We start from the raw sequence: 56086 nt of genomic DNA on the forward strand, positions 1-56086 counted from the left end.
ACGCGGTGAAATTTACCCAGCAGGGGCAGGTGACGGTTCGCGTTCGCTATGATGCAGGCAGCATCCTGCACTTTGAGGTTGAAGATTCCGGCATCGGCATCCCTGAGGATGAGCAGGATAAGATCTTTGCCATGTACTACCAGGTCAAGGGGAGCCACGGCGGTAAACCGGCCACCGGCACCGGTATTGGGCTGGCCGTCTCCCGCCGGCTGGCGAAAAATATGGGCGGCGACATTACCGTTTCCAGCCATCCCGGCCGGGGGTCCATCTTTACGCTGACCGTGCAGGCTCCGGCGGTGGCGGAAGAGGTTGAGGATACGCTGGAAGATAACGATCTGCCGCTCCCGGCGCTGAACGTGCTGCTGGTGGAAGATATTGAGCTGAACGTGATTGTGGCGCGCTCGGTACTGGAGAAGCTGGGTAACAGCGTTGACGTGGCGATGACCGGGAAGGCCGCGCTGGAGATGTTCTCCCCCGGCGAGTATGACCTGGTGCTGCTGGATATTCAGCTGCCGGATATGACCGGGCTGGATATCTCCAGGGAGCTTATCCGGCGCTATGCGCGGGAGGATCTGCCGCCGCTGGTGGCGCTCACCGCCAACGTGCTGAAGGACAAAAAAGAGTACCTTGAGGCCGGGATGGACGACGTGCTGAGTAAGCCGCTGTCGGTGCCGGCGCTGACCACCATGATCAAAAAATTCTGGGATACCCCGGACGAAGAGGTGAATGTCGTGACGCCCGAAGAGAACGCTAAATCGCAGGCGCTGCTGGATATCCCTATGCTGGAGCAATATCTGGAGCTGGTGGGGCCCAGGTTAATCAACGACGGGCTGGCGGTGTTTGAAAAAATGATGCCGGGCTACTTAAGCGTGCTGGAGTCCAACCTGACGGCGCGCGACAAGAAAGGCGTGGTGGAGGAGGGGCACAAGATCAAAGGTGCCGCCGGCTCCATCGGGCTACGTCACCTGCAGCAGCTGGGGCAACAGATTCAGTCGCCGGATCTTCCCGCCTGGGAGGATAATGTCAGTGAATGGATTGAAGAGATGAAGCATGAGTGGCGGCACGACGTTGCGGTCCTGAAGGCATGGGTGGAGAACGCGCAAAAAAAATGACCCCGGTTTGACCGGGGTGCGCGAATACTGCGCCAACACCAGGGAAATCGTGGCTGCGCCGTAGATTATTATCATGACTTAAATGGTACAGCGCTGTTTTCATACTGCCCGCAGTTAAGATAGCAAATCCTAAATATTTTGTTACATGAATCAGTTAAATGTGTGAGGCATAGCATTTTAATAAAAATTAGCGGTCCGGCTTTTGGGGCGCTGGGCCGGGGTTTTAGCACGGATTACGAAAAGGACGATCATCATGAAGAGAGTTGGCGTAGTGCTCAGCGGGTGCGGCGTGTATGACGGAGCGGAAATTTATGAAGCCGTCGTGACGCTACTGGCAATCGCCCGCGCAGGCGCGCAGGCGGTCTGCTTTGCGCCCGACAGGCCGCAGGTGGACGTCATCAACCATCTTACCGGCGAGAAGATGGCGGAGACGCGCAATGTGCTGGTGGAAGCGGCGCGCATCACCCGCGGCAATATTCATCCGCTCTCGCAGGCGTCGGCCGATCGGCTGGATGCGCTGATTGTGCCGGGGGGCTTCGGGGCGGCGAAAAATCTCAGTGACTTTGCCAGCCAGGGCAGTGAATGCCGGGTTGATGAGGCGCTTGCCGCGCTGGTGACGGCGATGCATCGCGCCGGAAAACCGCAGGGTTTTATCTGCATTGCGCCGGCGATGCTGCCGAAAATTTTCCCCTTCCCGCTGCGCCTGACCATCGGCACCGATATCGATACGGCGGAAGTGCTGGAAGAGATGGGGGCGGAGCACGTCCCCTGCCCGGTGGAGGATATTGTCGTCGATGAAGATAATAAAATTGTCACCACGCCCGCCTGGATGCTCGCCGAAAACCTCGCCGAGGCGGCCTCGGGTATTGAAAAGCTGGTTTCCCGCGTGCTGGCTCTGGCGGAATGAGAAAAAGAGTCGCGACCTGCCTGCGGCAGATTATTCTGCGGGTGGTGCTGATCTTCACCCTCTTCTGGGGCGGCGGAATTGCGCTGTTTAGCGCGGTGCCGGTGCCTTTTTCCGCGCTGATGGTCGAGAGGCAGATCGGAGCCTGGCTGAAGGGGAATTTTGGCTATGTGGCGCACTCCGACTGGGTGGGCGCAGACGATATTTCGCCGTGGATGGGGCTTGCGGTCATCGCCGCCGAGGATCAGCATTTCCCCAACCACTGGGGATTTGACGTCGCCGCCATTGAAAAGGCGCTGGTCCATAATGAACGCAGCGAAGGCCGTATCCGCGGTGCCTCCACGCTGTCGCAGCAGACCGTCAAGAACCTGTTCTTATGGAGCGGACGCAGCTGGCTGCGCAAAGGGCTGGAGGCCGGGCTGACGCTGGGCGTGGAGGCCGTCTGGAGTAAAAAACGAATTTTAACGGTCTATCTGAACATCGCCGAGTTTGGCAACGGCGTGTTTGGCGTGGAGGCGGCGGCGCAGCGCTATTTTCACAAGTCCGCCCGCGAGTTAACTCCCCCGGAAGCCGCGCTGCTGGCGGCCGTTTTACCCAGCCCTCTGCGCTTTAAGGCCGCCGCGCCTTCGGGCTACGTGCGCAGCCGTCAGGCGTGGATCCTTCGCCAGATGCGGCAACTGGGCGGAAAATCCTTTCTTTCTCAGCATCATCTTTAGGCCTTGTCGGAAGCCAGCGCCGCTGGCGTCGCTTTAGCACTCTGCGGCGCGTCGGCCTGCAGCGCGGCCGCCAGCGCCGGCTGGGCGATGAAGCGCTGCCATAGCCTTTCCTGCTTGCGGTGGCAGAACCATTTTGACCAGCTCGCCAGCGGGATTAGCGTGGCTTCGCCGATGTTATCGCAGATCACCGGGAGCGTTTCCGTTTCGCTGATGCGATGACAGAGCACGTTCTGCGGCTTCAGCGTCATGGTGACGATATGGTTGTCGTGCAGGTAGCGCCTGAGCTGCTTCAGCAGCCGGCGCAGTACGGCGATATCTTCGCTTGTACGGCAACCTGAAGCAAAGTCGCTCAGGGTAACGGAGGGGCGGCCGTCATAATCGACGATGGCGTCATAGACGTAGCCGGTGCCGCAGTCGGTTTCAACGGTGCCGTAATAGCGCGGAATTCCGCTCCAGTCTTTCAGATAGCGCGACAGGTGAGCGTAATACTTCAGTTCGCGCCGGGTCTCCTTGTCACCCCCGCTGCCGCTGTTATAGACGATCTTAATACAGCGTCGGGCATCATCCGGATGAGCATAGCATTTACGATGACGCCCGGTGCCCAGGGGAGTCTGTTCAGATAAGCGTATCATAAGAGATTTCCTAAAATTGACTGCCGTTAGTGTAGTATGACCCCCCGTAACAAATAAACCCTAAACGGGGATTTTTAAGGTTTTCTTAAGGTTAATACTGAACGTAAATGCGCGCAAAATGAACAAAATGGCGAGAGGGAATAAAAAAACGCCGGACGGCGTTTGAGATTGCTGAAAAACCTGCATAAAAGTGCATCAGGGCCCGTTTTCTCCCTTTCAGGGAGAGGGCCGGGATGAGGGTAATAACGAGTGAATGAATCCGCAAATTCCCCTCCCCCCTCCTCCGGGGGGCGAGGAGACCGTCCGTGCTCTTTTTTATGTTTGTGTCATCAGTCTGAAACGCCGGACGGCGTTACTGTAAAGGGGAGAGGGCGCGGGTTTAATCTTCGTCAAATCCGGAGTTAAACAGCGCAATGACCGCCGCCAGCGCCTCGGCCTCCTGCGGGCCGGAGGCTTCGACTTCGATCTGCCTGCCTTTGGCAGAATCAAGCATCAGCAGGGCAATAACGCTGTTGGCCTCGGCCTCGGCACCTTCTTCGTTGCGCAGCAGAACCTCAGCGTCAAATCCCTGCATCAACTCAAAAAGCTTCATGGCGGGCCGGGCATGCATACCCAGCTTATTGGTGATTACAACGGTCTGTTTTACGGTCATGGTTTGCGTTTTTCCAGCGTACGATGGCGAGACTGGACGTTCTTACCGCGCGAGCGGAAGTAGTCGGCCAGCTGTTCTGCAATATACACCGAACGGTGTTTTCCACCGGTACAACCGATAGCGACGGTAAGGTAGCTGCGGTTGTTGGTTTCCAGCATGGGTAACCATAGCTCAAGATAGCTGCGGGTCTGGTAGATAAAATTGTGAACTTCCGTGTGCCTGTCGAGGAAGGCGGCGACGGGTTTGTCGAGGCCGGTCATCGGACGCAGCTTCGGGTCCCAGTGCGGGTTTGGCAGGAAGCGTACGTCAAAGACGTAGTCGGCATCGATCGGGATACCGTGCTTGAAGCCGAAGGATTCGAAGACCATCGTCAGCTCGCGCTCGCGTTTGCCCAGCAGCCGGGTACGCAGCATCTCCGCCAGCTCGTGTACGGACATTTCTGAGGTATCGACAATCAGGTCGGCGCGGGAGCGCAGCGGTTCCAGCAGATCGCTCTCCTGATCGATGGCGCTCTCCAGGGAGAGGTTCTTGCTCGACAGCGGATGCAGGCGTCGGGTGTCGCTGTAGCGGCGGATCAGGGTGTTGCGATCGGCGTCAAGAAACAGCAGCTGCGGAGAAAACGCATCGGGCAGATTGGTCATAGCCTGCTCAAAGATTTCAGGCGACTCCGGCATATTGCGCACGTCAATGCTGACCGCTGCGGATATCTGGCGATCGGCCAGCGTGCGGGCCAGATCGGGCAGCAGCACTACGGGAAGGTTATCCACGCAGTAAAATCCCATATCTTCCAGCGCGCGCAGGGCGACGGACTTGCCGGAGCCTGACCGACCGCTGACGATCATCAGCACCATGTACTGTTTCTCCTCACCACGTCAAAAGGGGGTTGCCGGACGCCGTTATGCTTCATCCCGATCGCCCTCGCTGCCGGTGATGATTTGATACAACTCCTCATCGCTCTGGGCGGCGCGCAGGCGGCGGCAGATGGTTTTATCCGCCAGGCGTTTGGCGACCAGCGACAGCGTGTGCAGATGCGTCCTGGTCTGATCGGCGGGCACCAGCAGCGCGAAGAGGAGATCCACCGGCTGATTGTCGACGGCGTCGAAAGCGATAGGTGTTTCAAGCTGTACGAACACGCCGACGGCGCGCAGGGTGTCTTCTTCCAGCTTGCCGTGCGGAATGGCCAGCCCGTTGCCGATGCCGGTGCTGCCCATTTTTTCACGGGTCAGGATCGCTTCAAAAACCACCTGTGGCGGCAGGCTAAGCTGTTTTGCCGCCAGCTCGCTGACGATCTCCAGCGCGCGCTTTTTGCTCTGACAGTGAACGCCGCTGCGCGTACATTCCTGGTTAAGCACACTGCTCAGTTGTAGAGTTGTATCGTTAATAGTCATAATTTCACCTGAGAACCCGCGCCGCAGGAAGGGAGCGGGTTCGGAGCGCTAACCGTACAAATGGTCCGCTGTGCTGCACAACGGCCCGTCCTGCACCCGTTAACTGCCCGGACACTTAATGTTGTTTCAGTTTATCTTTATGTTTGGTTAACTGTCTTGCCAGCTTATCAATCAGCACGTCAATGGCGGCATACATGTCCTGACCTTCCGCACCGGCGTGGATCTCGCCCCCGTTGACGTGCAGCGTCGCCTCCGCGATATGCGACAATTTCTCCACCTTCAGTACCACGTAGACCTGGTTGATCCTGTCGAAATAGTGTTCGAGCCTGGCGAACTTGATGTTGAGAAAGTCACGCAGGGCTGCGGTAATTTCAACGTTGTTACCGGTGATGTTGAGCTGCATAGCGTCTTCCTTATCGGTTGGGTCAAACCAGCTGCTTGCGCTGGTTTGACGGCGGAATGGATAAAGATTCTCGGTACTTGGCAACGGTGCGGCGTGCCACCATGATGCCCTGCGCCGACAGCATAGAGGTTAATTTGCTGTCGCTCAGCGGCTTCGCCGGGTTTTCCGCCGCAATCAGCTTCTTCACCAGCGCGCGGATCGCCGTGGAAGAGGCTTCGCCTCCGCCTTCGGTGCTGACGTGGCTGGAGAAGAAATACTTCAGTTCAAAAATGCCGCGCGGGCTGTGCAGATACTTCTGCGTGGTCACGCGGGAGATGGTCGACTCGTGCATCTCGACGGCCTGGGCGATATCCGCCAGCACCATCGGCTTCATAAACTCTTCGCCCTGCTCAAAGAAGGCCTGCTGCTGCTCCACGATGCAGCGACTGACGCGCAGCAGCGTGTCGTTGCGGCTCTCCAGGCTCTTGATGAGCCACTTCGCATCCTGCAGGTTGCTGCGAATGTACTGGCTGTCGGCGTCGTTGCGCCCGCCGCTGCACATGGCGGCATAGTGCTGATTAATCTGCAGGCGGGGTATGCTGTCGCTGTTCAGCTCAACAGTCCAGCGGCCGTTGTGCTTGCGCACCAGCACGTCCGGGATCACATACTCCGGCTCGCCGGTCTGGATCGACTGGCCGGGGCGGGGATCGAGGGACTGAATTAAATTGACCGCCTCTTTCAGCACCTCTTCCTTCAGGCGCGTGACGCGCATCAGGGTGCGGAAATCGTGGTTCGCCAGCAGATCGAGATGGTCGCTGACGATCAGCCGGGCCTCTCCCAGCCAGGGCGTGGATTTATCGAACTGCGACAGCTGGATCAGCAGGCAGTCGCGGAGATCTTTCGCCGCCACGCCGACCGGATCGAAGCGTTGAATGCGCTTGAGCACCGCTTCGATTTCATCAAGACCCAGCTCCTCGTTGCCGGTGCTTTCGAGAATGTCCTCCAGTGAGACGGTAAGATAGCCGGTATCGTCAACCGCATCGACGATCGATGTGGCGATGGCGCGATCGATGTCGGAGAAGGGGGTCAGCTCCACCTGCCACATCAGGTAATCCTGCAGGGTCTGGGTGGTTTCGCCCTGGTAGACCGGCAGTTCGTCGTCGATATAGTCGCCGCTGGTGCCGGACGGGGTGCCGGCGGTGTAGATTTCGTCCCAGCTGGCGTCGAGGGGCAGCTCCTCGGGCATCTCTTTTTGCTCGAGCGCGTCAGCGGTATCCAGCGATTCGCTGTCCGGCGTTTCGCGGGCGTCGATTTCGTCGTGAAGATCGGTCTGCTCAAGCAGCGGATTGCTCTCCAGCGCCTGCTGAAGTTCCTGCTGTAGTTCCAGCGTAGACAGCTGCAACAGGCGAATGGCCTGCTGCAGCTGGGGCGTCATCGCCAGCTGTTGGCTTAACCTGAGTTGCAAACCTTGCTTCATGTTCAGAATCGTTTTCTCCTGCCGTAACGTGACAACCTTCTACCCTATCAGAGTCTGAAGTCTTCCCCAAGGTATACGCGCTTAACGTGCTCATCCTGCAGGATCCCGGCAGGCGTGCCGTGGGCGATCAGGTGGCCCTGGCTCACGATATAGGCGCGTTCGCATACCGCCAGCGTTTCGCGTACGTTATGGTCGGTGATAAGTACGCCCAGGCCGCTGTCGCGCAGATGTTCAATGATGCGTTTGATATCAATAACCGAGATCGGGTCAACGCCGGCGAAGGGTTCATCCAGCAGGATAAACTTCGGGTTTGCCGCCAGCGCACGGGCAATCTCCACGCGACGGCGTTCGCCGCCGGAGAGCGCCTGGCCCATGCTGTCGCGCAGATGTTCAATATGGAACTCTTCCATCAGCTCGTTGGCGCGGTCTTCCCGCTGCTCGCTGCTCAGATCGTCGCGGATCTGCAGCACCGCCATCAGGTTGTCGTAAACGCTCAGGCGGCGAAAAATCGAGGCTTCCTGCGGCAGATAGCCGATCCCGCGGCGCGCGCGCGCGTGCAGCGGCAGCAGGCTGATGTCTTCATCGTCGATGATAATATTGCCCGCGTCGCGTGAAACGATGCCGACCACCATGTAAAAGGTGGTGGTTTTCCCGGCACCGTTCGGGCCGAGCAGGCCGACAATTTCACCTGAGTTAACGGTCAGGCTGACGTCTTCCACCACGCGGCGGCCCTTGTAGGCCTTAGCAAGGTTTTTTGCAGTTAAGGTTGCCATAACGGATTAGTTACCCTTTTTTTGAGCCGGGGCCTGGTCTTTGTTTTTGTCCTGCAGCTGCGATGGCACCAGCACGGTGGTCACCCGCTTGCCTTTTTCGCTGAAGGCCTGCATTTTCTGCTCTTTCACCAGGTAGGTGATTTTGTCGCCGGTGATGTTGCTGTCGAGCTGTTCAAGATAGGCTTTGCCGGTCAGGATCACGAAGTCCTTCGCCAGCTCATAGTGCATTTTCGAGGCGTGACCCTTCACCGGCTTGCCGTTATCCTGCATCTGATAAAAGGTTGCCGGGTTGCCGAAGCCGTCAATCACCTCTTTGCCCTGCTCGCCGCCCGGACGGGTGACCACCACCTTATCGGCGTTGATTTTGATGGTGCCCTGGGTGACCACCACGTTGCCGGTGAAGGTTACCACGTTGCCCTGCATATCCAGAGACTGCTGGTCCGATTCAATGTGGATCGGCTGCTCGGTATCTCCGGTCAGGGCTAAGGCCGGAATACTGGAGGCCAGAAGCGCGCCGGCAAGCATAAGGTTAAGGCTGAGGTTGTTTGCTTTGAATTTCATAGGAGGTTCTCACCTTTTCAATCAGCTCTGCGTTTTTGCTGCGTAAGTTGCCGCGCATTTTCAGGCCGCTGGAGTTAAACGTTGTGCCGTATAGCGTGACCAGATCCTCAGAGGTAACGTCCTGGGTCACCAGGTTGATCTGCGCATTATCGGTGGTGATTTTGCGAAGCTGGGCGTCGGGCACCAGCGCGTTGACCTCAACGTGACCGTACAGATAGAGCATCCGATCCTCGGTCAGTTTGGCCCGGTCGGCCTTAATGGACCAGGTTTCGATCTTATTTTTATCAAAGGTGGTCAGCACCGGCTGGGTAAACCACGAAACGGCCCGATCGGAATAATATTCAACGTGTTGAGCAATCAGGCGGTAGCTCAGTGCGCCTTCCGGGCTATACACTACGGTGTCCGTGTGCTCGCTTTTGTAGGTGGGATCGCTGGTGTTGAAGACCGCCTGCGCGGGATCGCCTTTATCTGCCAGATTAATACCAATCAGCACCAGCGCGGCCAGCGACAGAACAATGATAACCCAGCGTCTGGTTTTACTCATATGGATAGCCCTTTGGCCTCATCAAGTTTGCCCTGCGCCAGCAGCAGCAGATCGCAGACCTCCCGCACCGCGCCGCGGCCGCCGGCGATCGTCGTCACATAGTCGGCCCGCGGGATTAGCAGCGGATGCGCGTCGGCGACGGCGACGCTCAGCCCGACCTTTTCCATCACCGGCCAGTCGATGAGATCGTCCCCGACGTAGGCGGCGTTCTCCGGGGGAATGCCCAGCTTTTCCAGCAGGTCGGCAAAGGCGAGCAGTTTGTCCGACTGCCCCTGATAAAGATGTGTGATGCCCAGGGTGGCGCAGCGATCTTCAACCAGTTTAGCTTTTCGCCCGGTAATAATCGCGACCTCAATGCCTGAAGTCAGCGCGCAGCGAATGCCGTAGCCATCGCGCACGTTGAACGCCTTCAGCTCTTCGCCGCCGTTGCCCATGTAGATCAGGCCGTCAGACAGAACGCCGTCCACATCGAGGATCAGCAGGCGAATCTGCTGCGCCTTCTTGATGACGCGGTGGCTGACGGGGCCATAACAGGTCGCAAGCGACGCACCTGCGTTACTCATTTCGTTTATCCTTGCGTTGCTACACTACGCCTGCGCGCAGTAGATCATGCATATGTAACACACCGAGTAGCTGGTCGCCATCGGCAACCATCACCGAGGTGATATGACGGGACTGCATTAAATTCAGCGCATCGACGGCCAGAATGCCGGGGCGTACGCGGATGCCGCCCGGCGTCATCACGTCGGCGATGCCCAACTGGCGCACGTCGACGCCCATATCAAAAACGCGCCGTAGATCGCCGTCGGTGAAGATGCCGTCGATCTTCATCGTCTCGTCGCAGATCACCGTCATGCCGAGATTTTTGCGCGTGATCTCCAGCAGCGCGTCGCGCAGGCTGGCGTGCTTGTTCACATGCGGGATCTCATCGCCCGTATGCATAATGTCGTTTACGCGCAGCAGCAGCTTGCGCCCCAGCGCGCCGCCCGGATGCGAGAGCGCAAAGTCTTCGGCGGTGAAGCCGCGGGCCTTCAACAACGCGACGGCGAGCGCATCGCCCATGACCAGCGTGGCGGTGGTGCTGCTGGTCGGGGCCAGCCCCAGCGGGCAGGCTTCCCTGGGTACTTTAACACACAGATGGACATCTGCCGCACGCCCCATGGTGCTTTCGGGACGCCCGGTAACGCAGATCAGCGGCACCTGCAGACGTTTGAGCACCGGGATCAGCGCGGCAATCTCGCCCGATTCTCCGGAATTGGAGATGGCGATAACCACGTCCTGCGGTGTTACCATGCCGAGATCGCCATGGGCCGCTTCACCGGGGTGGACAAAAAATGACGACGTGCCGGTGCTGGCGAAGGTGGCGGCCATTTTGCGTCCGATGTGGCCTGATTTCCCCATCCCCATCACTACAACTTTGCCGGTGCAGCGGAATAGCACTTCGCAAGCGCGGGTAAAATCCTGATTAATGTAGCGATCCAGTTCCGCCAGCCCTTCACGCTCAATCGTCAGCACCTCTTTACCTGCATGCTGAAAGTCAAAATCTGCTTGTAATTCTAAATGTGACATAATGCGTTTCCAGTTATCCAACGAGAAGCGGCGACAGCCAGTACAACATCGCCAGCCATACGATAAATGCGCCGGTCAGCAGCGCACCCGCGCCGCGTCCGATCTGACGCGCACGCCGCCAGCAGAGCAGGGCGAAGACTATGCTCACCAGCAGCATTACGCTAGAGTCCCGAACGAAGGCCAGCGGATTGACCTCGCCGGGGATAATCAGCGCCGGCAGGCCAAGAACGATCGCCACGTTAAAAATATTGGCACCGATAATATTGCCGACGGCGATGTCATTTTTCCCTTTGCGCACGCCTGCAATTGCCGTTGCCAGCTCGGGCAGGCTGGTGCCGATGGCGATAACCGTCAGGCCGATGGTCAGCTCGCTCATGCCGAAGTAGTTCGCCAGCACGGTGGCGTTGTCGACCACCATCCGGGTGGCCATTGGCATAATGATCAGCGCCACGCCCAGCCATAAAAACGCCACCGGCAGCCCGCCCTCCCGCGGCAGCTCTGCGACCTGCTCCAGGGTCAGGCTGTCGTTACCCTGCCGTTCGGCCAGGCGGGCGATTTTAACAATGAACAGCAGCCAGAGCACGGCCAGCAGCAGGAGAAAAATGCCATCTGCCCGGCTCAGCTGGTTATCGTAAAGTACGGATCCGGCCACTATGCTAACAAATAACACTAACGGCAGTTCGCGGCGTAGAATATCGGAATGGACGGTAAAAGGGTGGATCAGCGCCGCCACGCCGAGAATAAGCAGAATATTGGTGATATTTGAGCCAATCGCCGTACCGACGGCCAGATCCATCTGCCCGTGCAGCGAGGCGGCCAGCGAAACGATGATTTCAGGCAGCGAGGTGCCGAGGCTGACCACCGTCATGCCGATAATGAGCGGCGGAATACCGAAGGCCCGGCACAGAATAGAGGCGGCAAATACCAGACGGTCGGCACCATAGACAACTAAAAGTAAACCAATTATCAGTAGCGCCGTTGCTAAAAGCATCTAAGGTCCTTTCTTCAGGTATACTCGCCGTTTGGCGGAGGAGCCTCCGGCTGCCGTGACGAAGGCTTAATTCTGACTTTATGCGGCTAAAAAGTAAAACAAATGCCAGCTTTCGCTAATCGGGGCAGGTAATATTCTGTAAAGATGTTGGGCTGATAATGAAATGCAGCTCCATGCTGAGTCTACGAGGCAATACGAAGGATGAACCAATGGATCACTCTGCGGCGAACTTAGTCGACATGCGCGACGTCACCTTTACCCGTGGCGATCGCTGTATTTTCGATAACATTTCCCTGACGGTGCCGCGCGGGAAGATCACGGCGATCATGGGGCCGTCGGGGATAGGGAAAACCACGTTGCTGCGTCTGATCGGCGGTCAGATCCCACCGGACAGCGGCGAGATCCTGTTTGATGGCGAAAATATTCCGGCCATGTCCCGGTCGCGGCTGTATACGGTGCGCAAACGCATGAGCATGCTGTTCCAGTCGGGAGCGCTGTTTACCGATATGAACGTTTTTGACAACGTGGCTTATCCGCTGCGCGAGCATACGACCCTCAGCGCGCCGCTGTTGAAAAGCACGGTAATGATGAAACTTGAAGCCGTGGGCCTGCGCGGCGCGGCGAACCTGATGCCTTCAGAGCTTTCCGGCGGTATGGCCCGGCGCGCGGCGCTGGCGCGGGCCATCGCCCTTGAGCCGGATCTGATCATGTTTGATGAGCCGTTTGTGGGGCAGGATCCCATTACGATGGGCGTGCTGGTGAAGCTGATCTCTGAGCTAAACGACGCGCTGGGCGTCACCTGCATCGTTGTCTCTCACGATGTGCCTGAGGTGCTGAGCATTGCGGATTTCGCCTGGATCATGGCGGATAAAAAAATTGTCGCTCACGGTAGCCCCCAGGCGCTAGAGGAGAACGGCGATCCGCGCGTCCGCCAGTTCCTGGACGGCATAGCCGACGGGCCGGTTCCGTTCCGCTATCCTGCGGGCGATTATCACGCTGATTTACTCGGAACGGGGAGTTAAGCCACTCATGCTGTTAAATGCACTGGCGTCGCTGGGGCGTAAGGGCATCAAAACCCTGAGCACGTTCGGGCGCGCCGGAATTATGTTGTTCAATGCGCTGGTCGGCAGGCCGGAATTTCGTAAACATGCGCCGCTGCTGGTGCGCCAGCTCTATAACGTCGGCGTCCTGTCGATGCTTATCATCATCGTTTCCGGCGTGTTCATCGGCATGGTGCTGGGGCTGCAGGGCTACCTGGTCCTGACCACCTATAGCGCCGAAACCAGCCTCGGAATGCTGGTGGCGCTTTCGCTGCTGCGCGAACTGGGGCCGGTGGTTGCCGCGCTGCTGTTTGCCGGACGCGCCGGCTCCGCGCTGACTGCGGAAATTGGCCTGATGCGGGCCACCGAGCAGCTCTCCAGCATGGAGATGATGGCCGTCGATCCGCTGCGTCGGGTGATCTCCCCGCGTTTTTGGGCGGGCGTTATCTCTCTGCCGCTGCTGACCATCGTCTTTGTGGCGGTTGGCATCTGGGGCGGTTCGCTGGTGGGCGTCAACTGGAAAGGCATCGACCCCGGATTCTTCTGGTCGGCGATGCAGAACGCCGTCGACTGGCGTCTCGATCTGGTCAACTGTTTAATCAAAAGCGTGGTGTTTGCTATCACCGTAACGTGGATTGCGCTGTTTAACGGCTATGACGCCATCCCGACCTCCGCCGGGATTAGCCGGGCGACCACCCGCACCGTGGTGCACGCCTCGCTGGCCGTCCTGGGGCTGGATTTTGTACTGACCGCACTGATGTTTGGGAATTGAGTTCATGCAAACGAAAAAAAATGAAATTTGGGTCGGGCTGTTTTTACTGGTCGCGCTGCTGGCGGCGCTGTTCGTCTGCCTGAAGGCGGCCAACGTCACCTCCATCCGCACCGAGCCAACCTACACGATTTACGCCACCTTCGATAACATCGGCGGGCTTAAAGTGCGTTCGCCGGTGCGCATCGGCGGGGTGGTCATCGGGCGCGTGGCGGATATTTCGCTGGATCCGAAGACGTATCTGCCGCGCGTTACGCTGGATATCGAGGAGCGCTATAACCATATTCCGGACACCAGCTCGCTGAGCATTCGTACCTCCGGGCTGCTGGGGGAGCAATATCTGGCGCTTAACGTCGGTTTTGAGGATCCCGAGCTGGGAACGTCTATCCTGAAGGATGGCGGCACCATTCAGGACACCAAGTCCGCGATGGTTCTGGAAGATATGATTGGGCAGTTCCTTTACAACAGTAAAGGCGACGACAAGCAATCCGGCGAGGCGTCAACGCCGTCTGAAGACGATAATCAGACCGCAGACCCTGCGGGCGCAAAACACTAATTCGGGAGAATTGAGGTATGTTTAAACGACTAATGATGGTGGCTCTGCTGGTTATCGCGCCGCTGAGCGCGGCGACGGCGGCCGATCGGAGCAACCCGTATAAACTGATGAACGAAGCGGCGCAGAAGACCTTTGACCGCCTGAAGAACGAACAGCCGCAAATCCGCGCCAATCCGGACTATCTGCGCAGCGTGGTCGATCGGGAGCTGCTGCCCTACGTGCAGGTGAAATACGCCGGCGCGCTGGTGCTGGGCCGCTACTATAAAGAGGCGACGCCCGCCCAGCGTGAGGCCTATTTTGCCGCGTTTCGCGAGTATCTGAAGCAGGCCTACGGCCAGGCGCTGGCGATGTATCACGGACAGACGTACCAGATCGCTCCGGAGCAGCCGTTGGGCAGCGCTACCATCGTGCCCATCCGGGTGACTATTGTTGATCCGAACGGGCGTCCGCCGGTGCGGCTGGACTTCCAGTGGCGTAAAAATTCCCAGACCGGCGACTGGCAGGCTTACGACATGATCGCCGAAGGCGTCAGCATGATCACCACCAAGCAGAATGAGTGGAGCGATCTGCTGCGTACCAAAGGGATCGACGGCCTGACCGCGCAGCTGCAGTCCATTGCGAAACAGAAGATCGTTCTGGAAGGGAAAAAATAATGACCCAGTCACTCAGCTGGACGCGGGAAGGCGACAGGCTGGCGCTGGCGGGAGAGCTGGATCAGGACGTGCTGAAGCCGCTATGGGATGCGCGCCGTGAGGCGATGCAGGGGGTCACCACTATTGACCTCAGTCGGATCGTCCGGGTGGACACCGGCGGGCTGGCGCTGTTGCTGCACCTTGTTGAACAGGGAAAAAAGCAGGGTAACAGCGTGTCCCTTGCGGGCGTCGATGATAAGGTCTGGACGCTGGCGAAGCTGTACAATTTGCCCGCTGACGTTCTGCCTCGTTAATTTTCACCGGCCGGATTGAGCGCCTGCGCCGCGTCCGGTCAAATCCTCTTCGGGGACGCAGCCTGACCTGAGCCTTGCCTGTTTTATCAGCAGGGCTTTTTGCTTATTTAAGACAGCGCCACTTTGCTCTAAGATGATGGGCTGTTTTCACTATCTGACGAATAAAAGAGCCCATGGAAAATCATGAAATTCAGAGCGTGCTGATGGACGCGCTCTCCCTCCAGGAAGTCCACGTCTCCGGCGATGGCAGCCACTTTCAGGTTATCGCCGTGGGTGAGATATTTGACGGCATGAGCCGGGTAAAGCAGCAGCAGACGATCTACGCTCCGCTAATGGAATACATTGCGGATAACCGCATTCACGCCGTGTCGATCAAAGCGTATACCCCGACGGAGTGGGCGCGCGACCGCAAGCTGAACGGTTTTTGAGCTGCAGGCGACCGCCGGCAGCGAATATGAATTCTTAATTGAGAAATTACAATGGATAAATTTCGTGTTCAGGGGCCGACCCGGCTTCAGGGCGAAGTCACTATTTCAGGGGCTAAAAATGCGGCTCTGCCGATTCTATTCGCGGCGCTGCTGGCGGAAGAGCCGGTAGAAATTCAGAACGTGCCGCAGCTGAAAGATATCGACACCACGATGAAGCTGCTCAGCCAGCTGGGTACTAAGGTGGAGCGTAACGGCTCCGTCAGGATCGACGCCGGCAAGGTGAATGTCTTCTGTGCGCCATACGAGCTGGTAAAAACCATGCGTGCCTCTATCTGGGCGCTGGGGCCGCTGGTTGCCCGATTTGGCCAGGGGCAGGTTTCTCTGCCCGGCGGCTGCGCCATCGGCGCGCGCCCGGTCGATCTGCATATCACCGGGCTGGAGCAGCTGGGTGCCGAGATTCGCCTGGAAGAGGGCTATGTGAAGGCCTCCGTCAAAGGGCGGCTGAAAGGCGCGCATATCGTGATGGACAAAGTCAGCGTAGGGGCGACGGTCACCATCATGACCGCGGCGACGCTGGCGGAAGGCACCACGGTGATTGAAAATGCCGCCCGTGAGCCGGAAATTGTCGATACCGCCAACTTCCTCGTCACGCTGGGGGCGAAGATTAGCGGGCAGGGAACGGATAGCATCACTATCGAAGGCGTCGATCGTCTGGGCGGCGGCGTTTACCGCGTGCTGCCGGATCGTATCGAAACCGGCACCTTCCTGGTCGCCGCCGCCATCTCCGGCGGGAAAATCGTCTGCCGGAACGCGCAGCCCGACACCCTGGATGCCGTGCTGGCAAAACTGCGTGACGCCGGTGCCGATATCGAAATCGGCCCGGACTGGATTAGCCTGGATATGCACGGCAAGCGGCCGAAGGCCGTAAACGTGCGCACGGCACCGCATCCGGCGTTCCCCACCGATATGCAGGCGCAGTTTACCCTGCTGAACCTGGTCGCCGAAGGCACGGGCTTCATCACGGAAACTATCTTTGAGAACCGCTTTATGCACGTCCCCGAGCTGATTCGCATGGGCGCGCATGCGGAAATTGAAAGCAACACCGTGATTTGCCACGGCGTAGAGAAATTATCCGGCGCGCAGGTCATGGCGACGGATCTGCGCGCCTCCGCAAGCCTGGTGCTGGCGGGGTGCATTGCGGAAGGCACCACCCTGGTGGATCGCATCTACCATATCGATCGCGGCTATGAGCGCATTGAAGATAAGCTGTGCGCGCTGGGTGCCAACATTGAACGTGTGAAAGGCGAATAGCTCCTTTTCAACCTCTGCTGCCCCCCGGTCGACGACCGGGGGGCAGATCTCCTCATTCAGCATCCTGTTTTCGCTTACGGCCTGCGCGTATCAGGCGCGTTCTGTCGATAAACTCGTGGGTTCTGGGATCGTGATAGCGCGATGGCCAGATCACCCAGGGGTCGATACCCAGTGCTTTAGCAATAATCAGCTCTCCTTTCGGCCAGGGTCGCGTCAGGGTGTTGGCCAGCGTTGACGAGCTTAACCCGTTTTTGCGTGATTCAGCGGCCATTGAAGTGCCTTTCTTGCGCAATGCGGCGATGATATCGGCCGGATGCCAGTCGATCAGTTTTTTATCCATCTTTCCCCTCGCTTCTTAACGCTCTTTACAGACGTTCTGTGCAAAGTGCCTGAAGGGCTACTATACGCCGAGAGATGAAATGTTCTAAAAAGTTCTCTTAATGAGCGAGTATATTCGGAATATGCCAGGGGAACTTTCTTTATTTTCAGTAATTATAAAACGGTTTTGGGGTTTTTCTGGAGCTTATTTGAACCTCTCTCCCGGATAAGATACGGGAGAGAGAGGGAAGGGTTAACGGTCGCGCTGTACGGCGATGTGTGCCAGGCCAATTAGCGCATCGCGCCAGGGGGTATCCGGCAGAGGACGCAGAGCCTCGATGGCCTTATCCGCCTCCTCTTCCGCGCGTTGGCGGGTCCAGTCCAGCGAGCCGCATTGGCGCATTGTTTCCAGTACCGGTTCCAGAAGGTGCCGGCCGTTTCCCTGCTCGATGGCCGAGCGAATCATCTGCGCCTGCTCAGGGGTGCCGTGATGCATCGCATGTAGCAGCGGTAACGTTGGCTTGCCTTCGTTGAGATCGTCGCCGACGTTTTTACCAAGCTGCTCGCCGTCGGCGCTGTAATCCAGCAGATCGTCAATCAGCTGAAAGGCGGTGCCGAGGTAGCGGCCATAGTCCTGCAGCCCTTGCTCCTGCTCCGGCGTGCAGCCGGCCAGAATGCCGGAGCACTGGGCCGCAGCCTCAAACAGACGCGCCGTTTTGCTGTAGATAACGCGCAGGTAGTTTTCTTCAGTGATGTTCGGATCGTTAACGTTCATCAACTGCAGAACTTCACCTTCGGCGATAACGTTGACCGCTTCGGACATAATCTCCAGCACCTTCAGCGAGCCAAGGCTGGTCATCATCTGGAAGGCGCGGGTGTAGATAAAATCGCCTACCAGCACGCTGGCGGCGTTGCCAAAGGCGGCGTTGGCGGTGGCTTTCCCACGGCGCATATCTGATTCATCCACCACGTCGTCATGAAGCAGCGTGGCGGTGTGGATAAATTCGATTAGCGCGGCAATGGTGACGTGCGCATTGCCCTGATAGCCGACGGCGCGCGCGGCGAGTACGGCGATCATCGGACGAATGCGTTTGCCGCCGCCGCTGACGATGTAATACCCTAACTGATTGATCAGTTGGACGTCGGAAGTAAGCTGGTTAAGAATTGCCGTATTGACACCCGCCATATCTTGCGCGGTTAACTCGTTGATTTTTTCTAAATTCATCGCAAAAGCCGGGCTTATTGCCCCATTTATCCCATTTCTGAATGAGGTAACGTAGGGTTAAGGGTTTGGAATATCCACTGATTGTACTGAAAAAACGCCGCAGATAAACGTTACCTTACACGTTGTGTTTTTTTTCTTCATGTATCGCTGGTAGCTCTTGTCAAAGGCTCGCGTTTTGCGTAATATTCGCGCCCTATTGTGAATATTTATAGCGCACTCTGAATTATTGAAAAGGCGTGCGCGGAAGCGGAGTTTTTTATGTACGCGGTTTTCCAAAGTGGTGGTAAACAACACCGAGTAAGCGAAGGTCAGACCGTTCGCCTGGAAAAGCTGGACATCGCAACCGGCGAAACTGTTGAATTCGCTGAAGTGCTGATGATCGCAAACGGTGAAGAAGTCAAAATCGGCGTTCCTTTCGTTGATGGCGGCGTAATCAAAGCTGAGGTTGTTGCTCACGGTCGTGGCGAGAAAGTTAAAATCGTTAAGTTTCGTCGTCGCAAACACTATCGTAAGCAGCAGGGTCATCGTCAGTGGTTCACTGATGTAAAAATTACCGGCATCAGCGCCTAAGACCTGAGGAGAGATTTAAATGGCACATAAAAAGGCTGGCGGCTCCACTCGTAACGGTCGCGATTCAGAAGCTAAACGCCTGGGCGTTAAGCGTTTCGGCGGTGAAAGCGTTCTGGCGGGCAGCATCATCGTTCGTCAGCGTGGCACCAAATTCCACGCAGGCACTAACGTAGGCTGCGGACGTGACCACACTCTGTTTGCTAAGGCAGACGGCAAAGTGAAATTCGAAGTTAAAGGCCCGAACAACCGTAAGTACATCAGCATCGTTGCTGAGTAAGTTTTTCGTGGTCCGGTAACGGATTGAAGCCCCGCACCTGTTGCGGGGCTTTTTACATTCGACGGCCGGCAGACGGGGCATGACCCAGGCATATCCGGACCGCAGGGAATACGTCATGAAGCAGCAGGCGGGCATTGGAATTCTTTTGGCGCTGACCACCGCGATGTGCTGGGGAGCCTTGCCAATTGCAATGAAGCAGGTGCTGGAGGTAATGGCTCCTCCCGACATCGTCTTTTATCGGTTTTTGATCGCCAGTATCGGCCTTGGGGTGATTCTGACGGTTAAACGAAAGCTGCCGCCGCTGCATATTTTCCGCAGACCGCGCTGGCTGGCGCTGCTGGCCATCGCCACCGGCGGGCTTTTTGGTAATTTCGTGCTGTTCAGCTCTTCGCTGCAATACTTAAGCCCCACCGCTTCGCAGGTGATTGGCCAGCTGTCGCCGGTCGGAATGATGGCCGCCAGCGTGGTGATACTGAAAGAGAAAATGCGCGGGACGCAGGTGGTCGGCGCGCTGATGCTCCTCTGCGGCCTGGTGCTGTTTTTTAATACCAGCCTGATTGAGATTTTTACCCGCCTGACCGATTACACCTGGGGGGTGATTTTCGGGGTCGCGGCGGCGTCGGTTTGGGTGAGCTACGGCGTCGCGCAAAAGGTGTTATTGCGGCGTCTGGCGTCACAGCAGATCCTGTTTTTACTGTACACTTTATGTACGATAGCGCTGTTGCCGTTGGCGGAGCCGGGGCTGATAGCGCAGTTGAGCGACTGGCAGCTTGCGTGTCTGTTTTTCTGCGGCCTTAACACCCTGGTTGGATATGGTGCGCTGGCGGAGGCGATGGCGCGCTGGCAGGCGGCGCAGGTGAGCGCGATTGTTACGCTTACGCCGCTGTTTACGCTGTTATTTTCAGATCTATTATCTGTGGCCTGGCCCGATTTCTTCACCAGACCGATGCTAAACCTGTTGGGTTATCTCGGTGCATTTGTCGTGGTTGCGGGCGCAATGTATTCCGCCATTGGTCATCGTATTTGGGGCGGTTTACGCAAGCATGAAACGGTGGTCTCGCAGCCCCGCTCAGGCGAATGATTTACGGAGAGTAAAATGAAGTTTGTTGATGAAGCATCGATTCTGGTCGTTGCAGGCGATGGCGGTAACGGCTGCGTCAGCTTCCGCCGTGAGAAGTATATTCCAAAAGGTGGCCCGGACGGCGGCGACGGCGGCGACGGCGGCGACGTATGGCTTGAGGCGGACGAAAACCTCAATACTCTGATCGACTACCGCTTCGAGAAGTCGTTCCGCGCCGAGCGCGGCCAGAACGGCGCGAGCCGCGACTGCACCGGCAAGCGAGGAAAAGATGTCACCATTAAAGTGCCTGTGGGGACGCGCGTCATCGACCAGGGAACCGGCGAAACCATGGGCGATATGACCAAACACGGTCAGCGCCTGATGGTGGCCAAAGGCGGCTGGCATGGCCTGGGCAACACCCGCTTCAAGTCTTCGGTTAACCGCACCCCGCGTCAGAAAACCATGGGAACGCCGGGCGATAAGCGCGACCTGCTGCTGGAGCTGATGCTGCTGGCGGACGTAGGGATGCTGGGGATGCCGAACGCCGGTAAATCAACCTTCATTCGTGCGGTCTCCGCCGCGAAGCCGAAGGTGGCCGACTATCCGTTCACCACCCTGGTGCCGAGCCTCGGCGTGGTGCGTATGGACAGCGAAAAGAGCTTTGTGGTCGCTGATATTCCGGGCCTGATTGAAGGCGCGGCGGAGGGCGCGGGGCTGGGGATCCGTTTTCTGAAGCACCTGGAGCGCTGTCGCGTACTGCTGCACCTGATCGATATCGATCCGATTGATGGTTCCGATCCGGTTGAAAATGCGCGCATCATCATCGGCGAGCTGGAAAAATATAGCCAGGCGCTGGCCGCTAAACCGCGCTGGCTGGTGTTTAACAAGATTGACCTGCTGGACAAAGCCGAAGCGGAAGAGAAAGCCCGGGCGATTGCCGAAGCGCTGGGCTGGGACGATAAATATTATCTGATCTCCGCCGCCAGCCAGTTGGGCGTGAAGGATCTCTGCTGGGATGTGATGACGTTTATCATTGAAAACCCCGTTGCCCAGGCTGAAGAGGCGACGCAGCCGGAGAAGGTTGAGTTCATGTGGGACGATTATCATCGTCAGCAGCTTGCGGAAGTGGAAGACGAAGCGGAAGATGAGTGGGATGACGACTGGGACGAGGACGACGAAGAGGGCGTCGAGTTCATCTACAAGCGTTAAGCCCAATCCAACCCCGGCTATCATGCCGGGGTTGGTGTTTCTGGCGTCAGCGTGCCGGTTGACCTGGTTATTCTGGCCGATATCCTTATCTGACCGGCTCAAAGCGCACCGGATCTAATTGTTTTGGTAGATATCCCTGTACAGTCGGCTTTCAAAGCGCACCAGCGGAATGCGCCGGTTGCGCTGGTCGGCCGGCGGCACGGCGTAACCGGAGAGATACTGTACGAAAGCCATTCGCTGCCCGCTGGCGGTGGTAATGAATCCCGCCAGGTTGTAGACCCCCTGCAGCGACCCCGTCTTGGCCGATACCTTGCCGTCCACGCCCGCCTGATGCAGGCCCGCCCGGTACTGCAGCGAGCCGTCATAGCCCGCCAGCGGCAGCATCGAGATAAAGTTCAGCTCGTTATCGTGCTGGGCGATATATTGCAGCACCTGCAGCATGGTTGCCGGGGCGATCAGATTATGGCGAGAAAGCCCGGAGCCGTCGGCGATAATGGTATTGCCAATATCGATCCCGGCCTGCTGGCGCAGGATCTGGCGGACGGCGTTGGATCCGGCTCGCCAGGTTCCCGGCACGTTAAACCGCGCGTGGCCGATCATACGGAAAACGGTGTCGGCAATCATATTGTCCGACTTTTTCAGCATAATCTTAAGCAGGTCGTGAAGGGGGGCCGATTGCCGGCTGGCGATCGTCGTGCCCGGCTCGTTGACCTGGGTCTGGCGAAGCAGCGTGCCGCTCCAGGTGATACCGGCCTGCTTTAACTCATCCTTCAGGATGGCTCCGGCGTAGCCAGCACCGTCCTGGATGGCGAAGGCCAGCGGCAGCGGCTCGGCCCGCTGGGGCAGACAGCCGGTCAGGGTATAGCGGTTGAGATCGCCGGGCACCACGTCCAGCTCGCAATACTGCGCCTCCGCCGAGCCGCGGGCCAGCGTGCGGACCTGGCTGAACAGGGTTACCGGGTAGTAAGACGCCACGCGGATAAACGCTAAATCGTTCGGTTTTTGCGCGCTATAGAGCGAGATCGAAAAGCAGTTGCGATCAACAATAGCTGCGGCAGGCGGCGCGCTAAAGCACTGGGTCATATCGTTCCAGGGCCAGCCTGGCGCTTTATCGTGGCTGGCGAAAATGGAGGTATCGATAAGCACATTGCCGGCGATTTGCGTCACGCCCGATTTTTTCAGCGTCGCCACCATATTGCGCAGATCCTGTCGTTTTAACGTCGGATCGGCACCAAATCGCGCTATAAGGTCGCCTTTCAATACGCCGTTCTCCACGCGGCCCTTCGTCTCCAGGGCGGTGGTGAAGCGAAAGTCCGGGCCGAGCTGAATGAGCGCCGCCAGGGCCGTGATCACCTTTTGCGTGCTGGCGGGCAGCGCCATCTGCTGGCTGTGATACTCAATCGCCGGGGCGGGGGCACCAATTTTTTGTACCACGAAAGTGAGGTTGGCTCCCGCAGGAAGCTGGTTGATGTACTCGTCAACGTTCGCGGCCTGAGCGCCGAACGCTATACTGGTCGTCAATCCGATGATAAATCTGGAAAATCGCATAATCTCGCGCTAACAGCCTGGAAACAGGCGCTCATACTAAGGCGCAATGCACCAAAAAGTAAACGATGACCCCCAGGGAACTCCAGGGTAAAATGGGGATCAAAATGTGAATTGTAGCTGGCCCGGGACTTTGTGCCCGGGTCGGTATTTTTTTGCTTCTGGTCCTGGCCTGACCACCTACCGGGGCAGGCTTAGCAGCCGGGGCAAGGCTATTGCCCCCTACAGGAAAGTTAAAGAGGTATACCCAATGCAAGCGATTCCGATGACCTTACAAGGTGCAGAAAAACTGCGCGAAGAGCTGGATTACTTAAAATCCGTGCGCCGTCCTGAAATTATTGCCGCCATTGCGGAAGCGCGTGAGCATGGCGATCTGAAAGAGAACGCGGAGTATCACGCGGCGCGCGAGCAGCAGGGATTCTGCGAAGGACGCATTAAAGATATTGAGGCGAAGCTGTCTAATGCCCAGGTAATCGACGTCACTAAAATGCCGGATAACGGGCGGGTGATTTTTGGCGCAACCGTCACCGTGCTGAACCTTGATAGCGATGAAGAACAGACCTGGCGCATCGTCGGCGATGATGAGGCGGACTTCAAACAGAACCTCATTTCCGTCAACTCGCCTATCGCCCGCGGCCTGATTGGTAAAGAGGTGGACGACGTGGTGGTCATTAAAACACCGGGCGGCGAAGTAGAGTATGAGGTGCTGAAGGTGGAATACCTGTAAGCCAAATCGAGCTGTCCAACGCGCTGAGTCAGTGTAAAGAAAGGAAAAAGGCCGCATAGCGGCCTTTTATCAACGGAGAGAGCGTGGCATTTTGCTCTCCTGCCTGCGGAAAACCGCGCGTTTTGCACAGAGTCTGTGTGCGACTCCAGGATATCCTTTAGCGCGGCAGCGAGATTTTACGTTCTTTTGTCGGACGATAAAGCACCAGCGTTTTTCCGATGACCTGTACGTTACAGGCACCGGTTTCGCGTACGATAGCCTCCACGATCAGGGTTTTGGTTTCTCTGTCCTCTGAGGCGATTTTCACCTTGATAAGCTCATGGTGTTCTAACGCTTGTTCGATCTCGGCTAGTACCCCTTCGGTCAAACCATTACTGCCAAGCAGAACGACCGGCTTGAGCGGATGTGCCAGACCTTTCAGGTGCTGTTTTTGTTTAGTACTCAGATTCATCGTATATTTTGCTTACGTTGGGATTGAAAACGGGTCATTCTACCGCCATCTCCCATCTATCACCAAACGGGCGCGTAAAAATTTACGCCCGGGCTACGATGAACCATCCCGATGGGAAAGTTAAATGACAGGTAAAAAGCGTTCTTCCAGCTCAAGCCGCTGGCTTCAGGAACACTTTAGCGATAAATATGTTCAACAGGCACAGAAAAAAGGGTTGCGTTCCCGCGCCTGGTTTAAACTTGATGAAATACAGCAAAGTGACAAAATTTTTAAGCCGGGGATGACGGTTGTCGACCTTGGTGCCGCGCCAGGCGGCTGGTCGCAGTATGTGGTAACGCAGATCGGCGGCAAAGGCCGTATTATCGCTTGCGATCTTCTACCTATGGATCCTATCGTTGGTGTGGACTTTCTTCAGGGCGATTTTCGTGATGAACTAGTCATGAAGGCGCTGCTGGAACGTGTGGGCGACAGCAAGGTTCAGGTTGTTATGTCCGATATGGCACCAAACATGAGCGGAACGCCGGCGGTGGATATCCCCCGCGCCATGTATCTGGTGGAGCTGGCGTTAGAAATGTGTCGTGATGTGCTGGCACCGGGCGGCAGTTTTGTAGTGAAGGTGTTCCAGGGCGAAGGTTTCGATGAGTATCTAAGGGAAATTCGCTCCCTGTTTACGAAAGTAAAAGTTCGTAAGCCGGACTCTTCGCGTGCGCGTTCACGCGAAGTGTATATTGTAGCGACCGGGCGAAAATCATAGCTGGCAGATTTCAGACGAAGGTTTGAAAGAAACTGGATATAGAGTATCCTGACGCTGTTTTTAACACAGTTGTAATAAGAGGTTAATCCCTTGAGTGACATGGCGAAAAACCTAATACTCTGGCTGGTCATAGCCGTTGTGCTGATGTCAGTATTCCAGAGCTTTGGGCCCAGCGAGTCTAACGGTCGTAAGGTTGATTATTCAACCTTCCTGCAAGAGGTCAATCAGGACCAGGTTCGTGAGGCGCGTATCAATGGACGTGAGATCAACGTTACCAAGAAAGATAGTAACCGTTACACGACCTACATCCCGGTTAACGATCCCAAACTGCTTGATAACCTGCTGACGAAAAACGTGAAGGTTGTCGGTGAGCCGCCTGAAGAGCAGAGTATGTTGGCTTCAATCTTCATCTCCTGGTTCCCGATGCTGCTGCTGATTGGCGTGTGGATCTTCTTTATGCGTCAGATGCAGGGCGGCGGCGGCAAAGGTGCTATGTCGTTCGGTAAGAGCAAGGCGCGTATGCTGACGGAAGATCAGATCAAGACCACCTTTGCCGACGTCGCAGGCTGTGACGAAGCAAAAGAAGAGGTTGCTGAGCTGGTTGAATACCTGCGCGAGCCGAGCCGCTTCCAGAAGCTGGGCGGTAAAATTCCGAAAGGCGTGCTGATGGTCGGCCCGCCGGGGACCGGTAAAACCCTGCTGGCGAAAGCGATCGCTGGCGAAGCGAAGGTGCCGTTCTTTACCATTTCCGGCTCTGACTTCGTGGAAATGTTCGTCGGCGTGGGCGCATCCCGCGTGCGCGACATGTTCGAACAGGCCAAAAAAGCGGCACCGTGCATCATTTTTATCGATGAAATCGACGCCGTGGGCCGCCAGCGTGGCGCAGGCCTGGGCGGCGGTCATGATGAACGTGAGCAGACGCTGAACCAGATGCTGGTTGAAATGGACGGCTTTGAAGGCAACGAAGGCATCATCGTCATTGCGGCGACGAACCGCCCGGACGTGCTTGACCCGGCGTTGCTGCGTCCTGGCCGCTTTGACCGCCAGGTGGTGGTTGGTCTGCCGGACGTTCGCGGTCGTGAGCAAATTCTGAAGGTCCATATGCGTCGCGTACCGCTGGCACCGGATATTGACGCGGCGATTATTGCACGCGGCACGCCGGGCTTCTCCGGTGCCGATCTGGCGAACCTGGTCAACGAAGCGGCGCTATTTGCCGCCCGCGGCAACAAGCGCGTCGTGTCGATGGTGGAGTTCGAGAAAGCGAAAGACAAAATCATGATGGGCGCGGAACGTCGCTCCATGGTGATGACGGAAGCGCAGAAAGAGTCTACGGCCTATCACGAAGCGGGCCATGCGATTATCGGTCGCCTGGTGCCGGAACACGATCCGGTGCACAAGGTTACGATTATTCCGCGCGGCCGGGCGCTGGGCGTCACCTTCTTCCTGCCTGAAGGCGACGCGATCAGCGCCAGCCGTCAGAAGCTGGAAAGCCAGATCTCCACGCTGTACGGCGGTCGTCTGGCGGAAGAGATCATCTACGGTCCGGAGCATGTCTCTACCGGCGCGTCCAATGACATCAAGGTTGCCACCAACCTGGCGCGTAACATGGTGACCCAGTGGGGCTTCTCGGACAAACTCGGCCCGCTCCTGTACGCGGAAGAAGAGGGCGAAGTGTTCCTCGGCCGTTCCGTGGCGAAGGCGAAGCATATGTCCGACGAGACCGCGCGCATTATCGATCAGGAAGTGAAATCTCTGATTGAGCGTAACTATAATCGCGCCCGTCAGCTGCTGAACGACAATATGGACATTCTGCACGCGATGAAAGATGCGCTTATGAAGTATGAAACCATTGATGCGCCGCAGATCGACGACCTGATGGCTCGTCGCGACGTTCGCCCGCCCGCCGGCTGGGAAGAACCAGGCGCGTCCAACAACTCTGACAACAACGGTACGCCTCGCGCGCCGCGCCCGGTTGATGAACCGCGCACGCCGAACCCGGGTAATACCATGTCAGAGCAGTTAGGCGACAAATAAGAAGACATTGCTCCTGTCGGCACGTGTGCCAGTCGGGAAACATCCATGAGGCCGTAACGGTATATGTTGCGGCCTTTTTTTTGCTCTTTCTTCAATCCCCGGTGTCATTCCAGTACTCTCTGTCCCGGTATTTTGGACTGCAACGTTGTTCATTCATGGTATCGTATTGAGTCAATTTTTATGTTTAATAAGGATGAAAATGAAACTACAGGGATGTCTGGTCGCGGCCTTGCTGCAAGCCAGGGTGACGCTAATACTGATCGTGATGAACATCATCGCTTTTAGCGTTCCGGGTTTTTATGACATACGATTTTTGGATACCCTGGCCCAGGGTTCATACCTGATTAACTGGGGTGGTAACATTTCCGCTCTGACGTTTTCCGGAGAATACTGGCGTCTGCTCAGCAGCCAGTTTGTACATGCGGGAATAGTACACCTGACAATGAATATGCTGGCGCTTTGGTCGATTGGTAGTGTACTCGAGAGGTATATCCCCAGAGCCACGTATCTTGCTATTTATCTGCTTTCTGGCGTTTCAGGCGGATTGCTTAGTGCGGTGTATTACTCTACTACTCAGATTGTCAGTTGCGGCGCATCTGCTGCTATTATTGGACTTGCGGGGGCTTTTCTTGCTTATGCCGCTGTCACGCGAAATATTCAAAACCTCCCGGTTAAAAATTTACTGATGAGTCTGCTACTGACCTTCGGGGCTGGCATGTTTCTGCCTCTGGATAATATGGCACACCTTGGCGGGCTGGTGTTTGGCTTTGTCTCTGGAGGTGCCGTTGTTCTTGTCTCACGCGTCTGGCAAGCTAATCGTATGTTAACCGCAGCCATGTCTGGTGGCATATTCGCCTTATCGATAGCTGGGTTATGGGGAGTTTATAACCATTTTTCTGTTCCCGGTGGGGCAGGCCAGGTAAAAGCGGTAAAAGTGATTAACATTTTGAGAATGGCAGGACTGGGTGATAGTGCATCGGTCATGGGGGGATTGAATGATCTGGATACATGCATCCAAACGCAACTTGCTACCGCAACGCTAAATCTCAAATCATGCAATCGCCGTGATTTGTCTGATAACTTTGATATTCGCTGGATTGAGAAGCGTCTGCTTAACGATTTTGCGCAATGCCGCTTGCTGGTCGCGGATTTAGAGCAGATCTATCCTGACAAAGAAGAACAACGCAGATTAGGCATTGTAAAAGATTTTTGTGAAGCCCGTGAGCAGCTATACAAAGCGGTATTCACTCAGGAAATCATCTCTGTCGATGCGGCGAAATTACACGAAGCGGACAGAAGAATGCGTAATCTGGCCGATCGTATTCGGCTATTGAGTAAAGACAGGCCTGTCGTTATACGCTCCATCTTTGATTATTTTTATACTTCCCAAAATGACAGTGAAGTAGAGGATGCTGAAGACATTCAGAGTCAGGGAGTGTTTAATGATGTCAGAAACAGGGTCTACAAAGCAGTACAAGAATCACGGTGCCCCTATTACAGTTGTACAAAACAATAGCGGATAGAAACCATATGCAATTACACGCTCAGGGAGCAATTCTTGACCTCTCTCACCCACACGTCATGGGGATCCTCAATGTCACCCCAGACTCTTTCTCCGACGGTGGCGCGCATCATTCGCTGACGGATGCCGTGACCCATGCCAACCTGATGATTAACGCCGGGGCGACCATTATCGACGTCGGCGGGGAATCGACGCGACCCGGCGCAGCGGAAGTAAGCGTGGAAGAGGAGCTGCAGCGGGTGATCCCGGTGGTGGAAGCTATCGCCCGACGTTTTGAAATCTGGATCTCCGTTGATACCTCAAAGCCAGAGGTTATCCGCGAATCAGCAAGGGTGGGCGCTCACATCATTAACGATATTCGCTCACTCTCTGAACCCGGCGCGCTGGAGGCGGCAGCGGAAACGGGACTGCCAGTATGCCTGATGCATATGCAGGGCCAGCCGAAGACCATGCAGGAGGCACCAGCGTATGACGACGTGTTCGCTGAGGTTAATCGCTACTTTAGTGAACAGATTGCGCGATGTGAAAGAGCCGGTATCGCAAAAGAGAAATTGTTGCTCGACCCGGGATTTGGTTTCGGTAAAAATCTCTCCCACAACTATACATTACTGGCGCGTTTATCTGAGTTTCATCATTTTAATCTGCCGCTGCTGGCAGGAATGTCGCGCAAGTCGATGATCGGGCAGCTCCTGAATGTGGGGCCGTCCGCGCGCCTGAGCGGTAGCCTTGCCTGTGCGGTGATTGCCGCCATGCAGGGGGCGCAGATTATTCGCGTCCACGATGTCAAAGAAACCGTAGAAGTGATGCGCGTGGTGGAAGCCACGCTGTCGGCAAAGGAAAATAAACGCTATGAGTAACCGTAAATATTTTGGCACCGACGGGATCCGCGGTCGCGTAGGCGAAGCGCCGATTACCCCTGATTTTGTGCTTAAGCTGGGCTGGGCGGCAGGAAAAGTGCTGGCGCGTCATGGTTCGCGCAAAATTATTATTGGCAAGGACACGCGCATCTCCGGCTATATGCTGGAGTCCGCGCTGGAGGCGGGGCTGGCGGCGGCGGGGCTGTCCGCCTCATTCACCGGTCCGATGCCGACGCCGGCGGTAGCCTATCTGACCCGCACCTTCCGGGCGGAGGCGGGAATTGTCATCTCCGCTTCTCATAATCCGTTTTATGACAACGGCATAAAATTTTTCTCCATCGATGGCACCAAACTGCCGGACGCGGTGGAAGAGGCCATTGAGGCCGAAATGGAAAAAGAGCTGACCTGCGTGGACTCCGCCGAGCTGGGTAAGGCCAGCCGCATTGTCGATGCCGCGGGTCGCTATATTGAATTTTGCAAGGCGACCTTCCCCAATGAGCTGAGTCTGAGCGAGCTGAAGATCGTGGTGGACTGCGCCAACGGCGCGACCTATCACATTGCGCCGAACGTGCTGCGCGAGCTGGGGGCAAAGGTGATAGCCATCGGCTGCGAGCCAAACGGCGTCAACATCAATGAGGAGGTCGGGGCGACCGATGTCCGGGCGCTACAGGCGCGCGTGGTGGCGGAAAAAGCCGATCTGGGCATCGCCTTCGATGGCGACGGCGACCGCGTCATTATGGTTGATCATGAGGGTAACCGGGTCGACGGCGATCAAATCATGTATATCATTGCCCGCGAAGGGCTGCGTCAGGGGCAACTGCGCGGCGGGGCGGTGGGGACGCTGATGAGCAATATGGGGCTGGAGCTGGCGCTGAAGCAGCTGGGCATCCCTTTTGCCCGCGCAAAGGTTGGCGACCGCTACGTGCTGGAAAAACTGCAGGAAAAAGGCTGGCGCATTGGCGCGGAAAACTCAGGTCATGTGATCCTGCTGGATAAAACCACCACCGGCGACGGCATTGTGGCGGGCCTGCAGGTACTGGCGGCGATGGTGCGCAACCATATGAGCCTGCACGATCTGTGCAGCGGCATGAAAATGTTCCCGCAGATTCTGGTTAACGTCCGCTTTACGGCGGGCAACGGCGATCCGCTGGAGAGTGAAACCGTGAAAGCGGTGACGGCCGAAGTGGAGGAAGCGCTCGGCGCGCGCGGCCGCGTACTGCTGCGCAAATCCGGCACTGAGCCGCTTATTCGGGTGATGGTGGAAGGTGAAGACGAAGCGCAGGTGACGGCGTTCGCCCATCGTATTGCGGACGCGGTAAAAGCGGCGTAGCCCCTTTTCTCGCGCGGTAAAGGCCGGAGTCAGCGCGACCCCGGCCTTTTTTATGAGGCTGAGAGCGTCTGCCTGCGTCTGCAGCGCCAGATGTATCCGCTAACCAGCAGCAGCAGGAAGATAGCCAGCCACGGCAATACCGCCAGCAGATGCCCGGAGCGGGCGAACGTCAGGGCGATCATCAGCAGCCAGCCGCCCAGCATCGGAATGGCGGTACGCTTAACGATGTCGACCGGCGAAATGCCCGCGATCCCGGCGATAGCAATAATGACCCCGGCGATGGGCGACAGCGTCCGGCCAATGCCGGCCGACAGCTGGATCGGCAGCATCATCACCGCAACGTCGCTGCCGATGTGGCGGCTGATATCCGGTACCATCGGCGCGAAGGAGAAGAAGGCCGCGTTGCCGGACCCCATCAGCGCAGAGATAGCGAAGGTAATCAGGGTCATCAGCAGCACGATGGAGGCTGCGCTAAGACCAAATTCGCCGGACAGAGAGAGCAGCGCATCCACTGCGCCTATCGCTTTTAGCCCGGCGGAAAAAACTTCACCTGCAACGATCAGCGTGACGACGGTGGCGAACACGCTGCCCATGCTGTCGAAGACCTTCTGAATGCCAGCCATCACTTTGCGCGCGTTCCGGTGGCGCAAATATTCGCAGATCAGCGTCACGGCGAGGCTTATCAGTACCGCCGTGTCGAGGGTGATTTTCAGCGAACTGAACAGCAGCTTGCTGCATAACAGCATCAGTACCAGCGGCAGCATCGGCAGGAACAGCCAGGCGATGGGGGCCTGCTGATTGTCGTCCGGCGTCAGCTGCAGGGCCTGCGGCGACGGTGCCTCCTCTTTTTCACGGCTATCGAAGAAACGCTGAACAACGATGTGCAACAGGGCAATAAACAGGATCGTCGGGATGACGATCGGCAGCTGATCCTGCACAAAGTAGTTTACCACCTCCATGCCCGCCGTTTTGGCAGCCAGCACGGAGTTGCCCGAGCCCGGGCCAAACTCCACCGCGCAGGTGCTGGCGATCACCGCCGCCACGGCCGCGCGGCTGCAGCCAAGGCGGGTGAGCAGCGGGTAGAGGGTGGCCATCAGCAGTAGCCCCAGCCCCGTTGCGCTGCTGATAAACAGCGACAGGAACTGCCCCAGCAGCAGCGCCAGCCCCAGCAGAAGATAAGGCGAGTTCAGGCGCTGTAGCGGGCGCGAGGTTACCCGCACCAGCACCTGGCTTGCGCCAATGGCCGACATCCAGGTGGCAAAACCGCCGATCAGCATGATTTGCAGCCCAAGCCCGCCGAGGCGGATGCTCAGCGTATCGCGAATAAACTCAAAGACGTCAAAGGGGCCGAAGCCGGTACTCTTTTTCACCATGCCGCTGAGGGTCGTCCAGCCGCTGAAGTGGGCGATAAGCAGCAGAATGATGCCGGTCAGCAGCAGCACCGACTGGGGGTGATATTTTTGCAGGATCAGGCGTCCGGCAAACAGAATGGCGATCAGCGCCAGTAGCAATGACATTATCGCCCCCTTAACCGAAGTTGCCGTTGATCAGGCATTCGCCGTCGCGTAGCACCTGCTTGCCGGCGGCGAACAGATGGGCCAGGGAGAGATCGTCATTAAGCACGCAGATGTCGGCACGTTCACCCGCGGCCAGCACCCCGCCGGAGATACCCAGCGACTGTGCGACGTTGGCGGTCATCATCGCCACCGCCTGGGGAACGGCGATCCCGGCGTCGATCAGCCGCGGCAGAAGCTGAAGGTTACCCGATACCGGCGCTGCGCTTAACCCTTCCACTATGCCCTGAGCGTTGAAACGCGGTACGCTGCCGTTGCCGTCGGAGCTAATGGTAATACGATCGGCGGGAACCTGCGCTTCCAGCGCGTTGCGGATAGCCTCCTCCTGCGGCATAAAGCGGCTGCCGCCGGAGGTTACGTCAATATGGCCGCCCCGGCGGGCGAAATCGATGGCCTGCGCAAATAGCGCCTCGGTTCTCGCCACGTGGGTCGGTGAAATATGGTGGATCGGAATTCCGGCGTCGCACAGCGCGTTGAGCTGGGACATGCCTTCCGGCAGATTGCCGAGATGAACGTGCAGCAGCCCTTTTTTTCCGGCCAGCAGCGAGGCGACCCGGATATCGCTGATCAGCCGCAGCAGCTCCTGCAAAGTAGGGTACGATCCGCGATGATCGGCCAGCGCGATTTTGACGCCCAGTATGGCGGGAATGAAGGTTATATCGTCGCGCACCGAGCGGGTAATGGTCGGGCTGGGAACGGCGTAAGCGCCGGTGTGCATAAAGGCGCGCAGCCCTTCCAGATTCAGCGACTGCATTTTAGCGTAGAGATCTTTGGGCGAACGCGAAATCGCATCGGTGCCCAGCACCCCGACGACGGTAGTAATTCCGGCTTCGATCAGGTCGCGCAGCTTAACGGCGGGGGTCCGGCTGGCAAAACCGGCCTCGCCGCCGCCGCCGGTGAGGTGCACATGCTGATCGATAAGCCCGGGGATAACCCATTTTCCCCGGCAATCGATGGTTTCGGTGACGTCATTAAAAAGTGAGATCTCTTTTTCCACCGCCACAATGCGATCGGCATAAAGAAGTAGGGAGCAGAGCCCGGCGTCCTCAGGAGAAAAGACGCGAGCGTTGGTCAATAATGTAAACATAACGGTCCTGTCAAACGTCAAGGGTGGGAAGATCGGCAGGTGAAACGCAATCTTGTTGTTATGCTGTCCACCCTAAAGCCATTACCATGACTGAGGCTATTTCCGATTTGTCATCAACGGATGCGATTAACGTATGGCGGGGAACACAACGTGGACAGTAAGTGGTTAGAGGATTTTTTGGCCCTGAGCCAGCATGGCAACTACTCGCTGGCGGCGGCGGAGCGGCATATCACCCAGCCGGCGCTCAGCCGGCGGATCAAGGCGCTGGAGACGCTGCTGGGCGTACCTTTATTCGATCGTACCACTACGCCGGTTACGCTGACCCGCTATGGCGAGCGCTTTGAGCCTTATGCGCGTCATGTCCTGGGCACCCTGACCGAGGCGCGCCATGAGCTTTCCGCCATGGCTCCGGCAACGGATAACACGCTGGTGATGGTCAGCCTGCATACGCTGTCGGTGAACGTTCTGCCGGATATGATTAGCTATCTGCACCAGAGCGAGCCGCAGTTGAACTTTACCGTTAATGCCAGCATTCAGGGGATTGATAACCATTTTAATGCGCTGATCGACAGGCAGATCGACCTGCTGGTCACCTATGATCTGCCCTCTTCGCAGCCCGGGCTTGAGATTGCCGGAAAGCTTAAGCGCTCTTTGTGGCGCTATGAGCGGTTTATTCCGGTTATTTCATCACGCCTGGCGGGGCTTGTGGACGACCCCGAGGCGCTTATCCCGTGGCTTTGCTATAGCGACTACACCTTTGTGCGACGTATTATCGAACCGGCCGAACAGCGGGTGCGCGGGCGGCTGAAAAAAGTTTTTGATACTGGTCTGAGCGAGACGATCCGCGAAATGGTTTTGCGCCACACGGGGCTGGCGTGGCTGCCGGAGTCGATGATTGCTGAAGAGCTGGTAAACCATCAGATTATCCACTGTTGGCCGCAAAATTCTGCTTTAATCTGTGAAATCCCCGTGGTTGTCTGGGCCAATCTTGACGATCAACGCGCCGTTATGCGGCGATGCTGGGATAAATTGCTGCGTTTTTAATGGATGTGGCGATTTTTTCCTCACTTGATACAATGGGCTTAAATTGCCCTTGCGAAGGCCATTCGCTTTGGTTAGTATTCACACCCGCTTCAGTGGGAAACGTTAAGTTATCCCGCTTTATTGGTCGAAGCACAAGTACGCGGTGATTCCGCAAGGAACAGGTTGATTATGTACGAAGCTCTTTTGGTAGTTTTCCTTATTGTGGCAATTGGCCTTGTGGGTCTGGTTATGCTGCAGCAAGGTAAAGGCGCTGATATGGGGGCCTCCTTCGGCGCAGGCGCTTCCGCCACGCTGTTTGGTTCAGGGGGTTCCGGCAACTTCATGACCCGAATGACGGCCGTACTGGCGACGCTGTTTTTTATCATCAGCCTGGTGCTGGGTAACATTAACAGCAACAAGACCAATAAAGGAAGCGAATGGGATAACCTGAGCGCGCCGGCGAAGACCGAGCAGACTCAGCCCGCAGCGCCGGCTCAGCCGACCAGCGATATCCCGCGCTAAGTAATATTTCTGTGCCGAGGTGGTGGAATTGGTAGACACGCTACCTTGAGGTGGTAGTGCCCAATAGGGCTTACGGGTTCAAGTCCCGTCCTCGGTACCAATATTTAAAGAATGGACGTCAACCGACGTCCATTTTTGTATCTGAATCCCGCGTAATTCCTGGCTTTCTCCTCGCTTTATCCCCTTTCGTCGTGAACGCAGCCCATTTTAGCCTCGCTGGAAAATCGGTGCGTGTATTGCTATGGCGATGCCGTACCAGCCGCCTGGTTTGCCAATAATCCGTCTCAGAACAGGGGGGACGCCATCCTTACGAACAATATCGCGGTATTCTGCATTGCTGCCGGCGCTATCAGCCGGACCTGCTTTCTATTGACGCTGGCCTGCCGCTGATGTTGTGGTGACAAAGCGGGCGACTCCGCTTCCGGAGGGTAATTTCCCGTGCGGCGTGGGGTTCCGGCAGGAGGACGAAAACAGATCGGGGGAGATGGAAGCGTCATGATGTTATTCATGAGTAAATGTGTGTGATGAAATTGTTATTGCTTGTGGGGTCATATACTCTAAGTCAGAGTTAAGCATGGCACAGAGCGTGCGTCTACCCAGGAGAGAATATGAAAAAGAGATTGATCCCCGCGCTGTTGGCGCTTTCATTCGCCACGGCTTTTACGGTCCATGCCGCATCCGTTCAGCCTGAAAGCAAGCCTGAAGCCGTACAAAGGACGCTAAATACCTATGAGCAAAACATGGTGGATAAAGTATGGATTACAGCGGAAGCGTTGGATCAGGATAAGAAAAGCGTAAGCCCGGAAGACAAACGGGTAGCGAACTTTTTTGGCGTAGCGGAGTACTATCCGGATGGCACGTTTAAAATGACCACCCTCGACGGTAAGCCTAAAATGCAGGGTGCCTGGTCATTCAGCGACGATGGGAAAAGTCGTTCCCTGACGGCAAAAAATGACGCGGGCGACGTTTTATTTACCCGCGTTGTTGAAAACGTCAGGGTCACCCCGGAGGAGTATACTTACCGGGTCTATCCGGAGCAGGGTAATAAAACCCGCTACTTCGACATTGTCCATAAAGTAAAAAAATGACGGCTCTTTTACGCAGCCGTACCGACGTTTAACGGTTGGCTGTAAGGTAATCGCCCGCTCAGACGGGCGATTATGATGGGGGCCGGGCGATAGACCTGTTTCCGTGAGCCGGCGCGGCACCCGGTTTTAGTGCGGTCTGAAGCCCTTAAACAGCTTGTCTACCTCGCCGCTCCCCTGATCCAGGGTTGAGCGGTCATTAAACATCGAAGTGAACAGCATGATATTACCCGGCGACCTCTCGGCCAGCACAATATATTGCCAGTAGGTCACGCCTTCCGCAGGTTTAAACGAAAAAGTTAATTTGGCAATTTTAGAAAAAACGGCCGTAGGGTCAGGATGCTGTAGTGAAATTTGCTTATAGTTGCCGCATTTTGACTGCAGAATTTTCAGCTGGCCCTGCAGATATTGTTCAAACGTTTCTCCATCCGCGGGTCGATCCCGGCTGATATTGACTGCCTGGCCTGAAGCAAGGCTCACAATATTTATGGTCTGGCACAGGGCATTATCAGGGAAATGAATCGTGCCCTCATTGCAAATACAGGTCTGCGTCATTAAATTTACCTTAAAATTACTCGTAATCAATGTTGTAAAAAAGTACCGACTGAACCTCGCCGGCCGATATAGTTGTTCCGGTTGCGTAGTATCGGGCGCGAAGAGGAATAGTCACGGTTGAAAGCCTGTTCTCAAAATTCCCTACAACAAATTTTTCACCCGGTACAACAGGAACATAGCTCGAACCATCTGCGCCCTGAAGCAGCTGCAGCGCGATATTTTCGGCGTTTAATCCGGTCTCTAAATCCTTCCAGTGGAACAGCCCCTGGTCAGCCATTCCCGCCACGTTATTACCGGTAATCTTCATGACGATGCTCTGCGTACTCCATAAATCAGAGTTACAGATGATGCTGACATTAAAATCCCGGCTGGGGCTTTCAATAGGCCCGACAGAATGAATGCTGCTGGTGTTCAGCGTATCAATTGTGGCTGTGAAATTACCGCTACCGTTTATATCACAGGTTTGGATAGTGAAATCTAAGTTACTTCTGCCGTTCTTTAAATAATATGTCAGATCGGTATCAGTACCAAGGCTGCTCTGCACCGAAAAAAGCTTCATGGTATTACTTTTTACATTAAGCTTCTTGTTTTCTCCGGTTTTAACCAGCTCGATAGTCACGTTGACAACCGCCCGTGGCAGGTAACTGTTATCTATACTATTACTCACCCAGGGAATATTTGTTTCAACGCCGGTGCGGAAAATTTTTGCGCTTGTCCCCCGATCGCCGTTGATGGTGATATAAATGGCCAGGCCGCTATCGCTGCCCAGCATATTGGCCAGGTTTTCGCGCCGGATAACGATCTCTTCCGGCGTGGTATCCCATGAGCTTGTTTTGCTTAGATCTTTACCACACCATAGGCTGAGTTCCATCTCCTTGCGGTAAAGGACGGTTCCGACCGGCGCACTGCTGTTGATCTGCCTGGGAACATCCTTTGCAAAATCAATCCCCGAATTATTAAGAGACTGTGAGTCTGTTCCACATTTTAAATCAGCCTGTGCCGGAAGCGCGACGGACAGCAGCGCCGTAATAAAGATCAACAGGCCGACGTTGAGCTTACACATAAATTTATTCCTTTTCGCATTCATCGAATCTGTCCCTGGTCGTTCTTCGAAGAATCACTCTGCGTAAAAGCCAGGCTCTGCTGGATGCCGGGATCGTCACCATCACAAACGGTGTTCAGACGTTCAATGTTCTTTTCAGGTGCAGATTCCTTCAGGTCAATATCAAAGGTGCAGGTGTACTGCTGCCTGTTACCCCAGTTGATATTGAGGCGTTCTTTTCCAACGTTCAGTCGGGCATAGATTTGGCCACCCTGAGCCACGACGCCAATATGCTCACCCTGGCTATCCTTTACCGACGCGCCGAACGGCAGCGCATCGCCCTCCTGGGTGGTGGCCCGAATCAGCACCATCCGGCCTTTGCTGGTGGCATAATTAAGCTTCACAATTGCGCCCTGCGTCGGGGCGATCTGCTGGCTGGTCGTATCCAGCTCGACGTCGAGCGGCAGGCCTTTGGGGTTGATAGCCACGTTATTAATACGGTAAGGCGTCAGGTAAGGCACAATCGCATAGCCCCGGTGATTTAGCGTAATGCCGGAGTATCCTTCCACGCTGGCACCAGCGGCATCTTCTGCCGAGACGATCGCTATGGTATTCAGGCTGTCATAAGGGCTGGTGACGATCCCTCCGGAGAAGGCTACAACACTTCCGCTCAGACCGGCGGTATAGCTGTGATATCCCTTACCTTTGGAGAAGCTGCCGCTGAGCGTAGCGTCCTGGAGCTTATAGGTGCCGCTCAGGTTGCCGGTGTAGTTATTATCGCTATCGCGCCCGGCCGATACGTTGTAGTTCAGCCGATCCTGTTTGCCGGCGACGCCGCTGACCTCAAGCTGTGAGGTGGTGCCGTGCTTATCGATGGTGGTATAGCTGTGCAGGGTTGGCGTGTGGTATCCCCTACCTAACGGAATGGAGAAATTGAGCAAATACTGCGTCTCTTTTTCCCGGTTGCGGTTTTCCGTGCGGCTGACCGCCAGGCCGTACCCCAGCCATTTGTAGGTGTTGTTGTATCCCACCTGGTACTGCGTGTTGCTGCCGACGTTATTCCAGTAATTCTCGCGATAGCCTGAGACGTAAAGCTGGCCGAGATCGTCGCCAAAATCCTGGCTCAGGGTCATGGATACCCGGTTACGCGGACGATTGATGGTGCTGAAGCTGGTGCTGTAATCGTCATGCTTTATGCTGTCTGCCAGATAAACGGCGTTATGCAGATCGAGGTAGCCTGAGGATGAAAAACGGTAGGCCGCCAGGGAGATGCTGCTGTTCGTCGCGGCGATATATTTGCTGTAGCTGGTACGCACGCTGACGCCATTTTCCGTATGCGCGTTTTTATCAAAGCGCGCGCCGGTAATGTCAAAAGCAAACGCCCCGACGGGGGTGCCCAGCGCGGTGCCCAGAATGCCGGAGTAGTAGAAATCCGTGGCCGTTACGCCGGTATAGGCGGTAAGAACGTTATTGACTCCGTGCTTCCAGGTTCCCTGAAACACATAGGGATCGTCAGAGACGTTGAAGTTGCGCAGGCGTCCCATCATCAGGCTGTAGCTTATGCGCCCCGGACGCAGGAGTTCAGCGACTGAGGAGAAGGGAACAGAGAAAGTGTTTCGGGAACCATCGGCTTCGGTGACCGTAACCTCCAAATCGCCGCTATAGCCCGTGGGGTAAAGATCTTCAATCGCGAATTCGCCCGGCGGAACGGAGGTTTCATAGATGACCCGATCGCGCTGTTTGATTGACACTTTCGCATTTGTCCGGGCGATGCCGCGCACAACCGGCGCATAGCCGCGCAGTGAGTCGGGTAACATTTGCTCTGCGGTGGCAAGCCGTATACCGCGAAATGAGAAAGAGTCAAAAAGTTCGCCTGAAGTACTGGCATCGCCGAGCAAAATGCGCGATTTCCATGTCGGGATATCACGCTGTAGATTCGTCGAAAAATTGTTATAGCTGTCTCCGGAACTGTCGTTCCAGCGGTAAGCCCCCGAGTGTTGGAGCATCCAGGCACCCATATTTAGCCTTCCTCTGATGTCGCCATAGAAGGATTCATAGGTATTACCCTGATTATGCTGCTCAAAATAGGTAGAGTTGTAGCTGAGATAAAGCGCCTTCTCGCCATAGGACCATACGGCGGGGGGGACGTAGCCGCGGGCTGCCTGGTTGATATAAGCCTGAGGCATGCTGACGTCAAGACGCATGTCTGACAGGTTCAGGCGCGCCTGCGCCTCCGGAATAAGCGACTCCAGGTTTGGGCATTCAGACTTGCCGTTCAGCGCCGCCATACTCTCTTTAGACAGACGGGTCATGTTCAGATTAAGACGGGCGAATAATGTCTTATCAAAACAGAGCCGGGAGATATTGTTGTCGCCCTGTACGGTAATGGCTGCACGATCAATAAGACGTCCGTTAAGATAAATATCAGGCGTATAATTCCCCGGCAGGATACGATATTCGCCGTTAAAGCGGCTGATATCCACCGTCTGGCCGACGGTATCTCTTAAAAAATCTGGATTGAAATAAACGTCCGCTAAAGCGTTAGCGGTGGGTAAACCTGCCACAACGGCAATAATACTGGTCGAGACCAGAGAAAGAGTGAATCCATTCATTTTTGAATAATACATAATCGCGTCCATGCATGGCAGTGCTGATTGGTTATTCGTGTTTTATCTGGAGCTTAACGGGTGAACCAAAGTCGTTAATATATTCAATAAATAGTGGGTTGCTGCCCGGCATTGTTTTAGAGGGGTAAGACTCCGAGCCAAACGGCGGTATCATGCTTCCTGACAGAGAGGTAATTACTTTATCCCCGGACATTATTTTTATATTTGACAGGGTAACAAACAGCGGTGTGGGGTTTTTAATAACGATACACTGTTTTTTGTCGCACGGTGCCGTTGACCAGCTCAGCTTTTCAACCTGTTCGCCAACGGATCCGATGTTCAGGCCGCTGGGGCGATAAAAAAACTTTATACGCGAACGAAAGGCCATCTCAATGCGGTTAGATGTCGCATTTTCTTGCCTTGCCGGAATATCCAGAACGTTAAGCCAGAATACCGACTCGCGATCCTGTGGAAGGTTATCACCGGTATAGGTAATACGCAGCGTCTGCCCCTGTGCGGGTTCAATTCGGGCGACCGGGGGAAGAATAACAAAGGGTAGCTCAAGCTGGCTGACCTTAGCTGAACTATCGCCCTTATCCATCCAGACCTGTACTAACGATGGCTTGTTCCCGTTATTTTCCAGTCGGACCGTGATCTCTTTCTCATCAGAAGGATAAATAACTCGTGTGCCATAAATGATGACGCTGGAGAGCGCCTGAAAGGATGAAAGCGTGAGGCTAAAGATTAAAAAGAGACGTAAAGCGGAATTCATTTCGTTCTCCGGCAATAGCAGGGAACCGAAGCTCCCTGTTTTTAAGATAAGCGCGGTATTACAGGTAGTCGATAGAGTAAGTAACAGAAGTCTCTATGGCACCCGCGCCAGCTGCGCCAGTTGCGAAGTAGCGGGCTGAGTAGCTCAGGTTAGCGGCACCGCTAGTCAGCGGGGTTGCAGCATTGCTACGCTGGCTGGTATCGCCTGCTTTCAGCTCGTGACCGGCTTCGTCCATCAGCTGGATCTTAACGTTAGTGGCATTACCGGTAGTTAATGTGTTCTTCAGAAGACCGGTGCTGGCCTCAACGTTCGGACCTGCTTCAAAGAACGCACGCACGTTGGTGGCATTCGTGCAGCCGGTCAGATTCATCGTGAAGTTGGTAGCCCCCGCAGTGGCGTTCGCGGCGGCCAGCATGCTTGTAGGCAGCGTCGGCAGCGTTACGGTAGCATCGCTTGTGCCACCGTTAACTTTGACAGTACAGGTTGCCGAGGTCAGCTTGCCCTTGATGGTGATAGTGCCGTTAGACGCCATAGCCGAGGTGGAACCCAGAGCCAGGGCAATCAGCGAGGAAAGAATTACTTTTTTCATAAAAAATCCTTATTTCATTAAATGCTTTCAATCACTAAAAGCATGTGGTTAGCGATATCAAATAGTATGTGCGCAATGTACAAAACTATGTGTTTTTAGCGAAAGAGGCCTCTTAAAGCCCCACCCACTAAATTGGCAGAAAACAGCGCGATAACGGCCAGCCCGGTTACGATGGCGGCACCGTATTGATCGCCCTTTCCTAATGCCGGAGAGGGTGTAGTCGAACTTGACTGCCAGTCCTGTTTACCTGAATCGCCGCCGGAATTCAGATTACGGAAGTAGTCAAGAATAGCGGAGGTTAAGCTTCCGCCAGAAATCTGATTTATTTCTTCGTTATTAAGGTTGCGCATTTTAACCACCTTTATCCTGTTATTTAGGAACGTTCATGGTGAAGTCAAAGAACTGCTCTGTATAGTTATTAAATACTTCCAGGGTCTTATCCCAGTCGTTGGCTAAACCATACAGAACGCCCTGCACGCCATAGACAATGCCGCCCACGCACATGCCGACCAGGGCCGCAATGATGCCAGCGCCAAGAATGCCGCCGGTGTTGCCGCCGCCGACGCCGCCTTTGAACAGACCGCTGGTGATGCCCATTACGCCGCCCAGAACGCCAGCGCCAATAGCGCTAAGCAGGCCCGCGCCGGAAACTTCGTTGATCTCCAGTACATGTAACTCACGCATACAAAATCCTTTTTCAGATAACTTATTTAAATAAATGATGTTGTTGCTATTAACTATCGTAAATCATTAAACATGGCAGCAGCGTTAAGACGCTTGTTTCTGAAGGAAACAAACGTTTTAACTAAAACTTTATGTTGCTGTTTTATGACTTTACTAAGTAATATGCAGAAGAAAAAATCTCTGCTGTAATAATGTTAATGAATGTGAATTTCCAACGCAATAGAATAAAATCCAAATCCGGTTACTCTTTTGATAATACGCTGTGTGGTATTTCCGTAATGCTGCCCTGGTTAAGTAAGATTATTCTATCCGCACTGCGAATGGTCTCAGGTCGGTGGGCAATAATAATTCTTGTGATATCCATTTTTTTAATCGCGTCGTTAATTCCCTTCTCTCTTGCAATATCAAGATGGCTGGTCGCCTCATCCAGCAGCAGGATTCTGGGCTGACGATACAGCGCGCGGGCTAACAGAACGCGCTGCATCTGCCCACCGGATAATGACGAACCCATATCGCCGACCAGGCTGTTGTAGCCCATTGGCATTGCCATGATATCTTCATGGATCTGGGCCAGCTTCGCGGCCTGTTCGACCCGTTCTGGCGTGAAAAGGGGATCGAAGAAGCTGATATTGTCAATAATTGACCCGGCAAACAGGATATCGTCCTGCATCACGCTGCCCACGTGCTCCCGATACCAGCTCATGCCGAGCTTGCGAATATCCTGACCGTTAATTTCAATACAGCCGTCTTCAGGCTTAAGCAGGCCCAGCATTAGCTTCGCTAAGGTCGTTTTCCCCTGTCCGGATGGCCCGACGATAGCAACGGATTCCCCTGCCTGAACGCTGAGCGAGCAGCTCTGGAAAATCCACGGTTCCGTTGCGGCATAGCGAAACTTAAGGTTTTTTACCTCAATAGGGAGCGCGGTATCGCTGGAGGGCAGGGCGATGCTGTTATCCATATCTCCCTCTTTTTCCGTCAGCACGATGTCGGCCAGACGCTCGCCGTGGAGGCGCAGCATCCAGAACTCGATCATGGCGTCGATAAGCCCGGTGGCACGACCGGTAAACTGATCGGCAAAGCTGGTGAAGGCGATCAGCATCCCCGCTGAGAAATTTCCTTCCAGCACCTGCAGCGCCGCCATCCAGACCAGCACAATGCGCCCGACGCCTGAAATCAGCCCCTGCAGGGTATTGAAACCGATCGACAGACGCTGGATATGGATCCCTTTATTTGTCGCTTCAACCAGCTCGTTCGCATAGGTTGAAACGCGCATCTCCTGCTTATTGTTCAGCTTAACGGCCTGTACGCCCCTGATGGATTCAAGAAGCTGCGACTGGGCGCGCGCCGAGGCGATAAGCTGTTCTTCATTTGCCTGGCGAAACGGGCGAAAGGAAACCCAGCGGATCAGGATATAGATCAATAATAGCCCCAGCACCACAAACGTCAGCCGGGCGTTATAGGTAAACAGGACGACCAGCGTCACGATGGCCATGACGCCGTCCAGAATTGAAGAGATAAAGCGGCTGGTTAGCGTATTCTGAATCGTGGTGATCGAGCCGTAACGTGAAACAATATCCCCTACGTGGCGCTCCTCGAACCAGGACATCGGCAGCCCCAGCAGGTGGGAACAGACGTTAGCAGACCATTGCACGCTCAACATGCTTGAAAACCACGTCGTCACCCAGGCGCGTATCGCCGAGAGAATATTTTGCAGCACCACCACGGTAATGAACGCGCAGCCCAGCAGTGTAAGAAGATCGTAGTCAGCTGAAACCAACACCTGGTCCATAACCCACTGGCTGTAAAAGGGCGTCAGCAGACCAAAAACCTCCAGCCCGATAGAGAGGATCATCACCTGAAAAAACGCTGAACCAATGCCGCTGACGTTGCCGATAAGCTTCAGCATCGAGAGCGACTCTTTCTCCTCTTTTTTTACAAAATCGGCGTTGGGGATCAGCTCGAGAGCGACGCCGGTAAAGGATTTGGAGACCTCACTCAGCGCGACCTCACGTCGGCCCCGGCTGGGATCGTGAATAATAATTTTCTTTTTCGTGACCTCTTTGAGTACCACAAAATGGTTCATATCCCAGTGTAAAACGCAGGGCATACTGAGCTTATGCAGTTCGTCAATCTCCAGACGTAGGGCGCGGGTCGACATACCCAACTGCTGGGAAACTTGCATAATATCGGCCAGCGTCGCGCCCTTCAGTGAGGTAGAGAAGCGCCGACGTAGCGTGATCATATCTATTTTATAGCCGTAATAATTGGCAATCATTCCGACACAGGTCAGGCCGCATTCCGCCGCCTGCGTTTGCTGTATGACGGGCAGCCGCTTGCGCCAGGAAAAGTTTAGTTTTTCAAGTAAATTCATTATATAACCCTGTTTTTATTCTTTTAAATTGTGCTGCTGCGGCGCAGAGCGTAAAGCGGCTCCAGTACCCATTCGTACAGCCGGCGCTTGTCGATCAGGAAATCGGCCTCCAGAGCGCTTCCCGGCTGAAGTTTGACCTGCTGCCCGTAGGCATGAATAAACTGCTTATCCAGTTTGACTTTCACCAGGTAATGCTGCTCGGTTACCTGAGAATTACCGGTGATAACGGAGACTTCCTGGGGAGAGAGTGAAACGCGGGACACATCAGAAACCACGCCATACTGCTGGCCAAATTTTTGCCATGGGTAAGCCTGATAGCGCAGAGTGACCCGCTGGCCGGGAACGATAAAGCCAATTGCCCGGCTGCTGACCATAATCCGGGCCTGCAGGGCCGCATTTTCCGGCAGCAGCGACGCCACGGTCTGTCCGGCATTAACCATCTGCCCGCGCTTAACGAGCACAGAGGCAACCATTGCGTTGAGCGGCGCATTCAGCACGATGGAACGCCGGGATTCATTCTCCATCATCGCCTGCTTAAGCTCGGAGAGTTTCCTGTTTATATCGTTGATCTGGTTTAGTTTATTAATTGGCTGTTCACGAATTTGCTGCAGCGTACGGGTAAGCTGCTGTTGAAGATCAATCTGCTGACGCGCCACGTCCTGCGCCCTGGTCTGTGCTTCCAGTCGGGAAATTTCCTGCTCTTCGACCTGACGGTTTGAGGCGTATCCTTCATCACGCATGAGTTTCAGTTTTTTCAACTGCTCATCGGCAAGTCGGACCTGCCGGAGACGACTGGCATAGATGCCATCTAATTTTTTCAGCTGCTGCTCTAAAAGTAATTTCTGATTTTCATAACCTCTGAGCGTTTCGTCTGAGAGCACATCGAGATTTTTCCGCTCCTGTTCTAATGCTTCATTCTGCAGCGCAAGCTGCTGAGCGATGCTTTCTCGTGTCTGACCATATTTGGTGGCGATTTCTGAAGAGAGGGTGGCGATCGTACTGCCTTTCTTTACGCTTTGTCCTTCCTGAATGGGAAGCTCCACGATGGTGCCGGCGCTAACGGCGACAATATCCATCACCCCGTCCACGGGCACCAGCGCGCCGGTCATGGTTTCCCGCTTGGTATAGCTGCCGAAAAAAACCAGCAGCAGCGTAGCGACCGTCACCAAACCTGCCAGGGAGATGATAACCCAGCGCCAGGGTGGACAATACAATGCCACGCTGCCAATAGATTTTGCTTTATTCGCCTCCAGGGCTTCCTTGCGAAATAATGAATTGGGCATAACCTTTTCCAAAAACTAATTGTATGATGAACAGCTAAATTTATTCAGATATGCATAGTCGAGCTCACCGGTTGCTTTGGCGAGTTGAATATTGGCTGTTATATAGTCGTATCGGGCCTTAGCGATCTCTTTTAATGACTTGTAGTAGTCACTTTCAGCGTTCAGCATATCCAGAACGGTTCTTTGCCCCATCTCTTTTCCATATCGGGTGGATTCGAGACGTTTTTTTGCTGAAGAGATCGATTTTTGATAGGCGCGTATTTTCGCATCGCCGGCCATGATGCTGTACCAGGCCCTTTCCGCTTCCTCCAGCGCCTTACGCTGGGCATCCAGCAGCAGCTGGCGGGACTGCTCTTGACGGTGAGCGGCTTCGATGCTTTGCGCGATATGGCCTCCTCCCGCAAATATTGGCACGGAGACATTAATGCCAATATTGGTATTTCGTGTCTTTGAGGTTGTACCGAACAGGGTGTCGAAGTCATTTTCGTTTTGTCCCCGGCTCCAGTTATTGCCATAGGAGGCCTGCAGGGTAATGACCGGTAAATGATTACCCGTACTGGCGATAACGTCGGCCCTGCTTTGATTAAGCGTAAAGGAGGCTAACTGTACATTAAGATTATGCCTGTTGCTTTGCGCCTTCACTTTTTTGAGGTCGGGAAGAGGCGGCGGTACGAAGCATTCCATAATATTAAGCGGTACAAGATCTCCCGACAGGCCCGTTAATTTTGTGAAACGGATCCTGGCGTTATTCAGATCGCTTTCGGCGATAATAACCTCAACCGTGGCGTTGTCGTAGTTTGCCTGGGCTTCATCAACTTCCAGCCGCGTTTGCTCGCCAAGTTCCAGCCCCCGCTGCGCCTGGCGTAACTGCTGACGAAAGGCGCTGCTGGTGCGTTGCGCATTTTTTAATGCCAGCGCGGCATAGGCCACGGAAAACCACGATTCGCTGACGTCGCTAATAAGCTGTTGTTGTGCCAACATATAGTTGATTTGACCCTGGTCGGCCATCGCCTCCGCGCGCTTCCAGGTGGCATATTTTGCGACATCAAAGATCGGCTGGCTTAAATTGAGGCTGTAATTATGCCGGGTTACCCCCGCAGCATAGGTCGCTTTAGGCTGATCCTGCTTAGAGAAACCGCCATTAAGGCTTATCTGAGGTAATAAGCCTGAGAAACCCTGTAGACGTTTTTGCTGTTCAGCATCGTTAAGCTCACGCGCCGCGCGAATACCTGTGTCATAACTATCTGCGGCCAATATGGCCTGCTGAAGCGTCAGGGATGCAGCGTTATGGCTGAAGAAGCAAAGTGACAGCGCCAGCATGGAATGGCGTAATTTTTTATATTGCATCGCGTTATTCCATCATTCCGGTAACGTACATATATTTAATTAATTCACTGTTACTGGACAGGTTGAGCTTCTTCATCGCATTCTGTTTTTGCGTCGCTACGGTGCTGTTTGACCTGTTTTTACGGTCAGCTATATCCGAAATCGAACACCCCTGAGCGACCAGGTACAGCACCTCCCACTCTTTTGGCGTAAGGGGGTATTGCTGGTTATCCGTTTCGGCCATAATCTGCATTAATGATTTTGAAATAAAAGGAATATTTTCTTCATGCTGGATAAGCTCGATAATTTTAAGAAATCCGGCGATGCCCTCATCGACGCTAATGGTGGCTTCAAATTTCATATCAATAATGTGACGTAACAGATAAGGATGCTGATTGGCGACAAGAACCGCTCTTTTGACATGACGATCGAGGCACAACCGATTGAATTTTTTACTGTTGGCAAGCCATGTTTTATTGTTTGATAAAAAGGCGAACTCAGTAAACAGAAGATCAACCTGGTTGTCCTCTATCGCGGCGAGCAGGGTGGGCATGGTGTGATAAAAGGCAACTTCTGTGCCGCTGGTTTGTATTTCTTTCTTAAGATAATGGTCGATTACTCCCTGAAATAGTGAAAAATCATAGAATACCGCAACATTAAGTTTATTGGATTTATTGTTCATATTCATTTCATTTACTTATGTTATATACGGGCAGGCTTTTTATACCCCACGGATCGCGTGGGAATTAATTTATTGCTATCAAATGTGGTGTCATCCCTCCAGGTCGGAAATACCGACAGCAGTGAAACGATAAATCTTATCAATAGATGATTTCCGTTAACTATCGCGATGAGATTGAGAACTGAACCAGGGCTATGCGGATAAGGTATATTGATGCATTCCGGTAATGTCGCGGCAGACCATAACGGCGGTGCAGTGACATTTAGACAGGCCATAGCTTGCCATAACTCTGCGCTTCAGAGCGTAAAGCGATTTTTCTGATAGTCCCATTCTGGCCGCCAGCTCTTTATGAGATTCGCCGCTGTTAAGATACTGGAAGTACCATTTCTCCTGCTGACGAATATCTTTGTAAACGATGGGGGTTTTGGCCGCCAGATGTAAACATGAAATAAGGTTTTCAACTTTGGCGTTATCAGGGTATAGCCAGGGGAACTCTCTGCCAAGAGAACATTTTATGATAATGCTGATATTCAGTAGAATAATCACGCGACAGGCGGACATCACCGGCAGATGAAGAAATTTTTGCCTCAGCGCAATATCGGCCACGTTTATGACAACAACGTCACCTGCGTTGGGAAGGGGCATTTTCGCAAAGTCATTGGTATGAATAAACAGAACCTGACCATAGAGTTTGAGAGGTATCTTCTGGAGTCCTTCAAGAAACCAGCGATCGTCCGATATAAAATAGAAATTCATAATCTTCCCTTATTATGATACGACGACTGGCGATGGTAAACCTATACCAGTGGCCAGTAAAACCAATTAAAAAACTCCCTTTGTAGTGATAGTGACAGCAGTTCATAGCCTAAGCTAGTCAAATTATCTTATGTTGTCTCAGTCATGGCGTAGCGGGGTTTTTTCGAATTAGAAGAATCTTTAATTATTTTCTTTTAGGGGCAGAGAGACTTATTAAGATTAATTTTTCAGAGAGTGATCTCGCCGTAGTATGCGCTAAAAAAAGTAGGCGACTGGCCGGTGCTCGCCGGACCTTGTGACGATCGCCGGCGTCGATATGAGTTAAATTAATCTGATTTCAGGCAGGGACATTGCCTGTGGTCGACACCTGCCGCTGGCGGCGGTATAGATATCATTATTTAACCAGCAGATTCCCGTACTGCGGGATAGCATGCCGGTTTATGGCTGCGATTACCGGTAGCGGCCTGTCTGAGAACCGGTGTTATCTCTCTTAAGTTGGTTGATCTTTTCTCACCGACACCTGCAGATTGCCGGTTTGACGCCATCTTCAACCCTGCGGCATAGTGTAATCATCCAATACGGGAGAAGGCCTGTTCTGCTATCGTCCAGGCACCAGCTGCCGCTGGTTTTCGTTCAGAACGGAGCCAGCCAGCGGATAGCCGATGGGCGAAAAGGGATGTCTTAGGTCTTAAGTTTTTTCTCACCAATTGGGTTTTAGTGAACGTTGAAATTTTTTTAAGGGCCTGGAGCGATGTCTGTATCAATATTTAAAATGGTTAAGGATTTTTCTAAAGTAAGGCGAGAAGATGGGGGAGAGCCGATGGCTATACCAGGAATGCGCCAGGCTATTTTGAGCGGTGTGGGTGCGATTAGCTTAGCCTGGCGTGATTACATTTTATTATAATATCTCACTTTAACTTATATTTTATGAGTTTTCGGGTTTTTCAGATTTTTCGCTTGCGTTGGCAGTAAGTAGTAAATATATTATCAATCTTAATCCAAGAAAGGTTTGAACTAAAGCCGTGAGGTGAAAATAATAATGAATAATGATATAAAAGAAGGCTATTTTGGGAAGGAATTACTTAATCGCTATATAATAAACGAAACTGTAGAATTTCATCCGGCGGCAGGCACCTTACGTGATGTCACTCGGCAGCATTCGGAGGTTACGCTTAACTCCCCGGCTGCGCGCTGTCTGCTGCTCTTGATCACCAAAGCCGGAGGGATAGTATCACAGCAAGAGTTTATGGATATCGTGTGGCAGAAGAATGGTATGAATGTCACGCCTAACGCATATTACCAAAACATATCAGTGTTGCGTAAGGGGCTTGAGAAAATAGGTTTAAATAAAGAGATCGTGGTTACAATACCACGTATTGGCGTTACGCTAACCAGCGATGTGAGCATTCAAAAAATTACGCCTAAGGTCGATACGGTTTTACCAGTTGAAAATGCTGAAATTCCCATAAAGCCCGTGGGGCGATTATCCGAAAAATGTGATGTAAATAATCCAGCACATCCCCCAGGAACCGCTGAGGAGCATATGGAAAGATCTGACGAAGAGGCATTGGTAAGTTTTAAGAAATCGACCGGTCGTTACTCTATTATTTTTTGTTTCTTAATGGCGGCCTCCTTAATATTAATTACAGAGTTGTATTCCGCTAAAAAAAAAGCAACAGATTATTTTTCTGACTATAAACAAGTTACGTGGATCTCAGGATGTAGTGTGTTAATGTCGGATCGATTTTCTCTTTCGGTTGATGAAAAAAAACAAATTGCCAAACATTACGGTAATGAATTCAAAAAGGAATGTAAAAAATATCCCTGGCTATACATCACTAAAATTCCTAATGTACAGCGTACGTCGGTTATTCGGTGTGAGCAGCCCTTTGAGCAAACAACTTCATGCATATCAGAATATTATATTAAATAATTGATTGTTTTATTGACCACCTAAGCTATCGAGCTTTTATATTAACAATCCAACATGTTTTGATTAATGATCTGGGAAGCTGTCTGTCAAAAATTTACGCCAAAGACATGACACAACACAATCAAAACAAACTTAAACACAGACAATATTGAGTTGCGTTATAATTGTTATAACTCAGGAAAATAAAAATGATAAGGTCAAGGATGACATGCTATTTAAGCCACACAGGCTTAATTTTATTACTAATGGCAATATATTATTTTCATGCAGGTCTGTTTAAAGATGATGAATTTAGCTGTCGGGCGAACTTTGTGCAACATTACCCAGACTTAACGCTGAATATTTCACTTGATTATCATTTCTCTGGTAAAAAAGGCATGGTTAGCATGAATGGTTATATCGTTAATGAACCAGAGAAGATATTCAATCGTAAAATTTACTTTAGCTATGAAAAAAATGGCGATATCTATTATTTGCATCCTGAAAAGAATGTTATATTTCCGGGGAATAATGTTGAAAGTAAATGGCTGGAAAAGTATGAGCCAAAATTTTTTATTAATTCTGAGGAGGATCTTTACTTGAGGATACTGGAGCAGGGGGATGATAAGCGTATGTTTATCTTCTCAACGATACCCACCTATATATGCCATGCCTATTAAATGATGTGGGCATTTTTATTGCGTCGGTATGTCCGGGATAGTCCTGACGGCAGAGATGACAGTGGTAGCACTTTCCGGCGCACTCATGAACGGCACTCCGCCAGGCTGACACAGGCTGGTAATTAAAAGCGCGGATGCTGCGCAAAAATTGTCGCAGCTGTGCAAGCTATCGATCGGATGCGCGATGGTAGTGACGTCTGGCAGAAAAAGGAGCGATTGCCGGACAAACAGGCAATCATGCCGGCCGGAGCAAAAGGCTAAAATCTGCGGCTGTAAGCTATGGAGCCAATAGTGGTGGAAAAGGTCAGGCTGGAGAAGGCTCCGGAACAGGGAAGCGACAGGATACTTTAAAGCGCAGGCCGGCTTTTCTGTGTAAAGGTTACGCCCTGTGGGGCGTTTTTGTGTTGCCGAAGAGATCCCGCTACGTGAGAGGTAGCGGGTTTTTTCGCCGTTAGTCCAGATATTCGAAAACGCCGTCAAAATTCGTTTTTATTCCCTCTCTGACCGGGGCGGACCTTAACCCCTCGGCCAGGGTTTTGGCCCATCCGGCATCCACATTGGACTGGAGGACGACAAGACCCATTGGGAAGTCTTTGGCATCACCGTCCCGGACAATGTATGAACGAAAATCCTTATTTGCATTACGCATATGCGTGAAGAAAACAACGGCTGCATCCACATCGGGCAAGGCCCTTACCGTCTGGATCTGATCCATATCGATAAAATGGAGATCTTTGGTATTTTCTGTGATATCCAGCAGATTTAAGTCGCTATTTTTGTTGCCGTTTAACTTGATAAGGCCGGCGTCCTGTAGCATTCGTAAGCCCCTGTCCATATTCATGGCGTCGTTCATAATCGCAATCGTGGCTCCCTGCGGGAGATCGGCGATATTTTTATAGCGCTCAGAGTACAGGCCAATGCCGGTGGTAAAGGGATAGGGTTTTACCATGGTTAACTTTCCATTGTTTTTAGTATTAAAGTTTTCCATGAATTTAATATGTACACCCAGCCCTGCGTCAACGCTGCCATCGTTAACCGCCTGAATAACGTTAACATTATTATCAACTATAACCAGCTTAACGTTTAGTCCTTGTTCTTTGAGTAAAGGAAGCGCAGGTGACAGGATAGTTTCTGTTATTTCCGTACATGCAACGGTAAGTGCGGATTTATCTGTTTCGGCTGATTTATTATTGTCGCAGCCTGCTATTAACGCTGCAAAGAATATGCTCAGAGTCAGCAGAACTATTTTTCTCATTGTTTAACCCCCTTGTCAGGTTTAATTTTTATGAATGTTGCGTTTTCGTTTGTGATATTCAATGGTGCCATAACCTCCAGTGTAATAGTTACGTCCTAACTGAAGGTCAATTTCCGCCGCCACGCCCTGACTGGCCGCTTTGCGCATGATTGTTTTTTTGCTTTTATTATTATCCATCGGGTTTGAGGTCTGACGCAGGCCGTCTACGATGTTACCGAGTTGATTAAAGGGAATGCCGATCCCCATTTCATCTTCATCCCATTTTGCTACCTGCCGCGTGCCGGAGCAGAGTAATGAAATATTAACCTGGTTCATTTCAAAAGGATAAGAGGTACACTCCTGACATACCGCCTGATTACCGGTAACTTTAATGTTTTTTAGCTGTCCGTAATGATATGAATATCCCTGAATCAGCCGCATGGCATTGGCTGAGTGGGTTATTACTATGACGATGTCGGGGTTATATTCTGTATAAAGGGCCAGGTCGGCAATTTCCACACCATAAACATGATGGGCGCAATATACCATATCTTTTGCTATCTGGCGGCTGATAGTATAATCAGCATACAGCCCCATTTTATGATGGCGCTTTCCCGAGATAATATCATCGGGACTAACAATGTCATCCTGTGCTTTTAACAGGCCCAGCGCTCTGGCACCGGAAAGACAGGCGGTTTGCTGTAGCGTTAATTTACAGGGAATACCGGTTGACGCATTTTTTACCGCCGCGCAGTAGGGGAGCGGGGCGGATAATTCAGGCGTTGAACAATTGTTATATTCATTTTTATCGTACAGAAAGCGAATGCCAACCGGCGCTCGTTTTAATTCCAGCATGATGTTAAGCCAAAAGGCATCAGTTCTCATAAAACACCTCATGTTTTATTTTAGTGAGCGATAAAGTAGTTTGCCGGTATACTGGATGGCGAGAACGATAATCGAAAGTATAAAAACTACGGCATAGGTTATGGCATCATCAAAACGCTGGTAGCCGTAGGTTAGCGCCACGGCTCCCAGCCCGCCGGCACCTACCGCACCTGCCAGTGCGGTGTTGGCCAGCAGTTGTATCGCGGCAAACGTCATGTTGGAAACGATAGCCGGCAGGGCTTCAGTAAACATGATCTTCCAGATAATCTGCATATTGCTGGCACCAAAAGATCGGGCGGCTAAAATGACACTGTTATCCACTTCTGACAAAGCATTTTCGATTAAGCGTGCAATAGCTGGAAAGGCCACGACGGTTAATGGAATAATGGCGGCTACCCAGCCAACCGACGTTCCTGTGAGCCAGCGGGTTACCGGCGTAAGAACAACGATCAGGATGATGGCGGGAAATGAGCGGAGGGCGTCAATCAGACCGTTTAGAAAACGATAAATGTATTTGTCAGGGGCCAGCCCTTCCGGTCGCGTTAGCGTAAGGACTATAGCTATAAACATACCAATCAATGTACTCAAAACAAGAGTAATCAACAGCATGGTAAGGGTGGCAAGACAGGCGGGCCAGATAACTTTGGGCAAGTACTCAATGACGCGCGTTTGAGAGAAATCAATGAACATCGCTTATTCCTGTTAAGTAGCATGACATGCCAACTCAGACATCAAGCAGCTAGCTTTTGAAACTGAATCTTATTTTGATTAAGGTAACGGACAACGCTTGTATAATCAGGTTGATTCACCGCAATAACGTATTGTGCCACGGTTCCCGTTTTGCAGCGATCGGAGCGGGTAAATACGACTCTGATTTTGTTTTGGGTTATCGTTGACAACGATAACAACAGGTCGGTGCTTTGCGCAATATCGGCCAGCGTAATTGCCAGACCTATTTCTTCTTGCTGTAAATCAATGGGGAGATTTTCTGCCAGTGAAGGCAGCAGAGCGGGTTGCGACGTAAGGATGTTTTTTATGGTGTCGGTACGAATAAGCCTGCCGCGTTCGATAACAGAGATCCGGTCACAGATATATTTCACCACGTCCATTTGGTGAGTAACCATAACGATGGTGATCCCCGATTCCTGATTAATTTTCTTTAACAGATCCAGAATAGATTTCGCCGTCGCGGGATCTAACGCTGACGTCGCTTCGTCACAGAGCAGTACCTTAGGTTTTAAGGCGAGCGCTCTGGCAATAGCAACGCGCTGCTTCTGGCCGCCAGAGAGCTGTGCCGGGCGGTGGTCCGCTTTGTCTTCCATCCCGACGCTCTGCAGAAGCCCCATGGCCCGCAGCCTGAGCTCCTTCGTTTTCTTCTGCCAGCATGTCATGGGCAGCATTACATTTTCCAGGGCCGTTTTTCTTTCCAGTAGCGCAAAATCCTGGAAAATCATGCCGGTATTTTTACGGAAAGCTCTAAGCGATGCCGAAGAGAGGTTTTGCAATTCGATGTTGTCAACCCGCACTCTGCCGCTGGGGCTAAATTGTTCAAGTCCGTTAATGCAGCGCAGAAGCGTTGACTTTCCCGCGCCGCTGGCACCGAGGAGGCCGTGGATTTCACCAGGGATAATATCCAGATTAATATTATCCAGGATAGTTGTTCCTGAATACGATTTGCTTAAGCTGCGTATGCTAATCAATTCATATGTCCGGGGCGATTAAGAGCCTGGCCCATCAGGGCTATTTTGAACCTGGGCAGTGCCCGCACAAAGCGCATTGCGTTTTGAACGTCCGAAAGGACGGTTCCCTGAGGTGAGCTTCGCGAAACATTTTCGCGTACTGGGCGTACGCTCCGGTTTCTGTACGCTGTCCATATTCAGGATACCTGCGCCAATGTACGCCGGGTGGGCGAGGCTCGTCGTTAATCGTAATGTATTAATGTTATTTTTATGTTTTTAAATATGCAGGTTAAACGTTTTTGATAGTATAAATATCGCATAAAAGATTGGCAACAGAATCGGCGCAGCCGCCCGCACCTGACGCTTTGTATCAGTAAAACTCGCTTTTTCAACGGACGCGCCTGGGGCCGGGCGCGGTTAGTCCCTTAAAAAGATTTCTGACGACCCGGAAAAATATATACCCTGAATAATTCGCGAGGCATAACAAAACGCAAAGCGTTTTGAGCAGCCGTAAGGCCATGCTGCAAGCGGGCAACACGTTTATTGGCAATAAACCCGTGCGCCGACCGGCTTAAACGGCTGCGATATAAAAGGAAGTAAAAAAAGCCGCTTTCGCGGCTTTTGGATAATCGTTAACGCTATTTCGCCTTGTGGTCCAGATTCTCAACCTGCGGTAAACCGGTTGCAGAAGAGGCCGTCAGCAGGCCGGACTGGGCGTAGCCAAACAGCTTCTCGCGGGTATCGGTAATATCCAGATTACGCATCGTCAGCTGGCCAATACGATCGTCCGGCGAGAAGACCGAGTCGCCTTTTTCCATGGTCAGGCGTTCCGGCTTATAGGTCAGATTGTCAGAGGCGGTATTCAGGATCGAGTAGTCGTTGCCGCGGCGTAGCTCAAGCGTAACTTCGCCGGAGATCTGGCTGGCCACCCAGCGCTGCAGGCCGTCACGCAGCATCAGCGCCTGCGAATCGAACCAGCGGCCCTGATACAGCAGGCGGCCCAGCTGGCGGCCGTGGGCGTGATACTGTTCGATGGTGTCCTCGTTATGGATACCGGTCAGCAGGCGCTCATAGGCGATATGCAACAGCGCCATCCCCGGCGCTTCATA

61 protein-coding genes and 1 tRNA gene (2 of these 62 only partly in view) are annotated in these 56086 nt (G+C 53.9%); 27 read left to right on the top strand and 35 right to left on the bottom strand.

Going from position 1 to position 56086, the window contains the following annotated elements:
• The 3 genes from arcB to mtgA form a co-directional block, all read left to right on the top strand.
• A protein-coding gene (arcB, locus tag GJV78_RS05165) for an aerobic respiration two-component sensor histidine kinase ArcB (protein ID WP_155107319.1) crosses the window boundary here: on the top strand, window positions 1-1112 show its 3' end. Its footprint begins 1225 nt before the window's first position; only the last 1112 of its 2337 coding nucleotides appear in the window; its start codon lies beyond the left edge, outside the window; it ends in the stop codon at window positions 1110-1112.
• A 253-nt stretch (window positions 1113-1365) separates the two neighbouring features.
• The gene (gene elbB / locus GJV78_RS05170; RefSeq protein WP_155107320.1) at window positions 1366-2019 is read left to right on the top strand and encodes an isoprenoid biosynthesis glyoxalase ElbB; all 654 of its coding nucleotides are present in this window, start codon (window positions 1366-1368) and stop codon (window positions 2017-2019) included.
• Window positions 2016-2732, top strand: a complete 717-nt coding sequence (gene mtgA, locus GJV78_RS05175; protein WP_155107321.1) for a monofunctional biosynthetic peptidoglycan transglycosylase — start codon at window positions 2016-2018, stop codon at window positions 2730-2732. The genes elbB and mtgA overlap by 4 nt, the downstream gene beginning before the upstream one ends.
• Here mtgA and yrbL read toward each other — a convergent pair.
• The 12 genes from yrbL to GJV78_RS05235 all read right to left on the bottom strand — a co-directional run bounded on the left by yrbL (window position 2729) and on the right by GJV78_RS05235 (window position 11701).
• Window positions 2729-3364, bottom strand: coding sequence for a PhoP regulatory network protein YrbL (gene yrbL / locus GJV78_RS05180; protein ID WP_155107322.1), 636 nt, complete (start codon window positions 3362-3364; stop codon window positions 2729-2731). The genes mtgA and yrbL overlap by 4 nt on opposite strands.
• A 379-nt stretch (window positions 3365-3743) precedes the next feature.
• Window positions 3744-4016 (bottom strand): PTS phosphocarrier protein NPr, encoded by a 273-nt coding sequence (gene npr / locus GJV78_RS05185; RefSeq protein WP_155107323.1) that lies wholly within the window; start codon window positions 4014-4016, stop codon window positions 3744-3746.
• Window positions 4013-4867 carry an RNase adapter RapZ gene (rapZ, locus tag GJV78_RS05190; protein WP_155107324.1) on the bottom strand — a complete coding sequence of 285 codons (855 nt, stop codon included), beginning with the start codon at window positions 4865-4867 and terminating at the stop codon, window positions 4013-4015. The genes npr and rapZ overlap by 4 nt, the downstream gene beginning before the upstream one ends.
• 45 nt (window positions 4868-4912) lie before the next feature.
• The gene (gene ptsN, locus GJV78_RS05195) at window positions 4913-5404 is read right to left on the bottom strand and encodes a PTS IIA-like nitrogen regulatory protein PtsN (RefSeq protein WP_155107325.1); all 492 of its coding nucleotides are present in this window, start codon (window positions 5402-5404) and stop codon (window positions 4913-4915) included.
• Between the two features lie 115 nt (window positions 5405-5519).
• On the bottom strand, window positions 5520-5807 hold the full coding sequence (hpf, locus tag GJV78_RS05200) for a ribosome hibernation promoting factor (protein WP_155107326.1): 288 nt from the start codon (window positions 5805-5807) through the stop codon (window positions 5520-5522).
• Window positions 5808-5829: 22 nt separating this feature from the next.
• The gene (rpoN, locus tag GJV78_RS05205; RefSeq protein WP_155107327.1) at window positions 5830-7263 is read right to left on the bottom strand and encodes an RNA polymerase factor sigma-54; all 1434 of its coding nucleotides are present in this window, start codon (window positions 7261-7263) and stop codon (window positions 5830-5832) included.
• Window positions 7264-7310: 47 nt separating this feature from the next.
• On the bottom strand, window positions 7311-8036 hold the full coding sequence (lptB, locus tag GJV78_RS05210) for an LPS export ABC transporter ATP-binding protein (protein ID WP_155107328.1): 726 nt from the start codon (window positions 8034-8036) through the stop codon (window positions 7311-7313).
• Between the two features lie 6 nt (window positions 8037-8042).
• Window positions 8043-8597 carry a lipopolysaccharide ABC transporter substrate-binding protein LptA gene (gene lptA / locus GJV78_RS05215; RefSeq protein ID WP_155107329.1) on the bottom strand — a complete coding sequence of 185 codons (555 nt, stop codon included), beginning with the start codon at window positions 8595-8597 and terminating at the stop codon, window positions 8043-8045.
• Window positions 8566-9141 carry an LPS export ABC transporter periplasmic protein LptC gene (gene lptC / locus GJV78_RS05220; RefSeq protein WP_155107330.1) on the bottom strand — a complete coding sequence of 192 codons (576 nt, stop codon included), beginning with the start codon at window positions 9139-9141 and terminating at the stop codon, window positions 8566-8568. The genes lptA and lptC overlap by 32 nt, the downstream gene beginning before the upstream one ends.
• The gene (gene kdsC / locus GJV78_RS05225; protein ID WP_155107331.1) at window positions 9138-9704 is read right to left on the bottom strand and encodes a 3-deoxy-manno-octulosonate-8-phosphatase KdsC; all 567 of its coding nucleotides are present in this window, start codon (window positions 9702-9704) and stop codon (window positions 9138-9140) included. The genes lptC and kdsC overlap by 4 nt, the downstream gene beginning before the upstream one ends.
• A 19-nt stretch (window positions 9705-9723) precedes the next feature.
• On the bottom strand, window positions 9724-10710 hold the full coding sequence (gene kdsD / locus GJV78_RS05230; protein WP_155107332.1) for an arabinose-5-phosphate isomerase KdsD: 987 nt from the start codon (window positions 10708-10710) through the stop codon (window positions 9724-9726).
• A 13-nt stretch (window positions 10711-10723) separates the two neighbouring features.
• Window positions 10724-11701 carry a calcium/sodium antiporter gene (locus GJV78_RS05235; RefSeq protein WP_155107333.1) on the bottom strand — a complete coding sequence of 326 codons (978 nt, stop codon included), beginning with the start codon at window positions 11699-11701 and terminating at the stop codon, window positions 10724-10726.
• A 209-nt stretch (window positions 11702-11910) separates the two neighbouring features.
• Here GJV78_RS05235 and mlaF point away from each other — a divergent pair, with 209 nt between their 5' ends.
• From mlaF to murA, 7 genes are all read left to right on the top strand, one after another.
• The gene (gene mlaF / locus GJV78_RS05240; protein WP_155107334.1) at window positions 11911-12723 is read left to right on the top strand and encodes a phospholipid ABC transporter ATP-binding protein MlaF; all 813 of its coding nucleotides are present in this window, start codon (window positions 11911-11913) and stop codon (window positions 12721-12723) included.
• A 7-nt stretch (window positions 12724-12730) separates the two neighbouring features.
• Complete coding sequence (gene mlaE, locus GJV78_RS05245) at window positions 12731-13513, top strand: lipid asymmetry maintenance ABC transporter permease subunit MlaE (RefSeq protein WP_155107335.1); 783 nt, start codon at window positions 12731-12733, stop codon at window positions 13511-13513.
• A 4-nt stretch (window positions 13514-13517) separates the two neighbouring features.
• Entirely contained in the window at window positions 13518-14066 is a 549-nt protein-coding gene (gene mlaD / locus GJV78_RS05250) for an outer membrane lipid asymmetry maintenance protein MlaD (RefSeq protein WP_155107336.1), read from the top strand.
• A gap of 17 nt (window positions 14067-14083) precedes the next feature.
• Window positions 14084-14719 carry a phospholipid-binding protein MlaC gene (gene mlaC / locus GJV78_RS05255; protein ID WP_155107337.1) on the top strand — a complete coding sequence of 212 codons (636 nt, stop codon included), beginning with the start codon at window positions 14084-14086 and terminating at the stop codon, window positions 14717-14719.
• The gene (mlaB, locus tag GJV78_RS05260; RefSeq protein WP_155107338.1) at window positions 14719-15012 is read left to right on the top strand and encodes a lipid asymmetry maintenance protein MlaB; all 294 of its coding nucleotides are present in this window, start codon (window positions 14719-14721) and stop codon (window positions 15010-15012) included. The genes mlaC and mlaB overlap by 1 nt, the downstream gene beginning before the upstream one ends.
• A gap of 173 nt (window positions 15013-15185) precedes the next feature.
• On the top strand, window positions 15186-15440 hold the full coding sequence (ibaG, locus tag GJV78_RS05265; RefSeq protein ID WP_155107339.1) for a BolA family iron metabolism protein IbaG: 255 nt from the start codon (window positions 15186-15188) through the stop codon (window positions 15438-15440).
• A gap of 51 nt (window positions 15441-15491) precedes the next feature.
• Window positions 15492-16751: a UDP-N-acetylglucosamine 1-carboxyvinyltransferase gene (gene murA, locus GJV78_RS05270; protein WP_155107340.1), complete on the top strand. Its 1260-nt coding sequence runs from the start codon at window positions 15492-15494 to the stop codon at window positions 16749-16751.
• A 52-nt stretch (window positions 16752-16803) separates the two neighbouring features.
• Here the strand turns inward: murA and sfsB are convergent, their stop codons facing one another.
• On the bottom strand, window positions 16804-17091 hold the full coding sequence (sfsB, locus tag GJV78_RS05275; RefSeq protein ID WP_155107341.1) for a DNA-binding transcriptional regulator SfsB: 288 nt from the start codon (window positions 17089-17091) through the stop codon (window positions 16804-16806).
• Between the two features lie 231 nt (window positions 17092-17322).
• Entirely contained in the window at window positions 17323-18294 is a 972-nt protein-coding gene (gene ispB, locus GJV78_RS05280) for an octaprenyl diphosphate synthase (protein WP_155107342.1), read from the bottom strand.
• Window positions 18295-18552: 258 nt separating this feature from the next.
• On the opposite strand from ispB, the gene rplU reads away from it, so the two are divergent.
• From rplU to cgtA, 4 genes are all read left to right on the top strand, one after another.
• Complete coding sequence (rplU, locus tag GJV78_RS05285; protein WP_000271401.1) at window positions 18553-18864, top strand: 50S ribosomal protein L21; 312 nt, start codon at window positions 18553-18555, stop codon at window positions 18862-18864.
• A 19-nt stretch (window positions 18865-18883) separates the two neighbouring features.
• Window positions 18884-19141 carry a 50S ribosomal protein L27 gene (gene rpmA / locus GJV78_RS05290; RefSeq protein ID WP_003861831.1) on the top strand — a complete coding sequence of 86 codons (258 nt, stop codon included), beginning with the start codon at window positions 18884-18886 and terminating at the stop codon, window positions 19139-19141.
• Window positions 19142-19256: 115 nt separating this feature from the next.
• Entirely contained in the window at window positions 19257-20222 is a 966-nt protein-coding gene (locus GJV78_RS05295; protein WP_155107448.1) for a DMT family transporter, read from the top strand.
• 15 nt (window positions 20223-20237) lie between these two features.
• Window positions 20238-21410 carry an Obg family GTPase CgtA gene (gene cgtA / locus GJV78_RS05300; RefSeq protein ID WP_155107343.1) on the top strand — a complete coding sequence of 391 codons (1173 nt, stop codon included), beginning with the start codon at window positions 20238-20240 and terminating at the stop codon, window positions 21408-21410.
• Between the two features lie 114 nt (window positions 21411-21524).
• On the opposite strand, the gene dacB is transcribed toward cgtA, so the two are convergent.
• Window positions 21525-22958 carry a serine-type D-Ala-D-Ala carboxypeptidase gene (gene dacB / locus GJV78_RS05305; RefSeq protein ID WP_155107344.1) on the bottom strand — a complete coding sequence of 478 codons (1434 nt, stop codon included), beginning with the start codon at window positions 22956-22958 and terminating at the stop codon, window positions 21525-21527.
• Between the two features lie 247 nt (window positions 22959-23205).
• Between dacB and greA the strand changes: the two genes are divergently transcribed.
• Window positions 23206-23682, top strand: coding sequence for a transcription elongation factor GreA (gene greA, locus GJV78_RS05310; protein WP_155107345.1), 477 nt, complete (start codon window positions 23206-23208; stop codon window positions 23680-23682).
• Window positions 23683-23839: 157 nt separating this feature from the next.
• Here greA and yhbY read toward each other — a convergent pair whose 3' ends face one another.
• Complete coding sequence (gene yhbY, locus GJV78_RS05315) at window positions 23840-24133, bottom strand: ribosome assembly RNA-binding protein YhbY (RefSeq protein ID WP_002460990.1); 294 nt, start codon at window positions 24131-24133, stop codon at window positions 23840-23842.
• A 124-nt stretch (window positions 24134-24257) separates the two neighbouring features.
• On the opposite strand from yhbY, the gene rlmE reads away from it, so the two are divergent.
• The 5 genes from rlmE to glmM all read left to right on the top strand — a co-directional run bounded on the left by rlmE (window position 24258) and on the right by glmM (window position 30630).
• Window positions 24258-24887 carry a 23S rRNA (uridine(2552)-2'-O)-methyltransferase RlmE gene (rlmE, locus tag GJV78_RS05320; RefSeq protein ID WP_155107346.1) on the top strand — a complete coding sequence of 210 codons (630 nt, stop codon included), beginning with the start codon at window positions 24258-24260 and terminating at the stop codon, window positions 24885-24887.
• A gap of 99 nt (window positions 24888-24986) precedes the next feature.
• Window positions 24987-26921: an ATP-dependent zinc metalloprotease FtsH gene (gene ftsH / locus GJV78_RS05325; RefSeq protein ID WP_155107347.1), complete on the top strand. Its 1935-nt coding sequence runs from the start codon at window positions 24987-24989 to the stop codon at window positions 26919-26921.
• Between the two features lie 199 nt (window positions 26922-27120).
• Entirely contained in the window at window positions 27121-28437 is a 1317-nt protein-coding gene (locus GJV78_RS05330; RefSeq protein ID WP_167519384.1) for a rhomboid family intramembrane serine protease, read from the top strand.
• Between the two features lie 14 nt (window positions 28438-28451).
• Window positions 28452-29300, top strand: coding sequence for a dihydropteroate synthase (gene folP, locus GJV78_RS05335; RefSeq protein WP_155107349.1), 849 nt, complete (start codon window positions 28452-28454; stop codon window positions 29298-29300).
• Entirely contained in the window at window positions 29293-30630 is a 1338-nt protein-coding gene (gene glmM, locus GJV78_RS05340; protein WP_155107350.1) for a phosphoglucosamine mutase, read from the top strand. The genes folP and glmM overlap by 8 nt, the downstream gene beginning before the upstream one ends.
• Window positions 30631-30680: 50 nt before the next feature.
• On the opposite strand, the gene dcuC is transcribed toward glmM, so the two are convergent.
• Window positions 30681-32147: a C4-dicarboxylate transporter DcuC gene (gene dcuC, locus GJV78_RS05345; RefSeq protein ID WP_155107351.1), complete on the bottom strand. Its 1467-nt coding sequence runs from the start codon at window positions 32145-32147 to the stop codon at window positions 30681-30683.
• A 10-nt stretch (window positions 32148-32157) separates the two neighbouring features.
• Entirely contained in the window at window positions 32158-33291 is a 1134-nt protein-coding gene (gene iadA / locus GJV78_RS05350) for a beta-aspartyl-peptidase (protein WP_155107352.1), read from the bottom strand.
• A 150-nt stretch (window positions 33292-33441) separates the two neighbouring features.
• Here iadA and GJV78_RS05355 point away from each other — a divergent pair, with 150 nt between their 5' ends.
• The 4 genes from GJV78_RS05355 (at window position 33442) to GJV78_RS05370 (ending at window position 35924) form a co-directional block, all read left to right on the top strand.
• Window positions 33442-34335 (top strand): LysR family transcriptional regulator, encoded by an 894-nt coding sequence (locus GJV78_RS05355; RefSeq protein ID WP_167519385.1) that lies wholly within the window; start codon window positions 33442-33444, stop codon window positions 34333-34335.
• Between the two features lie 168 nt (window positions 34336-34503).
• On the top strand, window positions 34504-34836 hold the full coding sequence (gene secG / locus GJV78_RS05360; RefSeq protein WP_155107354.1) for a preprotein translocase subunit SecG: 333 nt from the start codon (window positions 34504-34506) through the stop codon (window positions 34834-34836).
• Window positions 34837-34849: 13 nt separating this feature from the next.
• Window positions 34850-34936: transfer RNA gene (locus tag GJV78_RS05365), tRNA-Leu, on the top strand.
• Window positions 34937-35444: 508 nt separating this feature from the next.
• On the top strand, window positions 35445-35924 hold the full coding sequence (locus GJV78_RS05370) for a DUF4822 domain-containing protein (protein WP_155107355.1): 480 nt from the start codon (window positions 35445-35447) through the stop codon (window positions 35922-35924).
• A gap of 126 nt (window positions 35925-36050) precedes the next feature.
• Here the strand turns inward: GJV78_RS05370 and GJV78_RS05375 are convergent, their stop codons facing one another.
• From GJV78_RS05375 to GJV78_RS05430, 12 genes are all read right to left on the bottom strand, one after another.
• Window positions 36051-36476 (bottom strand): DcrB-related protein, encoded by a 426-nt coding sequence (locus tag GJV78_RS05375; protein ID WP_155107356.1) that lies wholly within the window; start codon window positions 36474-36476, stop codon window positions 36051-36053.
• Between the two features lie 16 nt (window positions 36477-36492).
• A complete protein-coding gene (locus GJV78_RS05380; protein WP_155107357.1) occupies window positions 36493-37539 on the bottom strand; it encodes a fimbrial protein in 1047 nt (348 codons plus the stop codon).
• A gap of 20 nt (window positions 37540-37559) precedes the next feature.
• A complete protein-coding gene (locus GJV78_RS05385; protein WP_230979073.1) occupies window positions 37560-40145 on the bottom strand; it encodes a fimbria/pilus outer membrane usher protein in 2586 nt (861 codons plus the stop codon).
• A gap of 31 nt (window positions 40146-40176) precedes the next feature.
• A complete protein-coding gene (locus tag GJV78_RS05390; protein WP_155107359.1) occupies window positions 40177-40896 on the bottom strand; it encodes a fimbrial biogenesis chaperone in 720 nt (239 codons plus the stop codon).
• Window positions 40897-40954: 58 nt separating this feature from the next.
• On the bottom strand, window positions 40955-41485 hold the full coding sequence (locus GJV78_RS05395) for a fimbrial protein (protein ID WP_155107360.1): 531 nt from the start codon (window positions 41483-41485) through the stop codon (window positions 40955-40957).
• Between the two features lie 95 nt (window positions 41486-41580).
• Window positions 41581-41835 carry a hypothetical protein gene (locus tag GJV78_RS05400; protein WP_155107361.1) on the bottom strand — a complete coding sequence of 85 codons (255 nt, stop codon included), beginning with the start codon at window positions 41833-41835 and terminating at the stop codon, window positions 41581-41583.
• A 19-nt stretch (window positions 41836-41854) separates the two neighbouring features.
• Entirely contained in the window at window positions 41855-42169 is a 315-nt protein-coding gene (locus GJV78_RS05405) for a hypothetical protein (protein ID WP_155107362.1), read from the bottom strand.
• Between the two features lie 241 nt (window positions 42170-42410).
• The gene (locus GJV78_RS05410) at window positions 42411-44540 is read right to left on the bottom strand and encodes a peptidase domain-containing ABC transporter (protein ID WP_155107363.1); all 2130 of its coding nucleotides are present in this window, start codon (window positions 44538-44540) and stop codon (window positions 42411-42413) included.
• A gap of 23 nt (window positions 44541-44563) precedes the next feature.
• Window positions 44564-45823: an HlyD family secretion protein gene (locus GJV78_RS05415; RefSeq protein ID WP_155107364.1), complete on the bottom strand. Its 1260-nt coding sequence runs from the start codon at window positions 45821-45823 to the stop codon at window positions 44564-44566.
• 15 nt (window positions 45824-45838) lie between these two features.
• Window positions 45839-47170 carry a TolC family outer membrane protein gene (locus GJV78_RS05420; protein WP_155107365.1) on the bottom strand — a complete coding sequence of 444 codons (1332 nt, stop codon included), beginning with the start codon at window positions 47168-47170 and terminating at the stop codon, window positions 45839-45841.
• 4 nt (window positions 47171-47174) lie between these two features.
• A complete protein-coding gene (locus GJV78_RS05425) occupies window positions 47175-47831 on the bottom strand; it encodes a helix-turn-helix transcriptional regulator (RefSeq protein ID WP_167519386.1) in 657 nt (218 codons plus the stop codon).
• Between the two features lie 192 nt (window positions 47832-48023).
• Window positions 48024-48587, bottom strand: a complete 564-nt coding sequence (locus tag GJV78_RS05430) for a hypothetical protein (RefSeq protein WP_155107367.1) — start codon at window positions 48585-48587, stop codon at window positions 48024-48026.
• A gap of 751 nt (window positions 48588-49338) precedes the next feature.
• Here GJV78_RS05430 and GJV78_RS05435 point away from each other — a divergent pair.
• From GJV78_RS05435 to GJV78_RS05445, 3 genes are all read left to right on the top strand, one after another.
• Window positions 49339-49491: a hypothetical protein gene (locus tag GJV78_RS05435; RefSeq protein ID WP_155107368.1), complete on the top strand. Its 153-nt coding sequence runs from the start codon at window positions 49339-49341 to the stop codon at window positions 49489-49491.
• 135 nt (window positions 49492-49626) lie between these two features.
• Window positions 49627-50520, top strand: coding sequence for a winged helix-turn-helix domain-containing protein (locus tag GJV78_RS05440; RefSeq protein WP_155107369.1), 894 nt, complete (start codon window positions 49627-49629; stop codon window positions 50518-50520).
• Window positions 50521-50723: 203 nt separating this feature from the next.
• Complete coding sequence (locus GJV78_RS05445; protein ID WP_155107370.1) at window positions 50724-51179, top strand: hypothetical protein; 456 nt, start codon at window positions 50724-50726, stop codon at window positions 51177-51179.
• Window positions 51180-51630: 451 nt separating this feature from the next.
• Here GJV78_RS05445 and GJV78_RS05450 read toward each other — a convergent pair whose 3' ends face one another.
• From GJV78_RS05450 to argG, 5 genes are all read right to left on the bottom strand, one after another.
• A complete protein-coding gene (locus tag GJV78_RS05450) occupies window positions 51631-52434 on the bottom strand; it encodes a MetQ/NlpA family ABC transporter substrate-binding protein (RefSeq protein WP_155107371.1) in 804 nt (267 codons plus the stop codon).
• A 21-nt stretch (window positions 52435-52455) separates the two neighbouring features.
• Window positions 52456-53298 carry a DUF169 domain-containing protein gene (locus tag GJV78_RS05455; RefSeq protein ID WP_167519387.1) on the bottom strand — a complete coding sequence of 281 codons (843 nt, stop codon included), beginning with the start codon at window positions 53296-53298 and terminating at the stop codon, window positions 52456-52458.
• 15 nt (window positions 53299-53313) lie between these two features.
• Window positions 53314-53988 carry a methionine ABC transporter permease gene (locus GJV78_RS05460; RefSeq protein WP_155107373.1) on the bottom strand — a complete coding sequence of 225 codons (675 nt, stop codon included), beginning with the start codon at window positions 53986-53988 and terminating at the stop codon, window positions 53314-53316.
• 41 nt (window positions 53989-54029) lie between these two features.
• Window positions 54030-54998 (bottom strand): methionine ABC transporter ATP-binding protein, encoded by a 969-nt coding sequence (locus GJV78_RS05465; RefSeq protein WP_155107374.1) that lies wholly within the window; start codon window positions 54996-54998, stop codon window positions 54030-54032.
• Between the two features lie 617 nt (window positions 54999-55615).
• Window positions 55616-56086 carry the 3' portion of an argininosuccinate synthase gene (argG, locus tag GJV78_RS05470; RefSeq protein ID WP_167519388.1) on the bottom strand. The gene runs 873 nt beyond the window's last position, so the window shows 471 of its 1344 coding nt (coding positions 874-1344); the start codon falls outside the window, past its right edge; it ends in the stop codon at window positions 55616-55618.

Origin of the sequence: Intestinirhabdus alba (genome assembly GCF_009711095.1) — a bacterium.
Lineage (GTDB): Bacteria > Pseudomonadota > Gammaproteobacteria > Enterobacterales > Enterobacteriaceae > Intestinirhabdus > Intestinirhabdus alba.

Coding starts and splice junctions, on each gene's coding strand:
- GJV78_RS05430 (WP_155107367.1), bottom strand. CDS start 48,587: ATGAATTTCTATTTTATATCGGACGATCGCTGGTTTCTTGAAGGACTC.
- GJV78_RS05450 (WP_155107371.1), bottom strand. CDS start 52,434: ATGAGAAAAATAGTTCTGCTGACTCTGAGCATATTCTTTGCAGCGTTA.
- dcuC (WP_155107351.1), bottom strand. CDS start 32,147: ATGTCATTGCTACTGGCGCTGATCGCCATTCTGTTTGCCGGACGCCTG.
- GJV78_RS05235 (WP_155107333.1), bottom strand. CDS start 11,701: ATGCTTTTAGCAACGGCGCTACTGATAATTGGTTTACTTTTAGTTGTC.
- lptC (WP_155107330.1), bottom strand. CDS start 9,141: ATGAGTAAAACCAGACGCTGGGTTATCATTGTTCTGTCGCTGGCCGCG.
- ibaG (WP_155107339.1), top strand. CDS start 15,186: ATGGAAAATCATGAAATTCAGAGCGTGCTGATGGACGCGCTCTCCCTC.
- greA (WP_155107345.1), top strand. CDS start 23,206: ATGCAAGCGATTCCGATGACCTTACAAGGTGCAGAAAAACTGCGCGAA.
- GJV78_RS05405 (WP_155107362.1), bottom strand. CDS start 42,169: ATGCGTGAGTTACATGTACTGGAGATCAACGAAGTTTCCGGCGCGGGC.
- GJV78_RS05410 (WP_155107363.1), bottom strand. CDS start 44,540: ATGAATTTACTTGAAAAACTAAACTTTTCCTGGCGCAAGCGGCTGCCC.
- GJV78_RS05445 (WP_155107370.1), top strand. CDS start 50,724: ATGACATGCTATTTAAGCCACACAGGCTTAATTTTATTACTAATGGCA.
- GJV78_RS05385 (WP_230979073.1), bottom strand. CDS start 40,145: ATGTATTATTCAAAAATGAATGGATTCACTCTTTCTCTGGTCTCGACC.
- GJV78_RS05455 (WP_167519387.1), bottom strand. CDS start 53,298: ATGAGAACTGATGCCTTTTGGCTTAACATCATGCTGGAATTAAAACGA.
- elbB (WP_155107320.1), top strand. CDS start 1,366: ATGAAGAGAGTTGGCGTAGTGCTCAGCGGGTGCGGCGTGTATGACGGA.
- yrbL (WP_155107322.1), bottom strand. CDS start 3,364: ATGATACGCTTATCTGAACAGACTCCCCTGGGCACCGGGCGTCATCGT.
- GJV78_RS05435 (WP_155107368.1), top strand. CDS start 49,339: ATGTCTGTATCAATATTTAAAATGGTTAAGGATTTTTCTAAAGTAAGG.
- mlaF (WP_155107334.1), top strand. CDS start 11,911: ATGGATCACTCTGCGGCGAACTTAGTCGACATGCGCGACGTCACCTTT.
- iadA (WP_155107352.1), bottom strand. CDS start 33,291: ATGTTTACATTATTGACCAACGCTCGCGTCTTTTCTCCTGAGGACGCC.
- rpoN (WP_155107327.1), bottom strand. CDS start 7,263: ATGAAGCAAGGTTTGCAACTCAGGTTAAGCCAACAGCTGGCGATGACG.
- GJV78_RS05460 (WP_155107373.1), bottom strand. CDS start 53,988: ATGTTCATTGATTTCTCTCAAACGCGCGTCATTGAGTACTTGCCCAAA.
- ftsH (WP_155107347.1), top strand. CDS start 24,987: ATGGCGAAAAACCTAATACTCTGGCTGGTCATAGCCGTTGTGCTGATG.
- murA (WP_155107340.1), top strand. CDS start 15,492: ATGGATAAATTTCGTGTTCAGGGGCCGACCCGGCTTCAGGGCGAAGTC.
- GJV78_RS05425 (WP_167519386.1), bottom strand. CDS start 47,831: ATGAACAATAAATCCAATAAACTTAATGTTGCGGTATTCTATGATTTT.
- cgtA (WP_155107343.1), top strand. CDS start 20,238: ATGAAGTTTGTTGATGAAGCATCGATTCTGGTCGTTGCAGGCGATGGC.
- rpmA (WP_003861831.1), top strand. CDS start 18,884: ATGGCACATAAAAAGGCTGGCGGCTCCACTCGTAACGGTCGCGATTCA.
- GJV78_RS05395 (WP_155107360.1), bottom strand. CDS start 41,485: ATGAAAAAAGTAATTCTTTCCTCGCTGATTGCCCTGGCTCTGGGTTCC.
- rplU (WP_000271401.1), top strand. CDS start 18,553: ATGTACGCGGTTTTCCAAAGTGGTGGTAAACAACACCGAGTAAGCGAA.
- ptsN (WP_155107325.1), bottom strand. CDS start 5,404: ATGACTATTAACGATACAACTCTACAACTGAGCAGTGTGCTTAACCAG.
- GJV78_RS05415 (WP_155107364.1), bottom strand. CDS start 45,823: ATGCCCAATTCATTATTTCGCAAGGAAGCCCTGGAGGCGAATAAAGCA.
- lptB (WP_155107328.1), bottom strand. CDS start 8,036: ATGGCAACCTTAACTGCAAAAAACCTTGCTAAGGCCTACAAGGGCCGC.
- kdsC (WP_155107331.1), bottom strand. CDS start 9,704: ATGAGTAACGCAGGTGCGTCGCTTGCGACCTGTTATGGCCCCGTCAGC.
- ispB (WP_155107342.1), bottom strand. CDS start 18,294: ATGAATTTAGAAAAAATCAACGAGTTAACCGCGCAAGATATGGCGGGT.
- mtgA (WP_155107321.1), top strand. CDS start 2,016: ATGAGAAAAAGAGTCGCGACCTGCCTGCGGCAGATTATTCTGCGGGTG.
- mlaD (WP_155107336.1), top strand. CDS start 13,518: ATGCAAACGAAAAAAAATGAAATTTGGGTCGGGCTGTTTTTACTGGTC.
- mlaE (WP_155107335.1), top strand. CDS start 12,731: ATGCTGTTAAATGCACTGGCGTCGCTGGGGCGTAAGGGCATCAAAACC.
- sfsB (WP_155107341.1), bottom strand. CDS start 17,091: ATGGATAAAAAACTGATCGACTGGCATCCGGCCGATATCATCGCCGCA.
- GJV78_RS05375 (WP_155107356.1), bottom strand. CDS start 36,476: ATGACGCAGACCTGTATTTGCAATGAGGGCACGATTCATTTCCCTGAT.
- dacB (WP_155107344.1), bottom strand. CDS start 22,958: ATGCGATTTTCCAGATTTATCATCGGATTGACGACCAGTATAGCGTTC.
- hpf (WP_155107326.1), bottom strand. CDS start 5,807: ATGCAGCTCAACATCACCGGTAACAACGTTGAAATTACCGCAGCCCTG.
- GJV78_RS05330 (WP_167519384.1), top strand. CDS start 27,121: ATGAAACTACAGGGATGTCTGGTCGCGGCCTTGCTGCAAGCCAGGGTG.
- GJV78_RS05295 (WP_155107448.1), top strand. CDS start 19,257: ATGAAGCAGCAGGCGGGCATTGGAATTCTTTTGGCGCTGACCACCGCG.
- rlmE (WP_155107346.1), top strand. CDS start 24,258: ATGACAGGTAAAAAGCGTTCTTCCAGCTCAAGCCGCTGGCTTCAGGAA.
- folP (WP_155107349.1), top strand. CDS start 28,452: ATGCAATTACACGCTCAGGGAGCAATTCTTGACCTCTCTCACCCACAC.
- GJV78_RS05370 (WP_155107355.1), top strand. CDS start 35,445: ATGAAAAAGAGATTGATCCCCGCGCTGTTGGCGCTTTCATTCGCCACG.
- secG (WP_155107354.1), top strand. CDS start 34,504: ATGTACGAAGCTCTTTTGGTAGTTTTCCTTATTGTGGCAATTGGCCTT.
- GJV78_RS05390 (WP_155107359.1), bottom strand. CDS start 40,896: ATGAATTCCGCTTTACGTCTCTTTTTAATCTTTAGCCTCACGCTTTCA.
- npr (WP_155107323.1), bottom strand. CDS start 4,016: ATGACCGTAAAACAGACCGTTGTAATCACCAATAAGCTGGGTATGCAT.
- GJV78_RS05420 (WP_155107365.1), bottom strand. CDS start 47,170: ATGCAATATAAAAAATTACGCCATTCCATGCTGGCGCTGTCACTTTGC.
- lptA (WP_155107329.1), bottom strand. CDS start 8,597: ATGAAATTCAAAGCAAACAACCTCAGCCTTAACCTTATGCTTGCCGGC.
- GJV78_RS05380 (WP_155107357.1), bottom strand. CDS start 37,539: ATGTGTAAGCTCAACGTCGGCCTGTTGATCTTTATTACGGCGCTGCTG.
- glmM (WP_155107350.1), top strand. CDS start 29,293: ATGAGTAACCGTAAATATTTTGGCACCGACGGGATCCGCGGTCGCGTA.
- mlaC (WP_155107337.1), top strand. CDS start 14,084: ATGTTTAAACGACTAATGATGGTGGCTCTGCTGGTTATCGCGCCGCTG.
- yhbY (WP_002460990.1), bottom strand. CDS start 24,133: ATGAATCTGAGTACTAAACAAAAACAGCACCTGAAAGGTCTGGCACAT.
- rapZ (WP_155107324.1), bottom strand. CDS start 4,867: ATGGTGCTGATGATCGTCAGCGGTCGGTCAGGCTCCGGCAAGTCCGTC.
- GJV78_RS05400 (WP_155107361.1), bottom strand. CDS start 41,835: ATGCGCAACCTTAATAACGAAGAAATAAATCAGATTTCTGGCGGAAGC.
- mlaB (WP_155107338.1), top strand. CDS start 14,719: ATGACCCAGTCACTCAGCTGGACGCGGGAAGGCGACAGGCTGGCGCTG.
- GJV78_RS05440 (WP_155107369.1), top strand. CDS start 49,627: ATGAATAATGATATAAAAGAAGGCTATTTTGGGAAGGAATTACTTAAT.
- kdsD (WP_155107332.1), bottom strand. CDS start 10,710: ATGTCACATTTAGAATTACAAGCAGATTTTGACTTTCAGCATGCAGGT.